Annotated in this window: 45 protein-coding genes, 2 tRNA genes and 1 pseudogene (2 of these 48 running past the window's edge); 43 read left to right on the top strand and 5 right to left on the bottom strand. The window is 71.7% G+C overall.

Annotation, left to right across the window (positions count from 1 at the left end):
- The 17 genes from LCH29_RS34775 to obgE all read left to right on the top strand — a co-directional run.
- Positions 1–1,413: the 3' portion of a valine--tRNA ligase gene (locus tag LCH29_RS34775; protein ID WP_446465670.1), read on the top strand. Its footprint begins 1,221 nt before the window's first position; the window shows 1,413 of its 2,634 coding nt (coding positions 1,222–2,634); the start codon falls outside the window, past its left edge; its stop codon occupies positions 1,411–1,413.
- A gap of 180 nt (positions 1,414–1,593) precedes the next feature.
- Positions 1,594–3,057, top strand: a complete 1,464-nt coding sequence (locus tag LCH29_RS34780; protein ID WP_446465671.1) for a peptidoglycan D,D-transpeptidase FtsI family protein — start codon at positions 1,594–1,596, stop codon at positions 3,055–3,057.
- A gap of 79 nt (positions 3,058–3,136) precedes the next feature.
- Positions 3,137–4,657, top strand: coding sequence for a bifunctional tetrahydrofolate synthase/dihydrofolate synthase (gene folC / locus LCH29_RS34785; RefSeq protein ID WP_446465672.1), 1,521 nt, complete (start codon positions 3,137–3,139; stop codon positions 4,655–4,657).
- A 1-nt stretch (position 4,658) separates the two neighbouring features.
- Complete coding sequence (locus LCH29_RS34790; protein ID WP_009717936.1) at positions 4,659–5,012, top strand: DUF4233 domain-containing protein; 354 nt, start codon at positions 4,659–4,661, stop codon at positions 5,010–5,012.
- Positions 5,013–5,101: 89 nt separating this feature from the next.
- Positions 5,102–5,515, top strand: coding sequence for a nucleoside-diphosphate kinase (gene ndk, locus LCH29_RS34795; RefSeq protein WP_123104827.1), 414 nt, complete (start codon positions 5,102–5,104; stop codon positions 5,513–5,515).
- Between the two features lie 318 nt (positions 5,516–5,833).
- Positions 5,834–6,853 (top strand): rod shape-determining protein, encoded by a 1,020-nt coding sequence (locus LCH29_RS34800; RefSeq protein WP_039941926.1) that lies wholly within the window; start codon positions 5,834–5,836, stop codon positions 6,851–6,853.
- A gap of 152 nt (positions 6,854–7,005) precedes the next feature.
- The gene (mreC, locus tag LCH29_RS34805) at positions 7,006–7,947 is read left to right on the top strand and encodes a rod shape-determining protein MreC (protein WP_446465673.1); all 942 of its coding nucleotides are present in this window, start codon (positions 7,006–7,008) and stop codon (positions 7,945–7,947) included.
- 6 nt (positions 7,948–7,953) lie between these two features.
- Positions 7,954–8,676, top strand: coding sequence for a rod shape-determining protein MreD (gene mreD, locus LCH29_RS34810; RefSeq protein WP_446465751.1), 723 nt, complete (start codon positions 7,954–7,956; stop codon positions 8,674–8,676).
- 82 nt (positions 8,677–8,758) lie between these two features.
- Entirely contained in the window at positions 8,759–10,906 is a 2,148-nt protein-coding gene (gene mrdA, locus LCH29_RS34815) for a penicillin-binding protein 2 (protein ID WP_446465674.1), read from the top strand.
- 65 nt (positions 10,907–10,971) lie between these two features.
- Complete coding sequence (rodA, locus tag LCH29_RS34820) at positions 10,972–12,105, top strand: rod shape-determining protein RodA (protein ID WP_446465752.1); 1,134 nt, start codon at positions 10,972–10,974, stop codon at positions 12,103–12,105.
- A 51-nt stretch (positions 12,106–12,156) separates the two neighbouring features.
- Positions 12,157–13,758, top strand: a complete 1,602-nt coding sequence (locus LCH29_RS34825) for a CYTH and CHAD domain-containing protein (RefSeq protein ID WP_446465675.1) — start codon at positions 12,157–12,159, stop codon at positions 13,756–13,758.
- Between the two features lie 76 nt (positions 13,759–13,834).
- Positions 13,835–15,760, top strand: a complete 1,926-nt coding sequence (locus tag LCH29_RS34830) for a TIGR03960 family B12-binding radical SAM protein (RefSeq protein WP_446465676.1) — start codon at positions 13,835–13,837, stop codon at positions 15,758–15,760.
- A gap of 139 nt (positions 15,761–15,899) precedes the next feature.
- Positions 15,900–16,679 carry a TIGR03936 family radical SAM-associated protein gene (locus LCH29_RS34835; RefSeq protein WP_446465677.1) on the top strand — a complete coding sequence of 260 codons (780 nt, stop codon included), beginning with the start codon at positions 15,900–15,902 and terminating at the stop codon, positions 16,677–16,679.
- 223 nt (positions 16,680–16,902) lie between these two features.
- Positions 16,903–20,991 (top strand): Rne/Rng family ribonuclease, encoded by a 4,089-nt coding sequence (locus tag LCH29_RS34840; RefSeq protein ID WP_446465678.1) that lies wholly within the window; start codon positions 16,903–16,905, stop codon positions 20,989–20,991.
- Between the two features lie 251 nt (positions 20,992–21,242).
- Positions 21,243–21,563 (top strand): 50S ribosomal protein L21, encoded by a 321-nt coding sequence (rplU, locus tag LCH29_RS34845; protein ID WP_009717947.1) that lies wholly within the window; start codon positions 21,243–21,245, stop codon positions 21,561–21,563.
- A gap of 14 nt (positions 21,564–21,577) precedes the next feature.
- Positions 21,578–21,835 carry a 50S ribosomal protein L27 gene (gene rpmA / locus LCH29_RS34850; RefSeq protein ID WP_009717948.1) on the top strand — a complete coding sequence of 86 codons (258 nt, stop codon included), beginning with the start codon at positions 21,578–21,580 and terminating at the stop codon, positions 21,833–21,835.
- A gap of 148 nt (positions 21,836–21,983) precedes the next feature.
- Complete coding sequence (obgE, locus tag LCH29_RS34855) at positions 21,984–23,417, top strand: GTPase ObgE (RefSeq protein ID WP_446465679.1); 1,434 nt, start codon at positions 21,984–21,986, stop codon at positions 23,415–23,417.
- A gap of 137 nt (positions 23,418–23,554) precedes the next feature.
- Here the strand turns inward: obgE and LCH29_RS34860 are convergent, their stop codons facing one another.
- The gene (locus LCH29_RS34860) at positions 23,555–25,642 is read right to left on the bottom strand and encodes a hypothetical protein (RefSeq protein WP_446465680.1); all 2,088 of its coding nucleotides are present in this window, start codon (positions 25,640–25,642) and stop codon (positions 23,555–23,557) included.
- A gap of 385 nt (positions 25,643–26,027) precedes the next feature.
- On the opposite strand from LCH29_RS34860, the gene proB reads away from it, so the two are divergent.
- The 5 genes from proB (at position 26,028) to LCH29_RS34885 (ending at position 31,375) form a co-directional block, all read left to right on the top strand.
- The gene (gene proB, locus LCH29_RS34865) at positions 26,028–27,194 is read left to right on the top strand and encodes a glutamate 5-kinase (protein ID WP_446465681.1); all 1,167 of its coding nucleotides are present in this window, start codon (positions 26,028–26,030) and stop codon (positions 27,192–27,194) included.
- Positions 27,195–27,413: 219 nt separating this feature from the next.
- Positions 27,414–27,905, top strand: coding sequence for a hypothetical protein (locus LCH29_RS34870; protein ID WP_446465682.1), 492 nt, complete (start codon positions 27,414–27,416; stop codon positions 27,903–27,905).
- Between the two features lie 76 nt (positions 27,906–27,981).
- Entirely contained in the window at positions 27,982–29,286 is a 1,305-nt protein-coding gene (locus LCH29_RS34875) for a glutamate-5-semialdehyde dehydrogenase (RefSeq protein ID WP_446465683.1), read from the top strand.
- A gap of 105 nt (positions 29,287–29,391) precedes the next feature.
- Positions 29,392–30,024: an SCO2584 family spore wall biosynthesis protein gene (locus LCH29_RS34880; protein ID WP_446465684.1), complete on the top strand. Its 633-nt coding sequence runs from the start codon at positions 29,392–29,394 to the stop codon at positions 30,022–30,024.
- Positions 30,025–30,301: 277 nt separating this feature from the next.
- A complete protein-coding gene (locus LCH29_RS34885) occupies positions 30,302–31,375 on the top strand; it encodes an SCO2583 family membrane protein (protein ID WP_446465685.1) in 1,074 nt (357 codons plus the stop codon).
- Between the two features lie 4 nt (positions 31,376–31,379).
- Here LCH29_RS34885 and LCH29_RS34890 read toward each other — a convergent pair whose 3' ends face one another.
- The gene (locus LCH29_RS34890) at positions 31,380–32,573 is read right to left on the bottom strand and encodes a M48 family metallopeptidase (RefSeq protein WP_446465686.1); all 1,194 of its coding nucleotides are present in this window, start codon (positions 32,571–32,573) and stop codon (positions 31,380–31,382) included.
- Positions 32,574–32,677: 104 nt separating this feature from the next.
- Between LCH29_RS34890 and LCH29_RS34895 the strand changes: the two genes are divergently transcribed.
- The 16 genes and pseudogenes from LCH29_RS34895 (at position 32,678) to LCH29_RS34970 (ending at position 47,593) form a co-directional block, all read left to right on the top strand.
- Positions 32,678–32,827, top strand: coding sequence for a hypothetical protein (locus LCH29_RS34895; protein ID WP_167542520.1), 150 nt, complete (start codon positions 32,678–32,680; stop codon positions 32,825–32,827).
- Between the two features lie 101 nt (positions 32,828–32,928).
- Positions 32,929–33,099, top strand: coding sequence for a hypothetical protein (locus tag LCH29_RS34900; protein WP_039938999.1), 171 nt, complete (start codon positions 32,929–32,931; stop codon positions 33,097–33,099).
- A gap of 61 nt (positions 33,100–33,160) precedes the next feature.
- Positions 33,161–33,772, top strand: coding sequence for a nicotinate-nucleotide adenylyltransferase (gene nadD, locus LCH29_RS34905; protein WP_446465687.1), 612 nt, complete (start codon positions 33,161–33,163; stop codon positions 33,770–33,772).
- 10 nt (positions 33,773–33,782) lie between these two features.
- Entirely contained in the window at positions 33,783–35,573 is a 1,791-nt protein-coding gene (locus LCH29_RS34910; RefSeq protein WP_446465688.1) for an LCP family protein, read from the top strand.
- A gap of 193 nt (positions 35,574–35,766) precedes the next feature.
- Positions 35,767–36,207: a ribosome silencing factor gene (rsfS, locus tag LCH29_RS34915; RefSeq protein WP_123101470.1), complete on the top strand. Its 441-nt coding sequence runs from the start codon at positions 35,767–35,769 to the stop codon at positions 36,205–36,207.
- A gap of 8 nt (positions 36,208–36,215) precedes the next feature.
- Positions 36,216–36,857, top strand: a complete 642-nt coding sequence (locus LCH29_RS34920) for a histidine phosphatase family protein (protein WP_446465689.1) — start codon at positions 36,216–36,218, stop codon at positions 36,855–36,857.
- 97 nt (positions 36,858–36,954) lie between these two features.
- Positions 36,955–37,027 (top strand) — tRNA-Ala (locus LCH29_RS34925).
- 327 nt (positions 37,028–37,354) lie between these two features.
- Positions 37,355–37,513: a hypothetical protein gene (locus tag LCH29_RS34930; protein WP_179934253.1), complete on the top strand. Its 159-nt coding sequence runs from the start codon at positions 37,355–37,357 to the stop codon at positions 37,511–37,513.
- A gap of 5 nt (positions 37,514–37,518) precedes the next feature.
- Complete coding sequence (locus LCH29_RS34935) at positions 37,519–37,752, top strand: hypothetical protein (RefSeq protein ID WP_009717962.1); 234 nt, start codon at positions 37,519–37,521, stop codon at positions 37,750–37,752.
- 105 nt (positions 37,753–37,857) lie between these two features.
- Positions 37,858–37,930 (top strand) — tRNA-Ala (locus LCH29_RS34940).
- Between the two features lie 290 nt (positions 37,931–38,220).
- Entirely contained in the window at positions 38,221–41,097 is a 2,877-nt protein-coding gene (leuS, locus tag LCH29_RS34945) for a leucine--tRNA ligase (protein WP_446465690.1), read from the top strand.
- 120 nt (positions 41,098–41,217) lie between these two features.
- Positions 41,218–41,949: a hypothetical protein gene (locus LCH29_RS34950; RefSeq protein ID WP_446465691.1), complete on the top strand. Its 732-nt coding sequence runs from the start codon at positions 41,218–41,220 to the stop codon at positions 41,947–41,949.
- 82 nt (positions 41,950–42,031) lie between these two features.
- Entirely contained in the window at positions 42,032–42,877 is an 846-nt protein-coding gene (locus LCH29_RS34955) for a DegV family protein (protein WP_446465692.1), read from the top strand.
- Between the two features lie 551 nt (positions 42,878–43,428).
- Complete coding sequence (locus LCH29_RS34960) at positions 43,429–44,292, top strand: helix-hairpin-helix domain-containing protein (RefSeq protein WP_446465693.1); 864 nt, start codon at positions 43,429–43,431, stop codon at positions 44,290–44,292.
- Positions 44,289–46,781, top strand: a pseudogene (locus tag LCH29_RS34965) (ComEC/Rec2 family competence protein); the annotation flags it as partial. The gene LCH29_RS34960 and the pseudogene LCH29_RS34965, both read left to right, overlap by 4 nt.
- 143 nt (positions 46,782–46,924) lie before the next feature.
- Complete coding sequence (locus tag LCH29_RS34970) at positions 46,925–47,593, top strand: O-methyltransferase (protein WP_446465753.1); 669 nt, start codon at positions 46,925–46,927, stop codon at positions 47,591–47,593.
- 96 nt (positions 47,594–47,689) lie between these two features.
- Here LCH29_RS34970 and LCH29_RS34975 read toward each other — a convergent pair whose 3' ends face one another.
- Entirely contained in the window at positions 47,690–47,977 is a 288-nt protein-coding gene (locus LCH29_RS34975; protein WP_446465694.1) for a hypothetical protein, read from the bottom strand.
- A gap of 44 nt (positions 47,978–48,021) precedes the next feature.
- Between LCH29_RS34975 and holA the strand changes: the two genes are divergently transcribed.
- A complete protein-coding gene (gene holA, locus LCH29_RS34980; protein ID WP_446465695.1) occupies positions 48,022–49,011 on the top strand; it encodes a DNA polymerase III subunit delta in 990 nt (329 codons plus the stop codon).
- A 34-nt stretch (positions 49,012–49,045) separates the two neighbouring features.
- Here the strand turns inward: holA and LCH29_RS34985 are convergent, their stop codons facing one another.
- Positions 49,046–49,975: a hypothetical protein gene (locus tag LCH29_RS34985; RefSeq protein WP_446465696.1), complete on the bottom strand. Its 930-nt coding sequence runs from the start codon at positions 49,973–49,975 to the stop codon at positions 49,046–49,048.
- A 242-nt stretch (positions 49,976–50,217) separates the two neighbouring features.
- Entirely contained in the window at positions 50,218–50,484 is a 267-nt protein-coding gene (rpsT, locus tag LCH29_RS34990; protein WP_123106792.1) for a 30S ribosomal protein S20, read from the bottom strand.
- Between the two features lie 194 nt (positions 50,485–50,678).
- Between rpsT and lepA the strand changes: the two genes are divergently transcribed.
- The 4 genes from lepA to hemW form a co-directional block, all read left to right on the top strand.
- Positions 50,679–52,562: a translation elongation factor 4 gene (gene lepA, locus LCH29_RS34995; protein WP_446465697.1), complete on the top strand. Its 1,884-nt coding sequence runs from the start codon at positions 50,679–50,681 to the stop codon at positions 52,560–52,562.
- Positions 52,563–52,784: 222 nt separating this feature from the next.
- A complete protein-coding gene (locus LCH29_RS35000; RefSeq protein WP_446465698.1) occupies positions 52,785–54,674 on the top strand; it encodes an AMP-dependent synthetase/ligase in 1,890 nt (629 codons plus the stop codon).
- Between the two features lie 221 nt (positions 54,675–54,895).
- Positions 54,896–56,857 (top strand): SpoIIE family protein phosphatase, encoded by a 1,962-nt coding sequence (locus LCH29_RS35005; RefSeq protein WP_446465699.1) that lies wholly within the window; start codon positions 54,896–54,898, stop codon positions 56,855–56,857.
- Positions 56,858–56,914: 57 nt separating this feature from the next.
- Positions 56,915–57,671, top strand: the 5' portion of a protein-coding gene (hemW, locus tag LCH29_RS35010; protein WP_446465700.1) for a radical SAM family heme chaperone HemW. The gene runs 476 nt beyond the window's last position; the window shows 757 of its 1,233 coding nt (coding positions 1–757); it begins with the start codon at positions 56,915–56,917; its stop codon lies beyond the right edge, outside the window.

The raw sequence follows: 57,671 nt of genomic DNA on the forward strand, positions 1-57,671 counted from the left end.
GTCGACAACCTGCACGACTGGTGCATCTCGCGCCAGCTGTGGTGGGGGCACCGGATCCCGGTCTGGTACGGGCCGGACGGCGAGGTCGTCTGCGTCGGACCGGACGAGGAGCCGCCGAGCGGCGAAGGCTGGACGCAGGACAGTGACGTCCTGGACACCTGGTTCTCCTCCGGCCTGTGGCCGTTCTCCACGCTCGGCTGGCCCGAGCGGACCGACAGCCTGGCGAAGTTCTATCCGAACTCGGTCCTGGTCACCGGCTACGACATCCTTTTCTTCTGGGTCGCCCGGATGATGATGTTCGGCCTGTACGCGATGGACGGCACCCCGCCGTTCCACACCATCGCCCTGCACGGAATGGTCCGCGACCAGTTCGGCAAGAAGATGTCCAAGTCCTTCGGGAACGCGGTCAATCCGCTGGACTGGATGGACGCCTACGGCTCCGACGCCGTCCGCTTCACCCTCGCCCGCGGCGCCAACCCCGGCGTGGACGTGCCGATCGGCGAGGACTGGGTCCAGGCGTCCCGTAACTTCGCCAACAAGATCTGGAACGCGACCCGCTTCGCGCTGATGAACGGCGCGACGGTCGAGGGCGAACTGCCCGCCCCCGAGCGGCTGTCGGCCACCGACCGCTGGATCCTGTCGCGGCTGAACGAGGTCGTCGCGGACGTCGACGCGTTCTACGACGACTACCAGTTCGCGAAGCTCTCGGACACGCTCTTCCACTTCGCGTGGGACGAGGTCTTCGACTGGTACGTCGAGCTGTCCAAGACCACCTTCCAGAAGGGCGGCGCGGAGGCCGACGTCTCGCGGCGCGTCCTCGGCGAGGTCCTCGACGTCACGCTGCGGCTGCTGCACCCGGTGGTCCCGTTCGTCACCGAGAAGCTGTGGACGGCGCTCACCGGTCAGGAGTCGGTCGTCATCGCCGACTGGCCGAAGGACAGCGGCTTCCGCGACGAGGCCGCCGAGCGGGAGATCGAGAACCTTCAGCAGGTGGTCACCGAGGTCCGCCGGTTCCGCGCCGACCAGGGCCTCCAGCCTGGCCAGAAGGTCCCGGCCCGGCTCGAGCTGTCCGGTACCTCGCTCGCCGCGCACGAGGACGCGATGCGCTCCCTGCTGCGCCTCCAGCCCGCCGGGGAGGGCTTCACCGCCACCGCCTCGCTGCCGGTGGCGGGCGCGACCGTGGCCCTGGACCTGTCCGGCGTGATCGACGTGGAGGCCGAGCGCAAGCGGCTGGTCAAGGACCTCGCCGCGGCGGAGAAGGAGAAGGCGCAGACGACGGCCAAGCTGTCCAACGAAGGGTTCCTGGCCAAGGCGCCCGACCACGTGGTGGAGAAGATCCGCGTCCGGCAGACGACGGCCGAGGCCGACATCGCCAGGATCACCGCGCAGTTGGCGTCCCTGCCCCAGGGCTGACCCCCGACCGGTGCCCGAGCGCCCCCGTCCTCCGCGGCGGGGGCGCTCCGTGCTTCAGGGCCGGTGTGCGATGTCCCACAGTGGCCCGGGGGAAGCCCATCCACGGGCTCAGCCGGGAACCCGTAGCCGTCTTCCGGGAGTTATCCACCCGTACGTCCCGGAAGGAGCTCCCCCCCTCCCATGAACAAACCGCTGCGGCGCGCCTCGGTCTTCTCCCTGCTGCTCGTGCTGGTCCTGCTCGCCTGGGTCACCTATGTCCAGGTGGTGGAGGGCGGCGGCTTCCGGGACAACTCCCACAACGAACGCACGGCCATCAGCCAGTACGCGAACCCGCTGGGCAACATCATGGCCGGGGGCAAGCCCATCACCGGCTCCTCCGCCACCACCGGCGATCTGAAGTTCAAGCGGACCTATAAGGACGGGAAGGTCTACGCGCCGGTCACCGGCTATGCCTCGCAGTCGTACGGCAGCAACCAGCTGGAGGCCCTCGACCGGTCCGTGCTCGACGGCTCCGACACCCGGCTGAAGAACCCCCTCCAGGCGCTCACCCGGGAGCCGTCCAAGCCGGGCGACGTGATGACCACGATCGACCCGGCCGTGCAGGAGGCCGCGTACAAGGGGCTGGGGAACAACACCGGCGCGGCCGTGGCGCTCGACCCGGAGACCGGCAAGGTGCTCGCCCTGGCCAGCACGCCGTCGTACGACCCGAGTGCCTTCGCCGGGTCCGGCACCTCCGACCAGAAGAACTGGCTGAAGCTGTCGAAGGACAAGGATCAGCCGATGCTGAACCGGGCGCTGCGCCAGACGTATCCGCCGGGGTCGGCGTTCAAGCTGGTGGTCGCGGCGGCCGCCCTGGAGGACGGGCTGTACTCGTCGGTGGACGAGCCGACCAAGAGCCCGGACCCGTACCGGCTGCCGGGCACGGTCACCGACATGAAGAACGAGAACGCGTCGGCGCCCTGCAAGAACGCGACGATCCGCACGGCCCTCCAGTACTCGTGCAATACGGTCTTCGCGAAGATGGCCGTGGACCTGGGCGAGTCCAAGCTGGGCGCCGAGGCCAAGAAGCTGGGCTTCGACGCCTCGGAGCTGGACATCCCGGTGCGCGCGGCGAAGAGCGTGTACCCGAGCGGCATGGACCGCTCGCAGACGGCGCTGACCGGCATGGGCCAGTTCGACGTGACCGCGACCCCCCTCCAGATGGCGATGGTCTCCTCGGCGATCGCGAACGACGGCAAGCTGATGAAGCCGTACGAGGTGGACCGCACGACGGACGGGAACGCCAGCGCGCTCGACCGCACCCACCCGGAGACCATCACCCGGGCGATGTCGGGGTCCACGGCGAAGGAGCTGCGGTCGGCGATGCAGACGGTGGTGCAGAAGGGCACGGGCACCAACGCGAAGATCCCCGGGGTCGAGGTCGGCGGCAAGACCGGTACCGCGCAGCACGGCGAGAACAACAGCGGTAATCCGTTCGCGTGGTTCGTGAGTTACGCGGATGACGGCAGCGGCCACAAGATCGCGGTCGCGGTGGTGGTCGAGGACAGCGACGCCCCGCGCGCGGACATCTCCGGCGGTGGCCTGGCCGGGCCGATCGCCAAGTCGATGATGTCGGCCGCCGTGGGCGGCGGGGCGGCCTCCTGAGGGGCCGTCCCGAGGGACCGTTCCGGGAGCGCGTGGGCGCTTCCTCGGCCTGTCAGGGGTCACTCGTAGACTGGTCCGTGTGAGCGAGCGCCCCCAGAACGAACCGGACGAACAGAACGAATCGGATGAATTCGACGAGATCGTCGGTGCCGAGACCGACCGCGACCCCGATCTGGCGGTGATCGAGGCCGGCAGCCGCACGCTGCGTGCGCAGTCCGGCCCGCCGGAGGGCGACGGCATCCCGGCCCGTCCCGCCGACCCCGAGGTGGACCGCGCGCTGCGCGAGGTGGAGGCGGAGCTGGCCACGCGGTGGGAGGAGACCAAGCTCGACCCCTCGCTGGTGCGCATCGAAGGGCTGCTGGACATCCTCGGCTCGCCGCACCGGGCCTACCCCTCGATCCACATCACCGGGACGAACGGCAAGACCAGCACCGCCCGCATGATCGAGGCGCTGCTGGGCTCCTTCGAGCTGCGCACCGGTCGCTACACCAGCCCGCACGTGCAGTCCGTCACCGAGCGGATCAGCCTGGACGGGGCGCCGATCTCCGCCGAGCGCTTCATCGAGACCTACCAGGACATCGCGCCGTACATCGAGATGGTCGACGCCCGGCAGGAGTACCGGCTGTCGTTCTTCGAGGTGCTCACCGGCATGGCGTACGCGGCCTTCGCGGACGCGCCGGTGGACATCGCGGTCGTCGAGGTCGGCATGGGGGGCTCCTGGGACGCCACCAATGTGATCGACTCGGACGTCGCGGTGATCATGCCGATCTCCCTCGACCACACCGACCGGCTCGGCACCACTCCGGAGGAGATCGCGGCCGAGAAGTCCGGGATAGTGAAGCAGGACGCCACGGTGGTGCTCGCGCAGCAGCCCGTGGAGGCCGCTTCCGTGGTGCTCAAGCGCGCCGTCGAGGTGGATGCCACGGTGGCCCGCGAGGGCATGGAGTTCGGGGTGGTCTCCCGCGAGGTGGCGGTCGGCGGCCAGCTGCTGACGCTGCGCGGCCTCGGCGGCGAGTACCCCGAGATCTTCCTCCCGCTGCACGGCGCCCACCAGGCGCACAACGCGGCGGTGGCGCTGGCCGCCGTCGAGGCGTTCTTCGGCGTCGGCTCCCAGCACGCCCGGCCGCTGGACCTGGACACCATCCGCTCCGCCTTCGCCTCGGTCAGCTCGCCGGGCCGGATGGAGGTGGTGCGCCGCAGCCCGACCGTGGTGCTGGACGCGGCGCACAACCCCGGGGGCGCCCGGGCGGCGGCCGAGGCGGTCACCGAGGCGTTCGACTTCAGTCGGCTCATCGGCGTGGTCGGGGCGAGTGACGGCAAGGACGTTCGTGGGCTCTTGGAAGCATTTGAGCCGATTTTCGCCGAAATCGTGGTGACCCGTAATTCCAGCCATCGTGCGATGGACGCGGATGAGTTGGCCGGGCTCGCGGTCGAGGTGTTCGGTTCCGAGCGGGTGCAGGTCGAGCCCCGGTTGGACGACGCCCTGGAGGCCGCGATCACCCTCGCGGAGGAAGAGGGCGAATACGCTGGGGCGGGGGTGCTGGTCACCGGGTCGGTCATCACGGTCGGCGAGGCCCGGCTGCTTCTGGGAAAGGGCTGAAATGCGGACGCTGTGCGCCTCCACTCTGATCGGCGAGTTCTTCGTGATCGGCTTCGCCGGGCTGGTCGCGATGAAGGTGTCCGGCCTGTCGATGGGGACCGTGTGGACGGTCTGCGGTATCGCCATGGCACTGTGTGTGCTGCTGTGCGGGATGCTGAGCCGTCCCGGCGCGGTGCAGATCGGCTGGGCCCTCCAGATCGGGCTGGTGCTGAGCGGCTTCGTCGTGACCACCATGTTCTTCCTCGGCGTGGTCTTCGCCGCGCTCTGGTGGGCCTCGGTCCACTTCGGCCGCAAGGTCGACCAGGCGAAGGAGCGGTTCGCCGCGGCCTCCGCCGCCTCGCCTGACGCTGCGTGACGTGGCCGACGATCACCCATGTAGCCTCAGCCGCACAGCTTCACCCGCATGCCACTTCCTTCTCTGTCACTGCCAAAGGAGCCCGCACCGTGAGCCAGCGCACGCTCGTCCTTCTCAAGCCCGACGCCGTACGACGCGGACTGGTGGGCGAGATTCTCGGCCGGATCGAGCAGAAGGCGGACTGGACGATTTCCGCCCTGGAGCTGCGCCGGCTGGGCCGTGAGCTGCTGGAGCAGCACTACGCCGAGCACGTCGGCAAGCCGTTCTACGAGCCCCTGGTGGAGTTCATGTCCTCCGGGCCGGTCGTGGCGCTGGTCGTCGAGGGCGAGCGCGTGATCGAGGGCGTCCGGGCGCTGGCCGGTCCGACCGACCCGATCGCCGCGGCGCCCGGTTCCATCCGTGGCGATTTCGGCACCATCGTTCGGGAAAATCTGATCCATGCCTCGGACTCCGAAGAGTCGGCGGAGCGGGAAATCAAGATTTTCTTTCCCGGTCTCGCCTGATCCCACCTGATCTCGGCTTGATCTCACTCTGATCGATCATCAGGTGGTCACACCCCTGCTGACCTGGGGGCGGTCGAATTTCTCGGCCGCCCCTTGGCATATGCGAGCCGATCGGGGGAACGCATCTCCGCGACACGACGTCACCATTAGAGGGGGCGGGCTCGTGTTCTGCTGACAATGGCGGAGGACCCCCGCAGCGTGTTCGCGCGGGCGTGACTACGATGAAGCTTCCGCGCTCGCAGCGCACCACATCCTGCCGACCTCAAGCAAGCAATCGCTCCAGCAGGGAAGGCCTGACGTATCCTCATGGGGAACAACATGTCGTTCATCGGCCGTGACATGGCTGTCGACCTCGGGACCGCCAACACGCTGGTGTACGTCAGGGGCCGCGGGATCGTCCTCAACGAGCCATCCGTCGTCGCCATCAACACCAACACCGGCGGAATTCTCGCCGTGGGCGCCGAGGCAAAGAAGATGATCGGCCGCACCCCTGGCAACATCGTCGCCGTGCGTCCGCTCAAGGACGGCGTTATCGCCGACTTCGAGATCACCGAGCGGATGCTGCGGTACTTCATTCTGAAGATCCATAAGCGCCGCTATCTGGCCCGGCCCCGGGTGGTCGTGTGCGTTCCGTCCGGAATCACCGGAGTCGAGCGCCGCGCCGTCATCGAGGCGTCCACTCAGGCGGGCGCCCGCCAGGTGCACATCATCGAAGAACCGATGGCCGCGGCCATCGGTTCCGGTCTCCCGGTCCACGAGGCCACCGGCAACATGGTGGTGGACATCGGCGGCGGCACCACCGAGGTCGCCGTCATCTCGCTCGGCGGCATCGTCACCGCCCAGTCCATCCGGGTGGCCGGCGACGAGCTGGACAACGCGATCATCCAGCACATCAAGAAGGAGTACAGCCTCCTCCTTGGCGAGCGCACCGCCGAGAACATCAAGATCACGATCGGCTCCGCGTTCGAGAGCGAGGAAGAGGAGCACACCGAGATCCGCGGCCGTGACCTGGTCAGCGGGCTCCCCAAGACCGTCGTGATCTCCGCCGCCGAGGTCCGCAAGGCCATGGAGGAGCCGGTCAACTCCATCGTCGACGCGGTCAAGACCACGCTCGACAAGTGCCCGCCGGAGCTGTCCGGTGACGTCATGGACCGCGGCATCGTGCTCACCGGCGGCGGCGCGCTGCTCCGCGGCCTCGACGAGCGGCTGCGCCGCGAGACTGGCATGCCCATCCACATCGCCGAGGATCCGCTGGATTCGGTCGCCCTCGGCTCCGGCAAGTGCGTGGAGGAATTCGAGGCGCTCCAGCAGGTGCTGGACGCCCAGCCGCGCAGATGACAACCAGGCGGATCGGCCGTGCGGGCGGTGTGTCGCCCGTACGGCGCATCGGCGGATCCGCTGATATACAGGCATAAGGCTCCTTAAGGACCGGACGGCCACAACGAGATCGGGACCGGTCCGACTTCGACGAGGAAGGCACGTCGCCGCACGTGAGGGACACACGAGAGAGCCGGCTGCTCCTGGTGCTGCTGATCGCCATCGCGTTCGCACTGATCACGGTGGACATCCGCGGCGGCGAGGACTCGCCCCTCGACGGCGCCCGTCAGGCCGCCGCTTCCGCCTTCGGCCCGGTGGAGGACGGCGTCGCGAGCGCCGTCGATCCGGTCGGCAACGCCGTCGCCGCCGTCCGGGACTCCGATGCGCGGCACAACCGGATCAGTCAACTGGAGCAGGAGAACACCAGACTCAGGCAGCGGCTCGGCAGCGACGACCGCAACCGCGCCCGTTCCGTCGAACTCGACAAGCTGCGCCGGGTCGCGGGCACCGGCCAGTACGGCATCAAGGGCGCCGAAGTCATCGGCATCGGCGCCTCCCAGGGCTTCTCCTGGACCGTCACCCTCGACGTCGGCAGCGACGACGGCATCCAGCGCGACCAGACCGTCATCAACGGCGACGGACTCGTCGGCCGGGTCACCACGGTCGGTCCCTCCACCTCCACCGTGCTGCTCGCCATCGACCCCGACTTCACCGTCGGCACCCGGATGGAGAAGTCCAGCGAGCTGGGCTTCGCCACCGGCCGCGGCGACCGCTCCCTGCACGTCCAGCTCCTCAACGGCAAGGCCAAGATCAAGAAGGGCGACCGGCTCGTCACCTTCGGCTCCCAGGCCGACAGGCCGTTCGTGCCCGGCGTCCCGGTCGGCAAGGTGGTCCGCGTCGACCCCACCGGCGGCGACCTCACCCGCACCCTCCAGGTGCGCCCCTACGTCCGCTTCAGCAGGCTGGACATCGTCGGCGTGGTCGTCCAGCCGCCGCGCTCCAACCCGCGCGACACCGTGTTGCCGCCCAAGCCCGCGAAGCCCAAGCCCGCGCCCACGGTCACCGTCACGGCCACCCCCTCCGCCACCGCCACGAACCCGGCCGACAGGAGCTGACCGATGCTGCGCCTCAACCGTGTCCTCCTGTCCACCGTCCTCGTCGTCGTCGCCCTCGTCGTCCAGATCTGCGTCCTCGCCCGGCTGCAACTCCCCGGCGCCGTTCCCGACCTGCTGCTGCTCGTCGTCCTCGGCCTCGCGCTGGTCTACGGCCACACCGGCGGCGCCCTGGTCGGCTTCGGCGCCGGGCTGCTCGCCGACCTCGCCCCGCCCGCCGACCACGCCGCCGGGCGCTACGCCCTGGTGCTGTGCGTGGTCGGCTATCTGGCGGGGCTCGCCAAGCCCGAGAGCGGCCAGCTCCGGTCGGCCGCCGGGCCGATGGCGGTGGTCGTCGCGGCGGCCATCGGCGCCACGCTGCTGTACGCGGGGGTCGGCATCCTCGTCGGCGACGACGCGGCCCGCCATGTGGGCCTGGGCCAGCTGCTGTTCACGGCCGCCCTCTACGACCTGCTGCTGGCGCCCTTCACGGTGCCGCTGATCATGGGGTTGGCCAGACGCGGGGAGAACGACCGGATGGCCGACAGCACCGGCGGCACCGGCACCGAGGGCGGCACCCGCTGGATCACCTCCGCGGGCAGCATCCGGGCCGGCCGGATGAGCCGGTTCCGTCGCCCCGGCCGGGCCGCCCGGTTCGGCGGCCAGGGCGGCGGCCTGCTGACGAAGGCGACGAAGCGGACCGGCCGCATCAAGGACGGCCGCGTCAAGCTCAAGGGGGTCAAGCGCCTGTGAGCACCGTCCTCCCGCCGACCCCCGCCGCCCTCCGGTCGCCCACAGCCCTCCCGTCTCCCGCCTCCACCCTCAACGGAGCGCCATGAGCAATATCCCGGAGACCGGACGGACTCCCCGGGTCACCGTCCGCCTCGTCGCCATCCAGATCCTCGTCTTCTCGCTCCTGCTCACCCTCGGCGGACGTCTCTGGTACCTACAGATCCGCAACGGCGACGAATACACCGAGAAGGCCGCCAACAACCACGTCCAGCAGGTCGTCCACCCGGCCGTGCGCGGCTCGATACTGGACGCCCGCGGGGTGCCCCTCGCCGACAACGAGACCCGGCTCGTGGTCTCCGCCAGCCGCACCGCGCTGATGAAGGAGCCCGACGACGGCGAGGCCGTCCTCACCCGGCTCGCGGGCGTCCTCCGCATGAAGCCCAAGGACGTCAAGGACAAGGTCCGGCTGTGCGACGCCGAGACCCCGCAGCCCTGCTGGAACGGCTCCCCGTACCAGCCCATCCCGATCACGGACGAGGCCAGCGCCAAGCAGGCGCTCCAGATCCGCGAGCGCGAAGAGGACTTCCCCGGGATCAGCGCCGAGCCCACCGCCGTGCGCCGCTACGCAGCCCCGGCCGGTTCCAACGCCGCCCAGGTGCTCGGCTACCTCTCGCCGGTCACCGACGAGCAGATCAAGAAGGCCGAGCACACCAAGTCGCCGCTGCTCCGCTCCGACCAGGTCGGCTCCAACGGGCTGGAGAGCGAGTACGACAGCAAGCTGCGCGGCAAGGCGGGGGTGACCCGCTACGAGGTCGACAACCTCGGCCGCGTCATCGGCCAGCGGGAGAGCCAGCAGGCCCGGCCCGGTGACAACGTCGTCACCAGCCTCGACGCACGCGTCCAGGCGGTCGCGGAGAAAGAACTGGACCAGGCGATGAAGGACGCCCGCAAGCAGTACGACCGGAACACCGGCACGAAGTACAAGGCGGACTCCGGCTCGGTGGTCGTCATGGAGGCCAAGACCGGCCGGGTGGTGGCGATGGCGTCCAACCCGGCCTACGACCCCAACGCCTGGGTCGGCGGCATCTCCGGCAAGGACTACAAGAAGCTCACCGGCAAGGACAGCAACTACCCGCTGCTGAACCGGGCGATCCAGGGCCAGGCGGCCCCCGGCTCGATCTTCAAGGTGATCCCGACGACCGCGGCGGTCAACGCCGGGTACGACTTCGACGGGCCCTACGCCTGCACCAGCTCGTTCAACATCGGTGGCCAGGTCTTCAAGAACTTCGAGTCCGAGAACCACGGCGGGATCAGCCTCGGCCGCGCGCTGGAAGTCTCCTGCGACACCGTCTTCTACCGGCTCGCCTACGAGCAGTGGAAGAAGGACGGCGGCAACAAGCCCAAGAAGAACGCGGCGGACTGGTTCTACAAGACCGCCCATCAGTTCGGCCTCGGCAAGGAGACCGGCGTCGACCTCCCCAACGAGGTCAGCGGCCGGGTCCCGGACCGCCAGTGGAAGAAGGACTTCTGGAAGGCCAACAAGGACGCCTGGTGCAAGAACGGCAAGAAGGACGGGAACTACACCCAGCGGCTGTCCTACGAGAACTGCCTCGAGGGCATGAAGATGCGCGCCGGTGACTCCGTCAACTACTCGATCGGCCAGGGCGACACCCTCGTCACCCCGATCCAGATGGCCACGATCTACGCGGCGATCAGCAACGGCGGCACGCTCTACGACCCGACCGTCGGCAAGGCGATCGTCAGCCCGGACGGCAAGCACATCCAGGAGATCAAGCCCAAGTCCCACGGCAAGCTGCCGATGAAGGGCGACACCCACGACCGGATCGACCAGGCGCTCGCGGGCGTCGCCACCCGGGGCACCGCCGCCTGGCGGTTCCAGGGCTGGCCGCAGGACAAGATCCCGATGCACGCCAAGACCGGTACCGCGGAGGTCTACGGCAAGCAGACCACCTCGTGGTTCGCGACGTACACCAAGGACTACTCGGTCGTCATGACGATCTCGCAGGGCGGCACCGGCTCCGGCGCCTCGGGTCCGGCCGTGCGCAAGATCTACAACGCGCTGTACGGGGTCGACGGCAAGGGCAAGATCGATAAGAAGAAGGCGCTGCTGCCCACGCCGCAGGCCGACCTCCCCAAGATCTCCTCCGACGGTTCGATCGAGGCCCAGCCGGTGGGCAAGCCGTTCGCCCTGCTCGGCGACACCCGGCGGCGGGGAGGTGCGCAGCAGTGAGCGCGTCCACCCACGGCTACTCCGTCCCCCGCTTCACCCCCGAGCGCGGCACCTGGCGCAAGCTCATGGCGCGGGACTCGCTGCTGCGCCGCCTGGACTGGGTGCTGCTGCTCACCTGCCTCGCGCTGTCCGCGATCGGCACGGTGCTGGTGTACTCGGCGACCCGCAACCGCACCGAGCTGAACCAGGGCGATCCGTACTACTTCCTGGTCCGGCACGCCCTGAACACCGGCATCGGGCTGCTGCTCGCGATCGGCACGGTCTGGCTCGGCCACCGCACCCTGCGCGGCGCGGTGCCGGTGCTGTACGGGCTGTCCGTCATCCTCGTCCTCGCCGTCCTCACCCCGCTGGGCTCGACCATCAACGGCGCGCACGCGTGGATCGTGATCGGTGCCGGGTTCTCCCTCCAGCCCGGCGAGTTCGCCAAGATCACGATCATCCTGGGCATGGCGATGCTGCTGGCCGCGCGCGTCGACGCGGGCGACCGGCTCAGTCCCGACCACCGCACGGTCGTCCAGGCGCTCGGCCTGGCCGCGCTGCCCATCGCGATCGTGATGCTGATGCCGGACCTCGGTTCGGTGATGGTCATGGCGGTGATCGTGCTCGCGGTGCTCCTCTCCTCCGGCGCGTCCAACCGCTGGATCGCCGGGCTGATCACCACCGCGGTGCTCGGCGCGCTGCTGATCTGGCAGCTGCACGTCCTCGACCAGTACCAGATCGACCGCTTCGCCGCCTTCGCCAACCCCGCCCTGGACCCGGCGGGCGTCGGCTACAACACCAATCAGGCGCGCATCGCGATCGGCTCGGGCGGTCTCACCGGCAAGGGGCTGTTCCACGGCACCCAGACCACCGGCCAGTTCGTGCCCGAGCAGCAGACGGACTTCGTCTTCACGGTCGCGGGGGAGGAGCTGGGCTTCCTCGGCGCGGGCCTGATCATCGTGCTGCTGGGCGTCGTCCTGTGGCGCGCCTGCCGGATCGCCCGGGGCACCACCGAGCTGTACGGGACGGTCGTCGCGGCCGGGATCATCGCCTGGTTCGCGTTCCAGTCGTTCGAGAACATCGGGATGACGCTGGGCATCATGCCGGTGGCCGGTCTGCCGCTGCCGTTCGTCTCGTACGGCGGCTCGTCGATGTTCGCCGTATGGATCGGGATCGGGCTGCTCCAGTCCATCAAGGTGCAACGACCCGTATCGGCCTGATCCGCGCCGAGGGGCCTCCCGTCGAGGGCGCCGGGCGACTACATTCAGGCCATGGTGGACATGATGCGGGAGATCGAACGCAAGTACGAGACCACCGATGGTGACGCCGGGACCGGCGGCCTGCCCGAGCTGGCCGGGGTCGCCGGAATCGCGCAGGTGAGGGACCGGGGCGTCGTGACGCTCGACGCCACGTACTACGACACCCCCGGGCAGCGGCTCGCCGCCGACGGCATCACGCTGCGCCGCCGCACCGGGGGCGACGACGCCGGCTGGCACCTCAAGCTGCCGGTGGGCCCGGACGTACGGGACGAGATCCGCGCCCCGCTCTCGGACACGCTGCCCGCCCACCTCGCGGGCCTCGTACGCTCCCGCATCCGCGGCACCGGCCTCGTACCCCTCGTCCACCTGCTGTCGGAGCGGAACGTCCGGCACCTCGTGGACGGCGACGGCACGCTGCTCGCCGAGCTGTCCGCCGACACCGTCACCGCGCGCCGACTGGCCCCGGCCCCCAGCGACCCGGTGAGCTGGACCGAGGTCGAAGTGGAGCTGGCCGAGGGCGGCGACCCCGCGCTGCTCGACACCCTGGAACCGCATCTGACGGACGCCGGGCTGCGCCGTGCCGACCTCCCCTCCAAGCTCGCCCGCGCCCTGGCCGAAACCGGCCCGCGCGAGGGCGGACAGAAGAAGGCCGGCCGGAAGCCCGGAAAGAAGCCCGGCAAGAAGAAGGCCGGAGAGAAGGCCGCAGGGAAGAAGAAGGCCACGGCCACCGCCGGTGACATCGTCCTGGACTATGTACGCCGCCAGATCACCGCGATCGTCACCCTCGACCCCGCCGTGCGCCTGGACACCTACGACTCCGTGCACCGCATGCGGGTCGCCACCCGCCGACTGCGCAGCGCCTTCCGCTCGTACCGCAAGGTCCTGGACCGCACCGTCACCGACCCCATCGGCGCCGAGTTGAAGTGGCTGGCCGCCGAGCTGGGCATCGACCGGGACCGCGAAGTGCTCACCGCGCGCATCGGCGAACGGCTCGCCGAGGTGCCGGTCGAACTGCGGCTCGGCCCCGTCGCCGCCCGGCTGGAGATCTGGTCGCACGCCCGTCGCACCGGTTCGCGCGACCGGCTGATCGGGGTCCTCGACGGCGAGCGCTATCTCGCGCTGCTCGACACCCTCGACGCGTTCCTGGCCGACCCGCCGCTGCGCGAGGCCGCCGCCCGCCCGGCCGCCGAGGTGATCCGCAAGGCCGTGCTGCGCGACTACGAACGGCTCGCGGACCGCCTGGAACCGGTCCTGGACGCCCCCTCGGGGCCCGAGCGCGACGTCGTCCTGCACGAGGCCCGCAAGGACGCCAAGCGCGCCCGCTACGCCGCCGAGGTCGCCCGCCCGGCGCTCGGCGCGCCCGCGAAGGCGTTCGCGGGGCTGATGACCGAGGTGCAGGAGCTGCTCGGCGACCACCAGGACAGCGTGGTCGCGCGGGAGGCGCTGCGCGAGCTGGCCGTCCAGGCACACACGGCGGGGGAGTCCACCTTCACCGTCGGCCTGCTCTACGGCCGCGAGGAGGCCCTCGCGGCCGCCCGCGAGCGCGAACTGCCCGGTCTGTGGGCCGAGGTCTCCCGCCGGGAGCACCGGGCGGCGCTGGAGAGCCGGCCGTAGGGCTGGCCGTGGCGATCCGGCCCGGACGGGACCGGTACGCTTGAGGGTCACCCCTGTCCGCGCACGAAGGTTACTGATGTCTGTCGAGTCGGTCTTCCCACAGCTTGAGGCCCTGCTCCCCCATGTGCAGAAGCCGATCCAGTACGTGGGCGGCGAGCTGAACTCCACGGTCAAGGAGTGGGACTCCTGCGATGTCCGCTGGGCGCTCATGTACCCGGACGCCTATGAGGTCGGGCTGCCCAACCAGGGCGTCATGATCCTCTACGAGGTGCTCAACGAGCGCGAGGGCGTGCTCGCCGAGCGGACGTACAGCGTCTGGCCGGACCTCGAAGAGCTGATGCGCGAGCACCAGGTGCCGCAGTTCACCGTGGACGCGCACCGCCCGGTGTCCGCCTTCGACGTCTTCGGCGTCTCCTTCTCGACCGAGCTGGGCTACACCAACCTGCTCACCGCGCTCGACCTCGCCGGTATCCCGCTGGACGCCGCCGATCGCACCGTGGACCACCCGGTCGTGGTCGCGGGCGGCCACGCCGCGTTCAACCCGGAGCCCATCGCGGACTTCATCGACTGCGCGGTGATCGGCGACGGCGAGCAGGCCGTCCTGGAGATGACCGAGATCATCCGCGCCTGGAAGGCCGAGGACCGCCCGGGCGGCCGCGACGAGCTGCTCTTCCGCCTCGCCCGCACCGGCAGCATCTACGTGCCGAAGTTCTACGACGTGGAGTACCTGGCCGACGGCCGCATCTCCCGCGTCGTGCCGAACCGCTCGGGCGTGCCGTGGCGCGTTTCCAAGCACACGGTCATGGACCTCGACGAGTGGCCGTACCCGAAGCAGCCGCTCGTACCGCTCGCCGAGACCGTGCACGAGCGCATGTCGGTGGAGATCTTCCGCGGCTGCACCCGCGGCTGCCGCTTCTGCCAGGCGGGCATGATCACCCGCCCGGTGCGCGAGCGCTCCATCACGGGCATCGGCGAGATGGTCGACAAGGGCCTCAAGAACACCGGTTTCGAGGAGGTCGGCCTGCTGTCGCTCTCCTCCGCCGACCACTCCGAGATCGGCGACATCGCCAAGGGCCTCGCCGACCGGTACGAGGAAGACAAGATCGGCCTGTCCCTCCCGTCGACCCGGGTGGACGCCTTCAACATCGACCTGGCCAACGAGCTGACCCGCAACGGCCGCCGCTCGGGCCTCACCTTCGCCCCCGAGGGCGGCTCCGAGCGCATCCGCAAGGTCATCAACAAGATGGTCTCGGAAGAGGACCTCATCCGTACGGTGTCGACCGCGTACGGCAACGGCTGGCGGCAGGTGAAGCTGTACTTCATGTGCGGTCTTCCGACCGAGACCGACGAGGACGTGCTCCAGATCGCCGAGATGGCGACCAAGGTGATCGCCAAGGGCCGTGAGGTGTCCGGCAAGAACGACATCCGCTGCACCGTCTCGATCGGCGGATTCGTCCCCAAGCCGCACACCCCGTTCCAGTGGGCGCCGCAGCTGAGCGCCGAGGACACGGACGCCCGGCTGGAGAAGCTGCGCGAGCGGATCCGCGGCGACAAGAAGTACGGCCGCTCGATCGGCTTCCGCTACCACGACGGCAAGCCCGGCATCGTCGAGGGCCTGCTGTCGCGCGGCGACCGCCGGGTGGGCGCGGTCATCCGCGCCGTCTACGAGGACGGCGGCCGCTTCGACGGCTGGCGCGAGCACTTCTCCTACGACCGCTGGATGGAGTGCGCCGAGCGCACCCTGCCCGACGTCGGTCTTGACGTCGACTGGTACACCACCCGCGAGCGCACCTACGAGGAGGTCCTCCCCTGGGACCACCTCGACTCCGGTCTCGACAAGGACTGGCTGTGGGAGGACTGGCAGGACTCGCTCGACGAGACCGAGGTCGAGGACTGCCGCTGGACCCCCTGCTTCGACTGCGGCGTCTGCCCGCAGATGGACACGTCCATCCAGATCGGTCCCACCGGCCGCAAGCTGCTGCCGCTCTCGGTCGTGAAGTAGCCCTCGGGCAACCGGCCGGTCACAAAGTACGCTGGAAGGCGCACGGGCCCCTCAGGCCCGTGCGCCGACAAGCGAAGAAGCACAAGGAGACAGTCCCCTGGGCAAGCGACAGCCCGAAGGCCCGCCGCCCGCACCCGCGGTGCAGCGCATCCGTTTGCGTTACACCAAGCGCGGCCGCCTCCGGTTCACCAGCCACCGCGACTTCCAGCGCGCCTTCGAGCGGGCGCTGCGCCGCGCCGAGGTGCCCATGGCGTACTCGGCGGGCTTCACCCCGCACCCCAAGGTGTCGTACGCCAATGCCGCACCCACCGGCACCGGCAGTGAGGCCGAGTACCTGGAGATCCAGCTCACCGAGGCGCGGGACCCCGAGACGCTGCGGGCGCTGCTCGACGAGTCGCTGCCCGCCGGGCTCGACATCACCGACGCCGTCGAGGCCCGCACCTCCGGGCTCGCCGACCGGCTCCAGGCGTCCGTATGGGAGATCCGGCTCGACCGGGTCGCCCCTGCGGAGGCCGAACGGGCCGTGGCGGCCTTCCTGGAGGCCGAGACCGTCGAGGTCGAGCGCCGGACGAAAAACGGCATGCGCACCTTCGACGCCCGCGCCGCGGTGGCACGTCTGGAAGCGTCCGCAGGTCGGGGCGATAGGCCTGGCGAGGGTGGCTGTGCGATACTGCGGCTGGTAGTACGGCATCTGACACCTGCCGTGCGACCCGACGACGTCCTGTCCGGTCTCCGCGCTACGGCCGACCTGGCGCCGCCGGTCCCCGCAGCGGTGACCAGGCTGGCGCAGGGGCTGCTCGATGAGGAGTCCGGCACGGTGACCGACCCGCTCGCGCCCGATCGCGAGGCAGTTCAGGCCGCCCCACCCACGGCCGCCGAGCTGACCGCCGCGATGGCGGCGCCGGAAGGTTCCGCGTAAGGACCGCCGTCGATGCGCCGCCCAGGCACTTGGGAGCCACCCGGGTCCGGCAGGCGCACTGACCAGGAGACTTTCGCCGGTCCCGGCCCTGAAAACCGGCCCGGCGAGCGATACGACAGCTCCCGTGCGGCGCCCGCGCCCCGGACGGCGGAACCCGCGCAGCGCGCGGGGCCCGGCCGGAAGCAGGCGCGGCGCCCGGGAGCGTGACGGGAGAACCGCCCGCATGCTCGAGCCCATTGAGCCGACCGAACCTATCCAGTCCCAGGCACAAGCCGCGCCGCGCGCCGCTGCCGCCGGGGATTCCACCTCACCCAGCGACACCCTGCCGCCGCGCCGCCGCCGTGCGGCCTCCCGCCCTGCCGGTCCGCCGGTGGGCGCCGCGAGCGGCGCCGAGGTGACCACGCCCGCCGTCCCGGCCATACCGGCCGAGTCGATCGCCGCCGGTGCCGCCGTGGCCGCCGCCGAGGCGTCCGCCGCCTCCGAGGTCTCCGACGGTGACACCGCTTCCGCCGCTCCGCCCGCCCGTGCGCGCCGCCGGGCCACGCGCAGGACCGCCGCACCGGCGGGTGCGCCGGAGGCCGCGGAGACCGTGGTTCCGGCGGAGGCCGTCCAGGGCACCGCCGCCGAGCCGTCCGAGCCCGCCGAGGCTCCGACTGCCGCGCCGGAGCCCGCCGCCGAGCCCGCTCCGCCCGCCCGTGCGCGCCGCCGGGCCACCCGCAAGGCGACCGCCCCGGCCGGAGCGCCGCAGGCCGCCGAGACGGTGGTGACGGCGGAGGAGCCCGCCGCCGCGGAACCGACCGGGGCCGCGGCCGCCGAGACCGAGGCCGCCGCCGAGCCCGCCCCGCCGGCCCGTACGCGCCGCCGGGCCACGCGCAAGACCGCCGCTCCGGAGGGCGCCCCGCAGACGGAGCCCGCCGACGTGGACGCGTCGTCTACGGCGGCCGCTGGTGGCAGTGGCGACGAGGACACCGCCCCAGCCGCAGTCGCAGCCGACGCCCCGGCCGACGAGGCGCCCCGTGCCCGTACGCGCCGCCGGGCCGCCCGTAAGGCGACCGCCCCGGCCGGTGCGCCGGAGGCCGCCGCCGACGAGCCGAGCGCCGAGGAGACCGCCCCCGCGGAGCACGCGGCCGTCGAGGCCGAGGCCTCCGCGGAGGCCCCAGCCGAGGCCGCTCCGGCGCCGCGTACCCGCCGCCGTGCGACCCGTAAGGCGGCCGCCGCCGAGGCCGAGGCCGCGGCAGAGCCCGCCGCCGAGCCCGCGACCCCCGAAGCCCCCGCGGCGGAGGAGGAGGGCGCCGAGGAGGCGCCGCGCGCCCGGACCCGCCGCCGCGCCACGCGCAAGACGGCCGCCGCCGAGGAGCAGCCCGAGCCGCAGGCCGGGACCGCGGAGGCCGCCGAGCCCGAGGGCGAGCAGGAGCCCGCGCCGCGTGGCGGCCGCCGCCGGGCGGTGCGCCCGCCGACGGCGGTCTTCCAGGCGCCGGTCTTCACCGAGCCGGTCTTCCAGACCCCGGAGAGCGCCGCCGCCGAGGCCGCCGCCGCCCTGGAAGAGGCCGACGAGACCGAAGAGGTCGAAGAGCAGGAGAAGCCGGTGGCGGCCCCCGCCGCGGGCAGCCGCCGCCGTCGGCGCCGCCGGGGCGAGCCCGCCGAGGAGCAGCGCCCGGCGGAGGCCGAGGAGCCGGCCGCTGCCGCCGAGGACGCCGAACAGGACGGCCGCCAGGCCGACCGCGAGCAGGGCGACGAGGAGTCGGGTGACCGCCCGGCCCGCCGCCGTCGCCGTGGCGGCCGTCGCCGCCGCCGGGGCGAGGCCGCCGACGCCGAGGGCGAGGGCCGCTCCGAGGGCGAGGACGGCGCGGCGTACGAGGACGAGGCGCCGTCCGAGGGCGAGACCGGCGAGGAGCCGGGCGCCGCCGAGGAGGAGACCGCCGAGGCCGGTGAGTCCGGCGGTGGCAGCTCCAGCAGCAGCCGTCGCCGCCGCCGTCGCCGCCGTCGCAGCGGGGACGCCGCCGAGGGTGAGTCGGGCGGTGACGACCCGGAGCGCACGGTCGTCAAGGTCCGCGAGCCCCGGAAGAAGGAAGAGACGAGCTCCGACGAGGTCCAGTCGATCAAGGGGTCGACGCGCCTGGAGGCGAAGAAGCAGCGCCGCCGAGAGGGCCGCGAGCAGGGTCGCCGCCGGGTGCCGATCATCACCGAGGCCGAGTTCCTGGCCCGCCGCGAGGCGGTCGAGCGGGTGATGGTCGTCCGGCAGAACGGCGAGCGCACCCAGATCGGCGTGCTGGAGGACAACGTCCTCGTCGAGCACTTCGTCAACAAGGAGCAGGCCACCAGCTACGTCGGCAACGTCTACCTGGGCAAGGTCCAGAACGTGCTGCCGTCGATGGAGGCCGCCTTCGTCGACATCGGCAAGGGCCGCAACGCCGTGCTGTACGCGGGCGAGGTCAACTTCGAGGCGCTGGGGCTGTCCAACGGGCCGCGCCGCATCGAGACCGCCCTGAAGTCCGGGCAGTCCGTGCTCGTCCAGGTCACCAAGGACCCGATCGGCCACAAGGGCGCCCGGCTGACCAGCCAGGTCTCCCTGCCCGGCCGCTACCTGGTGTACGTCCCCGAGGGCTCCATGACGGGCATCAGCCGCAAGCTGCCCGACACCGAGCGCGCCCGGCTGAAGCAGATCCTCAAGAAGATCGTCCCCGAGGACGCCGGCGTGATCGTCCGCACCGCCGCGGAGGGCGCGAGCGAGGACGAGCTGGCCCGCGACGTCCAGCGGCTCCAGGCGCAGTGGGAAGAGATCAAGAAGAAGGCGAAGAGCGGCAACGCGCCGACGCTGCTCTACGGCGAGCCGGACATGACCGTCCGGGTCGTCCGCGACATCTTCAACGAGGACTTCTCCAAGGTCATCGTGAGCGGCGAGGACGCCTGGCAGACCATCCACGGCTATGTCTCGCACGTCGCGCCCGACCTCGTCGACCGGCTCCAGAAGTGGAACTCGGACGTCGACGTCTTCGCCACGTACCGGATCGACGAGCAGCTGATGAAGGCGCTGGACCGCAAGGTCTGGCTGCCCAGCGGCGGCTCCCTGGTGATCGACCGGACCGAGGCGATGGTCGTGGTCGACGTCAACACCGGCAAGTTCACCGGCCAGGGCGGCAACCTGGAGGAGACGGTCACCAGGAACAACCTGGAGGCGGCCGAGGAGATCGTGCGCCAGCTGCGGCTGCGCGACCTCGGCGGCATCATCGTGATCGACTTCATCGACATGGTGCTGGAGTCCAACCGCGATCTGGTGCTGCGGCGGCTGCTGGAGTGCCTGGGCCGGGACCGTACGAAGCACCAGGTGGCGGAGGTCACCTCGCTCGGCCTGGTGCAGATGACCCGTAAGCGGGTCGGCCAGGGCCTGCTGGAGTCGTTCTCCGAGTCCTGCGTCCACTGCAACGGCCGCGGCGTGATCGTCCACATGGACCAGCCGACGGTGGCCGGCGGCGGTGGTGGCGGCAAGCGCAAGAAGAAGAAGTCCGGCGGCCAGCAGGCGCCCGCGCCGGAGGAGGCCGCCGTGGCCGAGGCCGAGACGGTCGTCGAGGCCGCCGAGGAGATCGCGGCGGAGGTCGCGGCGCCGAAGGCCCTGCCGGAGCCGGTCTTCGCGGCCGACGAGGAGCTGTACAGCAGCGCCGCCGAGGCCGAGGCCGCCGCGAGCCGTGGGCGTACGCGCCGCCGGGCGACCCGCAAGGTGTCCGCCCCGGCGGGCGCCCCGAAGAGCGCCGAGCAGCCGGAGGCCGTGGTGGTCAGGGCGGACGAGCCGAAGCCGGAGGCGCCCGCCGAGGCGCCCGAGGCCGCCGCTTCCGCCCCGGAGCCGGAGGCGGCCGCCGAGCCGGAGGCCGCTCCCGCGCCGCGTGCGCGCCGCCGGGCGACCCGTAAGGTGTCCGCCCCGGCGGGCTCGCCCACGGGCTCCGACGCCGCCGCCGTGGTGGTCGTCGGCGCCGCGGCCGGGGAGCCGAAGCCGGAGGCTGCCGGGTCGGCGGCGTCCGCCGACGGTGAGGTCGTGGCCGAGGACACGGCCGACGGCGAGGCCGCGGCCGACGGCGAGGCCAAGGCACCGGCGAAGAAGACGGCCCGCAAGACGGCCGCCAAGAAGGCGCCGGCGAAGAAGACGGCCGCCAAGAAGACCGCCGCGAAGAAGACCGCGTCGAAGACGACCGCGGCCAAGAAGACGACCGCGAAGAAGACGACGGCGAAGAAGACGACCGCCAAGAAGACGGCGTCGAAGAAGACCGCGGCGGCGGAGCAGCAGACGCCGCAGTCGGTCTCGGCCGCCGCCGACGACTGAGCGGGACGGAACGGCGACGGAGGGCACCTGCGCACGTGCGTAGGTGCCCTCCGGGCTCTGGTAACCTTGACCCTCGGCGTCTTGACGCCAAACCCCTGAGCACATCCCTCCCGTCCGTGGGAGAGGCCGCTCGGCCGATGCTGAATCGCATGGTGCATCGCATCGCATCACTCGGTTGTCATGACCTTCGTGGGGTCATGTGGAGCGGCTGGCATCAGAGGTCCGTTTACTAGCGAGAGAGTGAGAACCGCGTGTACGCAATTGTGCGCACCGGCGGCCGCCAGCAGAAGGTGGCCGTGGGCGATGTCATCGAGGTCGACCGCATCGGAACCAGCAAGGTCGGCGACACCGTCGAGCTCTCGACTCTGCTCGTCGTCGACGGCGATGCCGTCACCAGCGACCCGTGGGTGCTGGCCGGTGTGAAGGTTCACGCCGAGGTCGTCGACCACCACAAGGGTGCCAAGATCGACATCCTGAAGTACAAGAACAAGACCGGTTACCGTAAGCGGATCGGCCACCGCCAGCTGCACACCGCGCTGAAGATCACCGGCATCGACTCGGCTGCGAAGTAAGGGACTGAGGAGACATGGCACACAAGAAGGGCGCATCGTCCACTCGGAACGGTCGCGACTCCAACGCCCAGCGGCTCGGGGTCAAGCGCTTCGGCGGCCAGGCCGTCAACGCGGGTGAGATCCTGGTCCGCCAGCGCGGCACGCACTTCCACCCGGGCACGGGCGTCGGCCGCGGCGGCGACGACACGCTGTTCGCGCTGGCCGCCGGTGCGGTGCAGTTCGGCACCCACCGTGGCCGCAAGGTCGTGAACATCGTTCCGGTCGCCGAGTAATCTCGGCCCCGGCACGACGCCACACACCTTTCCGAGGGCGGACCGCTCTTTCCCGTGACGGGGAAGCGGGTCCGCCCTCGGCGCGTTACGCAGGTTACGCACGTAACGACGACACCCCCGACCCCGTACGTATCTGGAGGCACCCGTCATGACCACCTTCGTGGACCGCGTCGAGCTGCACGTCGCCGCGGGTAACGGAGGCCACGGCTGCGCCTCCGTGCACCGCGAGAAGTTCAAGCCGCTCGGCGGCCCGGACGGCGGTAACGGCGGCCGGGGCGGCGATGTGATCCTGGTCGTCGACCAGTCGGTCACCACGCTGCTCGAGTACCACCACAGCCCGCACCGCAAGGCCACCAACGGCAAGCCCGGCGAGGGCGGCCACCGCTCCGGGAAGGACGGCAGCGACCTGGTCCTGCCGGTCCCGGACGGCACCGTCGTCCTCGACAAGCGGGGCAACGTCCTGGCCGACCTGATCGGCGAGGGCACCACCTACATCGCCGCCCAGGGCGGCCGCGGCGGCCTCGGCAACGCGGCCCTCGCCTCGGCCCGCCGCAAGGCCCCCGGCTTCGCGCTGCTGGGCGAGCCCGGTCACGCCGGGGACGTCGTCCTGGAGCTGAAGACCGTCGCGGACGTGGCCCTCGTCGGCTACCCCAGCGCCGGCAAGTCGTCGCTGATCTCGGTGCTCTCGGCCGCCAAGCCGAAGATCGCCGACTACCCCTTCACCACCCTGGTGCCCAACCTCGGCGTGGTGACGGCCGGTTCGACCGTCTACACCATCGCGGACGTGCCCGGCCTGATCCCGGGCGCCAGCCAGGGCAAGGGCCTCGGCCTGGAGTTCCTGCGCCACGTCGAGCGCTGCTCGGTGCTGGTGCACGTCCTGGACACCGCGGCCCTGGAGTCCGAGCGCGACCCGCTGACCGACCTCGACGTCATCGAGGCCGAACTCGCCGAGTACGGCGGTCTGGAGGACCGGCCCCGCCTCGTCGTCCTCAACAAGGTCGACATCCCCGACGGCAAGGACCTCGCCGACATCATCCGCCCCGACCTGGAGGCCCGCGGCTACCAGGTCTTCGAGGCGTCGGCGATCGCCCACCTCGGCCTCAAGGAGCTGTCGTTCGCCCTCGCGGACATCGTCGGGAAGGCGCGCGCGGCCAAGCCGAAGGAGGAGGCGACCAGGATCGTCATCCGCCCGAAGGCCGTCGACGACGCGGGCTTCAAGGTCGTCGCCGAGGACGGTTTCTACCGCGTCGTGGGCGAGAAGCCCGAACGCTGGGTCCACCAGACCGACTTCAACAACGACGAGGCCGTCGGCTATCTCGCCGACCGGCTGAACCGCCTCGGCGTCGAGGAGGAGCTGGTGAAGGCGGGCGCCCGCGCGGGCGACGAGGTCGTCATCGGCCCCGAGGACAACGCGGTCGTCTTCGACTGGGAGCCGACGCTGGCGGCGGGCGCCGAGATGCTGGGCCGCCGCGGTGAGGACCACCGCTTCGAGGCGCCCCGCCCGGCGGCGCAGCGGCGCCGCGACCGGGACGCGGAGCGGGACGACGCGGACGAGGAGTACGAGTCGTTCAAGCCGTTCTAGGTTTCCAGGGCCCGTGACGGGGCGGGCAAGCCCCCGTCACGGGCCCTGGCGGCCCCTCTCGGCCGCGACGGACCTGCCGGACGGCAAAAGGGCCCGGGAGCGATGCTCCCGGGCCCTTACGCGTAAGCCGGCGGTGCTCAGACCGTCGCCGTCTCCTCCGGCTCCGACGGTCCGGCCTCCATCTCCGTCTCCTCGGCCGCGTCCTGGGCCTCCCGCTGCGACGGGATCTCGTCGGCCAGCCGCGTGGCCATCCGCGCCCGCCGCTCGTCGGCCTTCCGGCACAGCGTCTGCGCGGCCTGGTCGAAGCGCACCAGGGACGGCGGGTCGGACGGGCCGAGCAGGTGCACCTTCAGCTCGGCGCGGGCCGGGGCGAGGGTGTCCTTCTCGGGCTCGCGGACGGCCTCCAGCAGCTCCGGAACCTCCGACGCCTCGGGCGTGAGGATCGTGGCGGCGCGCACCGTCGGGAAGTTCGCCCGGAACTCCTCCTCGGTCAGTCCGCTGGTGTTGGCCACCGCGTACGGCTTCTCGCTCGTCAGGTAGTCCGAGACGACGCTCGACACATCGCTGATCAGCACGTCGGCCTGGTTGAAGCAGGTGAAGATGGCCGGGCGCGGACCGGTGACGACCTGGTGCTCCCACTCCGGCAGCGACGCCCAGTAGGCGCTCTCCCAGGCGGCGGTGGCCGCCGCCACACCCGCGGCGCGGTTGTCGTCCGGGGTGCCCTGGAGCTTCATGCGCTCGATCTCGTCCGCGCTGCGGCGGAAGGACGTGCTGGTGAGCTGGTTCAGCTCCTCGGCGCGCCGGGTCAGCTCGGTCGCGGCCTCGGCGGGCGGACGGGCCCCGCCGCGCTTGGCGTTCGCCTCGGCGATCATGGCCTTGATGCGGTCGTTGGCGCGCCCGGCCCGCCGGTCGACGGAACCGGTCATCGGGTGCGGCTTGTACAGCAGGCGCACCTTGGGGTCGTCGAGGAGCTCGCGGACGATGTTCTCACCGGCCAGGATGACCGAGGTGTTGCCGGGGTTGCCGTCCCAGCCCTCCCAGGTCGGCGCGTACAGCACGGTGGTGTACTCGCCGGTCGGGGCGCCCGCGTAGGGGCGGATCGGCGCCAGCTGCGGACGGCCGACCTCCACGACGTCCTTGTCCTCGACGCCGATGTCGGCGAGCTGGTAGCGGTCGCGCGCGGCCGGGCCCGCGACCCACACCTCGTCGTACGCCTTGGCGTACGGGTTGCAGCTGGAGAGCTTGTCGCTCTCGCCGTGGTTGATGAACGCGTGCTTGATCGAGGGGATGCGCAGCACCTGCGAGGTCTTGCCCGAGTTGGCCGGGTGCAGCAGCACCTTGAGCGTCGAGTGCTCGATGCGCATCAGGTGGGCGACCTTGGGGAGGCAGACGATCGGGATGTCCGTCGCGTCGATCTTCTGCACCATGAACCGCTCGCGCAGCACGATGATGGGGTTGCCCTCGAGCGAGGCGAGCGTGGAGAGCCACATGTTCGCCTGGTACGCGGAGCTGGTGCCGCCGGAGAAGTACATGCCCACGGTCGGCTGGTACTCGGCCAGCCACGTGTCGAGCCACTCCAGGGCCTTCGCCTCGTTCACCACCCGCTTGCGCGGCAGCAGCCAGGTGGCCAGGTGGACGGTTCCGGCGATGCCGATGAGCAGGGCGGTCGAGAGGCCGACGGCTCCCCAGACACCGTTCTTGGTGCCGGCCGTGAGCAGCAGCCCGGCGGTGGCCGGGGTGGCGAGCCGCAGGATCCGGCGGCCGTGCTGGCGGGAGAAGAACCGCGGCGGGGCCTCGCTCAGCCGCAGCGCGGACGCGTCGATGTTGCGCGTGACGAACGGCAGCTGCCGGGTGCGGCGCACCATTATCGCGGCGGCCTGGCAGGCGAAGTGCACCACGTAGAAGAGCAGCAGCCCCACGGTCAGCGGTGCCTGCTCGTGCAGCGGATTGATTCCCTCGATCCGCAGCAGCCCGACCATGATGAGCATGTCGCGGAACAGCTGGCGCACCGTGATGTCGAAGCGGACCTTGCCCAGCAGCGACAGCAGACCGGGCTGCTTCTGCTGAAGGAAGAGATCGAGGGCGAGGCCGCACGCCGAGGCGGCGATGAAGAGCGGTACGTTCGGGAGCACGGCGCCGACGAGCTGTGTGGTGAAGAACACCACCATGGCGAGCAGCGCCGTGAGCTGTACGACCCGGCGTGGGGCGAATCCGGCAGAGGGCACGGGTTGGGCTCCTGGCGGGAGGGCGGTGGACGACTGGGGGGACCCCTGACCGTATGCCGCCGTCTGGCCCGGTGACAATCCGCGCAGGTGCCAACCGCCTCGAATCGGGTTCAAACGATTCCACGGGGCCGCGCCGCCATCTCACGGTGATCTCTCCGCGATCTTCCTGAGACCTGAGGCCCCGGGTGTCGGCCACTGCGTTCACGATGGTCGCGGCGGTCGCGGCGATCGCCGCGGCGAAATGGCCGGGCGGCCATGGGCCCGGCTCACGTAGATTGCCCCCTTGTCATGATGTGAGTGTGCAGGACACGCGTTTCCGCTTTCCGCGAGGTGCGCAGGTGCGCGTGAGAGCCGGGGACGAGCCCGGGATGAGCAGGGGAGAGGCGTGGCAGAGCAGGACGGGTCGGCGGTACGGGACGAGGTGGCCGCGGCCCGCAGGATCGTGGTCAAGGTCGGTTCGTCCTCCCTCACCACGGCGGCCGGAGGGCTGGACGCGGACCGGGTTGACGCGCTGGTGGACGTGCTCGCGAAGGTGCTCGGCCAGGACGCGGGCGGGGCCGGGGACGGCAAGGAAATAGTCCTGGTCTCCTCCGGGGCCATCGCCGCCGGACTCGCCCCCCTGGGCCTGGAGCGGCGTCCCCGCGACCTCGCCCGCCAGCAGGCCGCCGCGAGCGTCGGACAGGGCCTGCTGGTGGCCCGCTACACCGCCTCCTTCGCGCGCTACGGGCGCCGGGTCGGCCAGGTGCTGCTCACCACGGACGACACCAGCCGCCGCGCCCACTACCGCAACGCCACCCGGACCCTGGACCAGCTGCTGGCCATGGGCGCCCTGCCGATCGTCAACGAGAACGACACCGTGGCCACCGACGAGATCCGGTTCGGGGACAACGACCGGCTCGCGGCCCTGGTCGCCCATCTCGTACGGGCCGATCTGCTGGTGCTGCTCTCCGATGTGGACGGGCTGTACGACGGCGACCCCAGGACCCCCGGCACCTCGCGCATCGACGAGGTCAAGGGCCCCGGGGACCTCGCCGGGGTCACGGTCGGCAGCGCGGGCCGCTCCGGGGTCGGCACCGGCGGCATGGTCACCAAGGTCGAGGCCGCCCGGATCGCCGCCGCGGCCGGGGTCCCCGTGGTGCTCACCTCCGCCAGCCGGGCCGGGGACGCCCTGCTGGGCCGCCACACCGGTACGTACTTCCACCGCACCGGCCGCCGCTCGGCCGATCGCCTGCTGTGGCTCGCCCACGCCTCGGAACCCCGCGGCGCGCTCACCCTGGACGACGGGGCGGTGCGGGCCGTCGTGGAGCGCCGCACCTCGCTGCTGCCGGCGGGGATCGCGGCGGTGGAGGGCGAGTTCACCGCCGGGGACCCGGTCGAGCTGCGCGACACCGAGGGCCGCGCGGTGGCCCGCGGACTGGTGAACTTCGACGCCAAGGAGATCCCCCGGCTGATCGGCCGGTCGACCCGTGACCTTGCCCGCGAGCTGGGCCCCGCGTACGAGCGCGAGGTCGTGCACCGGGATGACCTGGTGGTGCTCCACCGCCACGGATGACACTCCGCTCGGGTCGCCTTCGCGCCCCGGAGGCGACCCGAGTCCCAAAAAAGGAGGGCTTACCTTCCGCAAAAACGCCCCGCCGCCGCGCGAGGACTGGTCAACTTTGTTCAACGGGGTCGCGCGGGCAGCGGGCCCGCGGTGGAGGTACAGCCAAGCACCACCGCCACAGTGCTCCGCCCGCGCGTGAGCGGAGCAGCGAGCTACAGGAGGCCGCCGGTGAGACGAGGGCGCCCGGGGGCGCCGCCCCGAGGGGCGGCGGAGCGCACCCTGACCAGTGTCGGGTTGAACGGTGTCGGTGCGAACGGCGCCGGGACGGGCGATGCCGGGACGGAGGACGCGCCGACGCAGGGCAAGCGACGCGTCGAGGTGTCCCGGCTGTGGCACATCACGCTGAGCGTCTCGGGTGCCGAGGCGCCGCTGCGGGAGGTCCGGCGCGCTCTGGAGCAGCTGGCCCATGACCACCCCTTCCTGCTGACCAGCCGCTACGCCAACGATCACGCCGAGATCCGCTACTGGGAAGAGGCGCGTGATCTGCACGACGCGGCGGCGGTGGCGCTGCGGCTGTGGGGCGAGCACCGTTCCACGGCCAAGCTGCCGCCTTGGGAGATCGTGGGGCTCGAGGTCATCGACCGTGATACCTATCACCAGCGCATCGCGGAGGGATACGGGCCGCCACCGGCGTCCCCGGTGGGTGTGCACCCCTTCTGATTCGAGATGTGAGAAGACCATCTCGAAGGGCGGAATACCCATCGGGTCGCCGCGCTCGGCTCAGTAGGCTGCTTGCATGACCAGCGCACCCACCTCGCCGCTCACCGACCCCTGGCCGAAGTCCCCGGTGCTCCAGACCGCCTACCGGGCGCGCGCCGCGGCCGTCGACCTCGCCCCGCTGCCGCGCGCCCTCAAGGACGACGCGCTGCTGGCGATGGCCGACGCGCTGGAGGTGCGGACGAAGGAGATCGTCGAGGCCAACGCCACCGATGTGGAGCGGGCCCGGGAGGCGGGCACGAGCGAGGCGATCGTCGACCGGCTGACCCTCACCCCGGAGCGGGTGCGGGCCATCGCCTCCGATGTCCGCGACGTGGTCGCGCTGCCGGACCCGGTCGGCGAGGTGGTGCGCGGTTCGACGCTGCCCAACGGCATCGACCTGCGCCAGGTGCGCGTCCCGCTGGGTGTCGTCGGCATCATCTACGAGGCCCGCCCGAACGTCACCGTGGACGCCGCCGCGCTGTGCCTGAAGTCGGGCAACGCCGTCCTGCTGCGCGGCTCTTCGTCGGCGTACCACTCGAACAGCGCGCTGGTGAAGGTGTTGCGCGACGCCGTCGGCGGCGCCGGACTGCCCGCGGACACCATTCAGTTGGTGCCGGGCGAGAGCAGGGAGTCGGTGCGCGAGCTGATGCGCGCCCGCGGCCTGGTGGACGTGCTGATTCCGCGCGGCGGTGCCTCGCTCATCCGCACGGTGGTCGAGGAGTCGACGGTTCCGGTCATCGAGACCGGCACCGGCAACTGCCATGTCTACGTGGACGCGCAGGCCGACCTCGACATGGCCGTGGACATCCTGGTGAACTCCAAGGCCCAGCGCCCCAGCGTGTGCAACGCGGCGGAGACGCTGCTGGTGCACCAGGACATCGCCGCGGAGTTCCTGCCGCGCGCCCTGGAGGCGCTGGCGGCGGCCGGTGTCACGGTGCACGCCGACGAGCGGGTGCAGGCGCTGGCAGAGGCCGAGGGGACGAAGGCCACGGTCGTCCCGGCGGCGATGGAGGACTGGGAGACCGAGTACCTGTCGTACGACATCGCCGCGGCGGTCGTGGACTCCCTGGAGGCCGCGGTGGCCCACATCGGCCTGTGGTCCTCCGGTCACACCGAGGCCATCGTCACGACGTCGCAGGCGGCCGCCCGCCGCTTCACCCAATTGGTGGACTCCACCACGGTCGCCGTGAACGCGTCCACGCGTTTCACGGACGGCAGCCAGTTCGGCTTCGGCGCCGAGATCGGCATCTCCACCCAGAAGCTCCACGCCCGGGGCCCGATGGGACTGCCCGAGCTGACGTCGACCAAGTACATCGTCACCGGCGACGGACACACGCGCTGAGTCACCCGTTCGGGGGATGGTCGAATCCGGAGGTCAACGGGTGGATCTTCCCCCGAATGCCATTTTGCCCTGCCCAAATTGACCCGTCCGGTCTACTCTGAATGGGTGCCGGACGACGTGGGGGGCAAGCCGTTCCCGGACGGCGACGAGCCCGACGAGCGCAGCCACGGAGAGGCGAACGACGAGTTCGCCACCGTGGTGTTCGACGAGGACTTCGTACGGTCCGCCGTCATCCATGAACCCACCGCCATCGAGCGGATGCTGGCCGCCGCGCAGGCCCGCGCCGAGGCCGAGGCGTCCCGGCGCAGCAGGGCCGGGGTGTCCCCCGAGGACGAGCTGTTCGACGACGCGTACGGTCCGGAGGCCGAGTTCGGGGACGGCCCGTACGACGACTATGCCGACCCGGACGGCCGCTTCGGCCCGGGCCGCGAGTTCGACGGCGCCTACGGCCCGTACGGGCGCTACGGGAGCGCCGGGCGGCCCTACCGCGGCCATGCCCGCTGGCACCGCCCCGTGGCCTGGCTGCTGGCCGTCCTGATGGGCATCGGGGTGGTCGCGCTGGCCTTCACGGCGGTCTACCGCGGCACCTCGGGCAACCGGCAGGACCCGACCCCGCCGCCCGCCACCAGCGGGGTCGACGGCACGCCCGCGGGGCGGCCGGGCAGCGTGCCGTCCATGCCGTCCAGGGCTGCCGAGCGCGAGGCACCGCCCGCCTCCATCGTGCCGCGCACTCCGTGACGGCGTCGTCCGTCACATCCCCCGTCACATTCCCGTAGGAGGTGTCTTGCCGGTCATGCCGGGCTCCCGACGCCGCTGTGACATCAGCCGCTGCCGCGGCGGGCGGCACCTCGCGGCCCCGCGCTCGTCGCACGCAGCGCGCCGCTCGCTGATCCGGCCTGACCGACAAGACACCCCTTAGCACGTCGCGCCCTATGCGGCGTTTCCTCCGCACTGTGCGTGAAGTTGTGGAGTACCACGGCGTTTACCGCTGCCCCCGGCGACCTACTCTTGAGGTATGACCGGGCGTGGAGACCCTCCCGAGGGGACACCCGAGGGCGTCCCGGGAGGTGGTGAGGACGAGTACCGCTCCGTCGTGTTCGACGAGTCCTTCGTTCGTGCTGCCCGGCTCCAGGAATTCTCCGCCCAGGAGCGCATGGACGACCACTCCCGCGCGGTGCGCGCCCGCCACGCCTGGGCCCGCGCCGGGGCGTCGCGGCAGGCCGTCGTCCTCGTCCTGCTGATCGCCTTCGCCTTCGCGGCGGCCGTCTACATGGGCGTACGCCACCCCTACCAGGCCCCCGAGCCGCAGGCCGTCGAGCCGCTGCGCAGCAGCGTGGTGCCGCTCTCGCCGCGCGGTGAGGTGCCCGGCGGGCGGCCCGCGGAGCTGTTCCGGGAGAGCCCGGCCGCCCAGTTCCGCGTCGGCGCCGAGGGGGTCACCCTGCCCGCCGTGCGGCGCACCCAGGGGTTCTCGGAGAGCCAGGTGATGACGGCGCTCACCACGGCCAAGGACTACGTGGTGAAGTCCGCCCTCGACCCGGGTGTGCTCACCGGCGGCCCGGTGCAGACGGTGCGGCTGCTGCTCGACCCCGCCCAGCAGATCCAGTTCGACCAGAGCTTCGAACACCCGGTCGACGACGGCCGCCATGCGGCCACCGGCTGGCTGACTCGCTTCAACCCGGCCGAGGTGACGCTGGCCAACGCCCCGGTGCGGGTGCGCGGCACGCTGACGGTCGTCGAGCGCACCCCCTCGACCCTGGAGGTCAGCGCCGACCACGTCTTCGTCTACGCGATCCAGCGGGCCCACGAGCGGGCCCCGGACCACGCCTCGCTGTACACGGTGCGCCGGGAGACCCGGTTCCGCTTCGACCGCAGCGATCTGCGCGACCACCGGGTGGAGCTGGTGCACAGCTCCGTGCTGGCGGGCCCGCAGGCGTGCTCCGCGAACGCCGCCGGCTATCTGCGGCCGCTGGTGGCCGGGCAGACCGTCCGGAACGACTCCCCGATGGGCACCGACCCCTACGCCCCGGGCCGTACCCCGGTCTCCCTCTGCGGCGTGCTCTCCCCGGGCACGCAGCCCACCAGCCCGTAGACCCTCAGGAGCGGGGCGGTCCGTCCCCCTCGGAACCCTCCCGGCCGTCGTGGTCGTCCCGGCCCTCCCCGCCGTCCCGGCCTTCCTGACCGTCCCGCGGGGGCGTGCCCTCGGTGGTGTCCCCGCCCGGCCTGCCGCCGCCCGTGAACCGGTCGCGCAGCTTGCTGCCCAGGTCCCCGGCGCCGCCCGCCACGTCCCGTACGAACGCGATCAGCGGGTCCTTGCTGGTGCGGACCGACTCCGCGTAGTGGCTCGCCGACTCCCGGAAGGAGTCGCCGACCGAGGTGTCCTTGTCCTCCTCGCGGCGCGGGTAGTGGCCGTCCATGAGCCGCTGGAAGTCCCGGCTCGCGGCCCACTTCTTCAGCTCGGCGGCGCGCACGGTGGTGAACGGGTGGCTGCGCGGCAGCATGTTCAGGATCTTGAGTACGGAGTCCCGCAGATCGCCGCTGTTCTCGTACTCCTCGGCCTGCTCCAGGAAGGCGTCCACGTTCATCTCGTGCAGATGGTGGCCGCCCGCGAGCTTCATCAGCCCGCGCATCGAGGCCCGCAGATCCTGCCCGACCAGTAGCCCCGCCCGGTCCGCCGACAGCTCCGACTTGCGGAACCACTCGCGCAGCGCCGTCACCAGGGCCAGTACCGCCACATTGCCGAGCGGGATCCAGGCGACCTTCAGCGCGAGGTTGGTCAGGAACAGCAGTATCGTCCGGTAGACGGCGTGCCCGGACAGCGCGTGGCCCACCTCGTGGCCGATGACCGCCCGCATCTCCTGCTCGTCGAGCAGCTCCACCAGCCCGGTGGTCAGCACGATGATCGGCGCGTCCATGCCGATGCACATCGCGTTCGGCTTCGGGTCCTGGGTGACGTACATCGCCGGGACCTGCTCCAGGTCGAGGATGTAGCAGGCGTCCCGCAGCATGTCGTGGAGATGGGCGAACTGCCGGTCGCTCACCCGCACCGAATCGGACAGGTACAGCAGCCGCAGGCTGCGCTCGGGCAGCAGCCCGCTCAGCGCCTTGAAGACGGTGTCGAAGCCGGTCAGCTTGCGCAGCGCGACCAGCGCCGAGCGGTCGGCCGGATGCTCGTACGCCCGCGAGGAAATGCCCGGAAAGCGCCGCCTCTCGCGGCTGGGCACATGCTCACGTCCCTCTCCGGTGCCGCTCCCGTCGCCGCCGGTCCCGTGCGTATGGCTGTCGCTCATTGGTCCCCCTCGTGCGGACTGTTTCGCCGGACTGCCTCGGTCGTGCCCGTCCCCCTGGCGGACCCCACCTTAGGCCCTGCACGGCAGGGGGCTAGCGTGGAGACATGCCCGATATGACTGGCCTCACCGCCGTGCTCGCCGCCACTTCCAAGGACCAGGGGCCGGGAGCGCTGCTGCGCACCGTCATCGTCGTCGGCGTCGTGGGATCCGTCCTGGTCGCCTGGTTCCTGCTGCGCGGGTACAAACAGGACTGAGAGCGGGCTCAAGGGCGGACTGAGAGCAAGCCCGGAATCCGGCTCGCATACGATGTTGCGGACGTGACGTGACGCCGAGACCCGGATAGGTATCGCCTGCGATGAGCGCTTTCAGCACCGCACATGCCGCCCTGACCACCCTCGCGGCCGAGGGCGGTGAGCACCACACCGATACTCACCCGAGCATCAGCCCCTTCATGACCGGTGGTGCGGCTCTCGTCATCCTGTTCCTGTTGCTGTGGATCACCACGCGCTTCAACCGGGACCGCTGACCTCAAGGCCGTTGCCTCTTCGGGCCCCGGTTTCGAGCCGGGCCCAGTAGGGTCTGCACGCATGGAAGAGGAGAAGGGGCCGGCCAAGCGGCGGCTCGGTGTGATGGGCGGGACGTTCGACCCGATCCATCACGGTCACCTGGTCGCGGCGAGCGAGGTGGCGGCGCAGTTCCACCTGGACGAGGTCGTGTTCGTGCCGACCGGGCAGCCGTGGCAGAAGAGCCACAAAAAGGTTTCCCCGGCCGAGGACCGCTATCTGATGACGGTCATCGCGACCGCGTCGAATCCGCAGTTCTCGGTCAGCCGCATCGACATCGACCGCGGCGGTGCGACGTACACCACCGACACGCTCCGGGATCTGCGCGCGCTGAACGGTGACGCGGACCTGTTCTTCATCACCGGAGCGGACGCGCTCGCCCAGATCCTCACCTGGCGCGATGCCGAAGTGCTGTTCTCGCTCGCCCACTTCATCGGCGTGACGCGGCCCGGGCACATACTGGCCGACCCGGGGTTGCCGGAGGGCGGGGTGTCGCTGGTCGAGGTGCCGGCGCTGGCGATCTCGTCGTCGGACTGCCGGGCGCGTGTCGCACACGGCGAACCCGTCTGGTACCTGGTGCCGGACGGTGTGGTGCGGTACATCGACAAGCGAGAGCTGTACCGGCACGACTGCTGAAGGGGTACCGGTGAACGACGGACAGGACCCGTACGACCCGTACGCGCGGGATCCGTATGCCCAGGAGCCGCAGATCTACGGCTACGACGCCTATGGGCAGCCGGTGTACCAGCCGCAGGGTTACGACCCGTCGTCGTACTACGGGCAGCAGCAGGGGCAGCAGGACGGCTACGGCTACGGGTACGACCCGTACGGCCAGGCCGCCCAGCAGGCGCAGCAGGCCCCGGCGCAGCATCCGCAGACGCAGCCGTACGACCCGTACTACGGACAGCAGCAGCCCTATCCGCAGCAGGGGCAGCAGGAGCAGTACGTCCAGCAGCAGGGACAGCAGGGGCAGTACGTCCAGCAGGGCTACGACTACGCGGCGCCCGCGCAGTCCGCCCGGCCCGCCGCGCCCGAGGATGACGAGCCGAACCCGTACGAGGAGCTGGCCGAGCTGGACCGGCAGGAGCCGTCCTCCGGCGCCCCGGCCGCGGCTCCTGCCCCGGCTCCCGGCGGGGCCGGTGGCGCGGGGAAGTCCGGCCCGGACGCGGAGGGCGAGGCGTACCGCACCGAGCAGTTCTCCTTCGTCGAGGACCCCGACGAGGACTCCGAAGACGTCATCGACTGGCTGAAGTTCGCCGAGACCCGCTCCGAGCGGCGTGACGAGCGCCGCCGCAAGGGCCGCAACCGGTTCGTCGCGCTCGTCGTGGTGCTGGTCCTGGCCGCCGTGGGCGGGGTCGGCTACCTCTGGTACGCGGGCAAGCTGCCCGGTCTCTCCGCCGACGGCGATGCCCAGGCGGCGGCCGGTGGCGCGCAGAAGCGGGACGTGATCGTCGTCCATCTGCGCGAGCTGAAGGGCGGCCGTACGTCCACCGCGCTGCTGGTGGACAACGAGACCACCAAGAAGGGCACCACCGTCCTGCTGCCGAACGCGCTGTCCGTCTCCACCGAGGACGGTGGCTCCACCACGCTCGGCAAGTCGGTGACCGACGAGGGTTCCGACGCCACCCGGGAGTCCCTGTCCACCCTGCTGGGCTCGAAGATCCAGGGCACCTGGCGGCTGGACACGCCCTATCTGGAGAACCTCGTCGAGCTGGTCGGCGGCATCACCCTGGACACCGACACCACCGTCCCGTCCGCCCGGAAGGGCGAGAGCCCGCTGGTCAAGCGGGGCAAGGAGCAGGTGCTGAGCGGTCAGGCGGCTGTGGCGTACGCCACCTACCGGGCCCCGGGCGAGGCGCAGACCAAGCAGCTCGCGCGGTTCGGCCAGGTCATGGACGCCACCCTGAAGAAGGTCTCCAGCGACACCGATGGCGCCACCAAGACCGTCGAGCAGCTGGCGCAGATCCCCGACCCGTCGCTGTCCGAGCAGCAGCTCGGCGCCTCGCTGGCGCGGCTCGCCGGGCAGGCCAAGGGCGGCGACTACGACACGATGACGCTGCCGATCCAGGGCGACGGGACGCTCAGCAGCCGGGCGACGGACCGGGTGGTCAAGAGCGTCCTCGGTGGCACGGTGAAGAACACCGAGCCGGGCTCCGCGGCACGGGTGAGCGTGACCAGCGCCGGCGGGGGCAAGGACGCCTCGGGCGCCGCCCGGGTCGCGCTGGTCAACGGCGGTTTCACGGTCGTCGCCGCCACCGAGGGCGGCACTCCGCAGCAGACCTCGCGGGTGACGTACGCGGACGCCGAGCAGGCCGGACAGGCCAAGGAGGTCGCCAAGACCCTCGGACTGCCCGCGACCTCGGTCACCAAGGGCAAGGGCGCCGCCAACGCGGACGTGACGGTGGTCCTCGGCGCGGACTACGACCACCAGGGCTGACCGCGCCCGCGGGGCGGCCCTGGCATCACGGGCGGCCGTGCGTCACGTCCGGGCGCCACGGGCGGCGGGGGAGCCGGAAGAGTCAGGAGAGTCACGGTGGTCACGGGGGAATGGCCGAGAGCCGTGACGGTGGGGCGTGAGACCCTTGGGGTGCCAGACCCTGAGGGTCCCCACCGACCGGAAAGCCTCGCCTGTGACCGCCACGGACCGCTCCATCGAGCTCATCAACGCCGCCGCCCAGGCGGCCGCCGACAAGCTCGCGCACGACATCATCGCGTACGACGTCAGCGACGTGCTCTCGATCACCGACGCCTTCCTGCTGGCCTCGGCGCCCAACGACCGCCAGGTGAAGTCGATCGTCGACGAGATCGAGGAGCGGCTGAACAAGGACCTCGGTGCCAAGCCGGTCCGCCGCGAGGGCGACCGCGAGGCCCGCTGGGTGCTGCTGGACTACGTGGACGTCGTGGTGCACGTGCAGCACAGCGAGGAGCGGGTCTTCTACGCCCTGGAGCGGCTGTGGAAGGACTGCCCGCAGCTGGAGCTGCCCGCCGACGCCCAGGCCACCCGCGGCAAGGCGGAGGAGTACGCGCAGGCCCAGGGCCCGGACGGCGGTGCGGGCGGTGAGTTGAGCTGAACGGCACCATGAGCGGCCGCGGCCGCCGCATAGTCCTGTGGCGGCACGGCCAGACGGCCTGGAACATCGAGCGCCGTTTCCAGGGCTCCCTGGACATCGAGCTGACCGACACCGGCGTCGCGCAGGCCCACCGCGCGGCCCGGCTGCTGGCCGGACTGCGGCCGGACGCGATCATCGCCTCCGACCTGAAGCGAGTCATGGCGACCGCCGCCGAGCTGGCGGCCGTGACCGGGCTCACGGTCGACCACTACGCCGGGTTGCGGGAGACCTACGCCGGTGAGTGGCAGGGGCTCACGCACGAGGAGATCATCGAGCGGTTCGGCGAGCAGTACGCGGCGTGGAAGCGCGGCGAGCCCGTGCGGCGCGGCGGCGGCGAGCTGGAGTCCGAGGTCGCCGACCGGGCGGCGCCGGTCGTGCAGGAAGCCGCCGAGAAGCTGCCCGACGGCGGCACGCTCGTGGTGGTCAGCCACGGCGGCACGATCCGCACCACGATCGGGCGGCTGCTCGGCCTGGAGTCGCACACCTGGGAGGCGCTCGGCGGCCTCTCGAACTGCTGCTGGTCGGTGCTGGGCGAGGGCGCGCGCGGCTGGCGGCTCCTGGAGCACAACGCCGGATCCCTCCCCGAGCCCGTCCTCGGCGACGACGCCTAGGCGACGACCAGCAGACCCCTCCCGGCTCGATTTCCTTTTCCGGCTGGTCACCGGCTAAGCTCCTTCTTGTTCGAAGCGCAGCGGCGCGGAGAGCAGCGGGGCTATAGCTCAGTTGGTAGAGCGCCTGCATGGCATGCAGGAGGTCAGGAGTTCAATTCTCCTTAGCTCCACAGATGGCGGCGATCCCGTCTCCCGGTGAGGGAGGCGGGATCGCCGCTTTTGTGCGCGGTGACCCGTCTCGCTCGTGACCGCCCCCCGTTGACGTCGGCTCAACTCGGCCTGTCGCCGGGGTGGCTGGGTTCGGTGCGATCTTCCTGGGTAGGTTGGACGACACCGCGCCGAGCGCGTGAGCTCGGCGGAAGTGGCGGTGTGCGGGGCGCTTGTGAGTCTGGTGAGGCGTCTGTTGCATCTCCGCTGACCTGGGCGTCGCCCCGTGGCAGAATCGGACCGCCGGCGGGGGCGCAGGGCCGATAGTCCGATGGGGAGGGACGGGTGGGATGCCGACCAGCATCCTCGACGCGTTCGAGGACCTTTCCGAGACAGCTCGGGAGGGCATCGAATGCCCGTCCTGCGGCTCCGGCAACGTGGCTCAGGTACTCGGTGACAACGGCGGTGTTTCCTACGTGTGTACGGCCTGCGGCCACAGCTGGAGCTGAGTGACATGGGAGCACACAGCCGGAAATGTGACTGGTGCGGCGGCGGCACACCCATCGTCCGCGACATGGAGCCGCTCAACTCCGACTATCAGTACTGGTGCGCGGAGTGCGCCCAGGCGCTGATCATCAAGGGCGACCCGATCGAGACGTACCGGGAGCTGGAGGGCGAGCCGATCTACGGTCGGCTCCTCGAAGAGCACTGCACGCTGAAGCGTTTCTACTCGTTCGCGACGGCGTGAGGGGCTCGGGGCAGGACCCCGCGGCAATCGATTTGGCTAAAGCCCGGGGCGTCCGTGTAATGTAGGCGATGCCGCCGAGGGGAACCGGGCGGAACAGCAAGACCTGGGGCTATAGCTCAGTTGGTAGAGCGCCTGCATGGCATGCAGGAGGTCAGGAGTTCAATTCTCCTTAGCTCCACAATCCCAGGAGCGGGCCGTCCGATGCGGACGGCCCGCTTCTCCATTCCCCGCCTGCTCCCCGCCCGCGTACTACCTCGATGCGGGTCCTCGGTGTCCTGCGGTAACCTGACCCCATGCGTGCCGTACGCCTTCTGCTTAGCGGGCCGCGCTGATCAGTCCCGACCGCGATCATCTCCGGTCGGCATCGGCGCGGCGTCCCCTCCTGTGCGAGGGGCCTTTTTGTTTCACCGGACAAGAGGGAATCGGCCTGTACCGCGGGCAGAGACGACCAATGGAGCTTTGAGGATCATGAGCGAGACCAATGCCGCAGCCGAGGTGGCCGCGCCGCACCGCTACACGGCCGCGCTGGCCGCTGACATCGAGGCCCGCTGGCAGGACTTCTGGGACGCGAACGGCACGTATGACGCGCCCAACCCGGGCGGCGACCTGACCGGTGACGCCGACGTCGTGGCCCGGCCGAAGAAGTTCGTCATGGACATGTTCCCGTACCCCTCGGGGGCGGGGCTGCACGTGGGCCATCCGCTGGGCTACATCGCCACCGATGTGTACGCCCGCTACCACCGCATGACGGGCCACAACGTCCTGCACACCCTGGGCTTCGACGCCTTCGGCCTGCCCGCCGAGCAGTACGCGGTGCAGACCGGCACCCACCCCCGGGTCAGCACCGAGGCCAACATCGTCAACATGCGGCGCCAGCTGCGCCGCCTGGGCCTGGGCCACGACCCGCGCCGCTCCTTCGCCACGATCGACCCGGACTACTACAAGTGGACCCAGTGGATCTTCCTGCGGATCTTCAATTCCTGGTACGACCCGGAGGCGAAGAAGGCGCGCCCGATCGACACCCTGGCCGCGCAGTTCGCCTCCGGTGAGCGCGCCACCCCCGACGGGCGCCCCTGGGACGGGCTGACCGAGGCCGAGCGCGCCGACATCCTGGGCGAATACCGCCTGGCGTACGCCTCGGACGCGCCCGTCAACTGGTGTCCGGGGCTGGGCACCGTGCTGGCCAACGAGGAGGTCACCGCCGACGGCCGCTCCGAGCGCGGCAACTTCCCGGTCTTCAAGGCCAAGCTGCGCCAGTGGAACATGCGGATCACCGCCTACGCGGACCGGCTGCTGGACGACCTGGACGCGCTGGACTGGCCCGAGGCCATCAAGCTCCAGCAGCGCAACTGGATCGGCCGCAGCGAGGGCGCCCGGGTCGACTTCCCGGTGCAGGACCACCCCGACGCGAAGATCACGGTCTTCACCACCCGCCAGGACACCCTGTTCGGCGCGACCTACATGGTGCTGGCGCCCGAGCACGACCTGGTCGACTCCATCGTCCCGGCCGCCTGGCCCGAGGGCACCCACGACGTGTGGACCGGCGGGCACGCCACCCCGGCCGCCGCCGTCGACGCCTACCGCAAGCAGGCCGCGGCCAAGTCGGACGTGGAGCGGCAGGCCGAGGCCAAGGACAAGACCGGCGTCTTCACCGGTGCGTACGCGGTCAACCCGGTCAGCGGCGACCGGGTGCCGGTCTTCATCGCCGACTACGTGCTGATGGGCTACGGCACCGGCGCGATCATGGCCGTTCCGGCGCACGACGGCCGTGACTTCGCCTTCGCCCGCGCCTTCGAGCTGCCGATGCGCTGCGTCGTCGAGCCCTCGGACGACCGCGGCACCGACCCGTCGACCTGGGATGACGCGTTCGCCTCGTACGACGCCAAGATCGTCAACTCGGCGGGTGAGGGCGTCTCCCTGAACGGCCTGGGCGTGACCGAGGCCAAGGCCCGGATCACCGAGTGGCTGGAGGCCCGCTCCATCGGCGAGGGCACCGTCAACTTCCGGCTGCGCGACTGGCTGTTCAGCCGCCAGCGCTACTGGGGCGAGCCCTTCCCGATCGTCTACGACGAGGACGGCGTGGCTCACGCGCTGCCCGAGTCGATGCTGCCGCTGGAGCTGCCCGAGGTCGAGGACTACTCGCCGCGCACCTTCGACCCCGACGACGCCGACACCTCCCCGGAGACCCCGCTGTCCCGGAACGAGGAGTGGGTGAACGTGGTGCTGGACCTGGGCGACGGACGCGGCCCGCGGCCGTTCCGCCGCGAGACCAACACCATGCCCAACTGGGCCGGCTCCTGCTGGTACGAGCTGCGCTACCTGGACCCGCACAACAGCGAGCAGCTGGTCGACCCCGGCACCGAGCGCTACTGGATGGGCCCGCGCGACGGTCAGCCGCACGGCGGCGTCGACCTGTACGTCGGCGGCGCCGAGCACGCCGTGCTGCACCTGCTGTACGCCCGCTTCTGGTCCAAGGTGCTGTTCGACCTGGGGCACGTCTCGTCGGCCGAGCCGTTCCACAAGCTGTACAACCAGGGCATGATCCAGGCGTACGTCTACCGGGACAGCCGCGGCATCGCCGTCCCGGCCGCCGAGGTCGAGGAGCGCGACGGGGCGTACTGGTACGAGGGCGAGAAGGTCACCCGTCTGCTGGGCAAGATGGGCAAGTCCCTGAAGAACGCCGTCACCCCGGACGAGATCTGCGCCGAGTACGGTGCCGACACGCTGCGCCTGTACGAGATGGCCATGGGCCCGCTGGACGTCTCGCGCCCCTGGGACACCCGCGCGGTCGTCGGCCAGTACCGGCTGCTCCAGCGGCTGTGGCGGAACGTCGTGGACGAGGCCACCGGCGAGGTCTCCGTCGTCGACGCGGAGCCCGACGAGGACACGCTGCGCGCCCTGCACAAGGCGATCGACGGGGTCCGCCAGGACATGGCGGGGCTGCGCTTCAACACCGCCATCGCCAAGATCACCGAGCTGAACAACCACGTCACCAAGGTGCGCGAGGTGCCGCGCTCGATCGCCGAGCGGCTGGTGCTGCTGATCGCGCCGCTGGCCCCGCACATCGCCGAGGAGCTGTGGCGCAAGCTGGGCCACGACGCGTCGGTCGTCCACGAGCCGTTCCCGGTCGCCGACCCGGCGTACGTCGTGGACGAGACGGTGACCTGCGTGGTCCAGGTCAAGGGCAAGGTCAAGGCCCGGCTGGAGGTCGCCCCGTCGGTCTCCGACGAGGAGCTGGAGGCGCAGGCCCTGGGCGACCCGGCGGTGGTCGCGGCGCTGAACGGCGCGGGCATTCGCAAGGTCATCGTGCGAGCGCCGAAGCTGGTGAACATCGTCCCGGCCTGACGGCTCGGGGATGACCCGTAAGGGCGGGCTGGGGGTTCGTCAGGAACCCCGGGCCCGCCCGGTCCGTTTACGCTGGGAGGACAGCTGCCACCGCGGTGACCGCCGCCCTAAGGAGCGCACATGGAAGCCATCTGGATCCTGTTGCTGCTTTTCGTCCTGTTCATCGTGACCGGCACCTATGTCACGGTGCGGGTGGTCCGGACGGCCAAGCGCAGCCTCGACCGCACCGTGGACCAGGCCCGCCGCACGGTCGAGGACACCCGGCTCCGGGCCCGCCAGTTCTCCCGGCCGGGCGCGGCCGGTGAGCTGGCCGAGCTGCGGCTGTCGCTGCGTACGTCGATGTCCGCCACCGAGCAGGCCCTCCACGCGGTGGCGGGCCAAGACCGCTCCGTGGCGGAGTCGTTGAACCTGTTCCAGCGGCTCAGCGCGCACGGCCGCGAGCTGGACGACGACCTGAAGCGGCTGGAGCGCGAGCCCGACAAGACCCGCCTCGCCGCCCTGCTCCCCGAGCTGCGGGAGCGCACGGAGCGGATCACCCACTCCGCGGACTCCCTGCGCTGGGCGGTGCGGGAGCGGGCGCAGCGGTTCGCCCACGACGAGCTGGACGCGCTGGGGCGCGAGATCGAGATGGAGGCGGGGGCGCTGCGGCACTGGACGGTGGAGGAGCCGCGTGCCGCGTCGGGGACGCGGGCGGCGCCGGAGCCGGAGTCTGCGGCCGGCGATGCCGCACCCCGGCAGGAACAGCCCTCACCGCCCTCCCTCGAGACCACCCCCCGGCCGCAGCCGCAGTCCTGGCAGAAGTCCTGGCAGAAGCCGTGGCAGGAGTCCCCACGCCCCGAGAACACCGCCTGAACGCGGGCTTACCGGTAGGGTCGGTGATCATCCAGTGGGGTCGCGCTGTCGGCCCGGGGCTTCCCCGGATAATCTCCCAGTCATGTCCCGCCATGTCGCGATCGTGACCGATTCAACGGCTTACCTGCCGCAGGAGGCGATGGAGCGGCATCGCATCACCTCCGTGCCGCTGACGGTGGTGCTCGGAGACCGGGCGCTGGAGGAAGGGACCGAGATCTCGGCCCTGTCGCTCGCGGAGGCCCTACAGAAGCGCAAGCCCGTGACCACGTCCCGGCCCAGCCCTGAGACCTTCGCGGACGCCTACCGCGCGGCCGCGGCGGAGGGCGCGACCGGCATCGTCTCGCTGCACCTGTCCGCCGAGATCTCCGGCACCTACGACGCGGCGGTGCTCGCCGCACAGGACGCGCCCGTACCGGTCCGGGTGGTGGACAGCGGCATGGTCGCGATGGCGCTCGGCTTCTGCGCACTGGCGGCGGCGGAGGCCGCGGAGGGCGGCGGCACGCTGGAGGAGGCCGTCGCGGCGGCCCAGAAGCGGGCCGACGGCACCGCCGCCTACTTCTACGTCGACACCCTCGACTATCTGCGCCGCGGCGGCCGCATCGGCGCGGCGCAGGCCCTTCTCGGCTCCGCACTCGCGGTCAAACCGCTGCTCCAGCTCGACGACGGCCGGATCGAACTGCGGGAGAAGGTCCGCACCGCGTCCAAGGCCATCGCCCGGCTGGAGGAGATCGTGGTGGAGCGGGCGGGCCAGAGCCCGGTGGACATCGCCGTCCAGCACCTCGCGGCAGGGGAGCGCGCGACGGCCCTCGCGGAGCGGCTGCGGGAGCGGGTCCCGGGGCTCGCGGAGCTGTACGTGAGCGAGGTGGGCGCCGTGATCGGGGCGCACACCGGGCCGGGGCTGCTGGGCGCGGTGGTTTCGCCGAGGTAGCGAACTCGTTCGGGTGACGGGGTTTTCCACACACCGTGGGTTATCCCCGGGAATCGGAGCTGCTCAGCGGGGTCGGGCGAAGACGCCTACGGTCGGTCGGCATGAGGACACGATCACGCACCGTGACGACGCGACCGCCCCGCGGCCGCCACCGCTTGGCCGCGCCCCGCGCCGCCCCACCGCACCGCAGCGCCCGCGCGGCGGCCCTTTTCACCGCTCGCGGGGACGGGCCCTCCCCCACCCCACCCATCCGAAGCCCGAACCGCCCATCCACTCCAAGGGCGACAACTGCCCTGGGCCGGGAGTCCGTTCCGACGCCGTCCCGCGCTCCGGTTCCGCCCTCCGCTCGGCTCGCGGTGCCCGCTCGGCTCGCGGTGCCCGCTCGGCTCGCGGTGCCCGATGCCGGGCCGGCTCCCGCTCCGGGTTCGACTCGGGCGTCGGGGCCGGTGGCCGCCTTGGGCCAGGCGCCCGGCACCGGGGCGGCGTCGGCTTCGGAGGCGCCCCGCGTTCCGGGTCGGAGGTCTGCTCCCGGCCGGGGAACCGGCGCAGGGGTGGCGGTCCGCTCGGGCGAAGACGCGGGCGCGGCCTCGCACGAGGGGGCGGGCGGGGCCGCGCGGCGTCATGTGCCGCGTTGGGCCGCGCCGGAGGCTGAGGACGAAGCGGTGGAGGAGGCCGCGGACGAGAAGGGCGACACCGGCGGCAGCCAGACGCTGCGCCGCCGCGACCGGATGCGGCTGGCGTTGCGCGAACGCCTTCCGCTGTGGCTTCAGCTGCGCTGCGGCATGGAGTTACGGACCGTCGCCGCGCTGGCGGTCGCCCTCGTCGTCGCGGTGGCCTTCGCGGTCTACCACTTCTGGAGCGGCCGCCCGCAGACCGTACGGGCGCCCGAACCCGAACCCGCCCGCGCGGCAGCCGGGCCGACGGCCGGGGAGCGGGCGGGCGTCGGCGCGGGCGGCCGGGCGGTCGTGGTCGATGTGACGGGCAAGGTCCGCCGCCCCGGGCTGCGGCAACTGCCGTCCGGGGCCAGGGTCGCCGACGCGATCAAGGCGGCGGGCGGGGCGCGGCCGGGCGCGGACACCAGCGGACTGAACCGGGCCCGGCCCTTGGTGGACGGTGAGCAGATCGTGGTCGGCGCCCCGGCGAACCAGGCACCCGCAGGCCCCGCCCCCACCGGCCCGGCCCCCGCACCCGGTTCCGGCCCCGCACCGGGCGCACCGTCCGGCGGGACGATCAGCCTCAACTCGGCGACGGCGGAACAGCTCGACACCCTGCCGGGCGTCGGCCCGGTCCTGGCCCGGCACATCCTCGACTACCGCACCCAGCAGGGCGGTTTCCGCTCCATCGATGAACTCCGCGAGGTCAACGGCATCGGCGACCGCCGCTTCGCCGATCTCCGCCCACTGGTTCAGCCATGACGTCCGTACACACGGCGCGCCCCCGTGCCCCGGTGCACGCGGCCGCCGCCTCACCGCGCGGGGCGTCCCATCCCCGCCAGGAGGGCCCGGCGGACCTTCGCCTGGTGCCGCCCGCGCTGGCGGCCTGGGCCGCGGCGGCGGTCGCGTTGGGCACGCCCGGGCGCACCGTGGCCGTGGTCTGCGCGGGCGCCTGCCTGGCGGCAGCCGTCCTGCTGTACGTGACCCGTCGGCACCGGGCCGACCTCGCACAGGCCAAGCGGCGCACGGCGGGGGCGATCGCGGCGGTCCTGCTGTGCGGGGCCACGGCGGGAGCGGTCGCCGCGCTGCACGCGGCGGACGTGCGGCGCGGACCGGTTCCGGCGCTGGCCGGGGAGTTCGCCGAGGCGACCGCCGAGGTGACAGTCACGAGGGATCCGAGACTCAGCCGCCCCCGGGTGCGCGGAGCCGCGCTCGCGCCGGTGTCGGTGGTGGTCGAGGCGGAGGCCACCAGCATCACCGGGCCTGACGGCACGTCGACGAAGACCCGCGCCCCGGTGCTGGTGACGGTCCGCCCGGAGGCCCGGCAGCGAGCGGCATGGCTCCGGCTGCTGCCGTCCACGCGGCTGCGGGTGCACGGACGCCTGGCGCCGCCGCTGCGCGACGGGGACCGGCTCGCGGCGGTGGTGCGCGGCGGCAGCGGGCCGCCGCGCGTCATCGGGGCGCCCAGTTCGGTCCAGCGGCTGGCGGGCCGGTTGCGCGCCGGACTGCGTACGGCGACCGACGGCCTGTCCCCGGACGCGCGGGCGCTGCTGCCAGGGCTGGTCGTGGGGGACACCTCACGGGTGCCGCCGGACCTCGACGAGGCGTTCCGGGCCACGGACATGACACATCTGCTGGCCGTCTCCGGCAGCAATCTCACACTTCTGCTGGCGCTGCTGACGGGCCCTCCCCACCTCGCCGCGCGGGCCGAGCGGCGCGGGCTGGCCGCGGCGCTCGGCATGCGGCTCCGGACGACGGCCCTGCTCGGCGGAGCGCTCACGCTCGGCTTCGTGGTCGTCTGCCGCCCCGACCCCAGCGTGCTGCGGGCGGCGGCATGCGGGCTGATCACGCTGCTGGCCATCGGCACCGGGCGCCGCCGTTCCCTGCTCCCCGCCCTGGCCGCCGCGGTCCTGGCGCTGCTGCTGTACGACCCGTGGCTGGCCCGCAGCTACGGGTTCGTGCTCTCCGCCCTGGCCACCGGCGCGCTGCTCACCTTCGCGCCGGCGTGGAGCGCCGCCCTGCGGCGCCGTGGGGTGCCGCCGCGACCGGCCGAGATGCTGGCGGCCGCCGCGGCGGCGCAGGCGGTGTGCGCGCCGGTGGTGGTGATGATGGCCGCGCGGGTGAGCCTGGTGGCGATCCCCTGCAATCTGTTCGCCGAGCTGGCGGTGGGGCCCGCCATGATCCTCGGCTCCGCCGCGCTCGCGGTGGCCCCGCTCGCGCTTCCGGTCGCCCGGTGGATCGCCTGGCCCGCGGGCTGGCCCGCCGAGTGGATCGCCGGGGTGGCCCGCACCGGCGCGGGGCTTCCCGGTGCGGAGGCGGGCTGGCCGGGCGGCTGGCCCGGCGGGCTGCTGCTGGCGGCGGTCACCCTGGTCGCCGTCCTTCTGGGGCGCCGTCTGCTGCGGCACCGGTGGCTGTGGGCGATCTGTGCGCTGCTCCTGCTGCTCGCGGTGGTCCGCCCGGCGCCGCTGACCCGGGTCATCACCGGTTGGCCGCCGCCCGGCTGGCGGATCGTGGCCTGCGATGTGGGCCAGGGGGACGCCCTGGTCCTGGCCGCGGGTCCCGGCACGGCCGTCGTCGTGGACGCCGGTCCCGAGCCACGGGCCGTCGACCGCTGTCTGCGGACGCTGGGCGTGGTCCGCATCCCGCTGCTCGTCCTCACCCACTTTCATGCCGACCATGTGGCCGGACTGCCCGGGGTGCTGCGCGGCCGCTCGGTGGGGGCGATCGAGACGACCGGACTGGCGGAGCCGCCCGGCCAGGCCGCGGCCGTGCGGCGCGGGGCCGCGGCGGCAAGGGTGCCGGTGGTGACGGCCGGGCCGGGCGAGCGGCGCCGGTCGGGCCCGCTGTCCTGGGAGGTCCTGTGGCCCGCGCCCGACACCCCGGCCGCCGCCCCGGCGCAGGAGGGGCCGAACGACGCGAGCGTGACCCTTCTGGTCCGTACGGCGGGCCTGACCCTGCTGCTCCTCGGCGACCTGGAACCGCCCGCCCAGCAGGCGCTGCTGATGGCGCATCCGGACCTGCCCCCGGTCGATGTGCTCAAGGTTGCCCACCATGGCTCGGCCTACCAGGACCCGCGGCTGATCCATAGGCTGCACCCGCGGATCGCCTTGATCTCGTGCGGCGCGGACAACCCGTATGGACATCCGTCGCCCCGCACCGTGGCGGCCCTGAGGGCCCGGGGTGCCGCCGTGCTGCGGACCGACCGGGACGGGGCGATCGCGGTGACCGGCCCGCGGCTGCGCGCGGTGGTCGGCGGGAGCAGAAGAGCCCAGCGCGGCGGCCGAAGGCCGCGGGGCGGCGGCGGACCCCAATTCGTCGTCCGGGCACGGTGGTTCGCGCAGGGCACAGTAGGTTTCTGGTGCGGACTCGGTCGGTTTCGAAAGGAAGCTTGCTCATGTCGCTCGAACAGTGGACCAAGGTCGATAACTACTTCAACGGCCTGCTGGCACCGTCGGATCCGGCCCTGGACGCCGCCCTGGAGCACAGCGAGTCCGCCGGGTTGCCGCCGCACCAGGTGGCGCCCAACCAGGGGAAGCTGCTGCATCTGCTGGCCCGGATCCAGGGGGCGCGCACCATCCTGGAGATCGGCACCCTGGGCGGATACAGCACCATCTGGCTGGCCAGGGCGCTGCCCGAGGGCGGGCGGCTGGTCTCCCTGGAGGCCGACCCCCGGTGCGCGGAGGTGGCGCGGGAAAACGTGGGGCGGGCGGGGCTGGGCAAGGTCGTCGAGATCCGCACCGGCAAGGCGCTGGAGTCGCTGCCCCGGCTGGCCGAGGAGGGGGACGGCCCCTTCGACGTGGTCTTCATCGACGCCGACAAGCCCGGCAACCCCGACTACCTCGCCTGGGCGCTGCGGCTCACCCGGCCCGGCAGTCTCATCATCGGGGACAACGTGGTGCGGGACGGGGAGGTGGCCGACCCCGCCAGCACGGACCCCCGCGTCCAGGGCGTACGGCGCTTCACGGAGCTGATCGCGCAGGAGCCCCGGCTGACGGCGACGGCGGTGCAGACGGTCGGCGAGAAGGGGTACGACGGCTTCGCGCTGGCGCTGGTCACCGGGTAGCGGAGGGCCGGGTAGCGGATGACCGGTAGCGGACGGGTGGGGGCGGACGACCGGTGATCGTGCACGGGCGGGTGCCCCAGGACGGGGCGCGCCCGGTCAGTCGGTCTCCAGCCAGCCCTCGTACTCCTCGGCGAGGGCGTCCAGCGCGGCCGGGTCCAGCCGGGTGCCCGGGTCCTCGACGACCACCAGCCACTGGGCGTCCTCGGCGTCGTCCTCACCTGCCAGGGCGTCCCGCACCAGCTGGGGCTCCTCCGCGACGCCGAAGCGCTCGGGCAGCGCCTCGGCCACCTCCTCCGCCGCGTCGCGGTCGGGGAGCACCAGCACATGCCGTAGCGGGCGCACGCCGTTCAGTCCTCCATCGATCACCGGACCATTGTCGGCCATAGCGAAGACCGGGCTGTCGGCGGTCCGTGGGATGCTGGACCGCGATGGCCAGGAAGACGACGACCGACGACCCCCTCGCCCCGGTGACCCTCGCCGTGGGCCAGGAGGATCTGCTGCTCGACCGCGCCGTGCAGCAGGTCGTGGCGGCGGCCCGTGCCGCCGACCCAGACACCGATGTGCGCGACCTCACGCCCGACGCGCTCCAGCCCGGCACCCTCGCCGAGCTGACCAGCCCGTCGCTCTTCGCGGAGCGCAAGGTCGTGGTGGTGCGCAGCGCACAGGATCTGTCGGCCGACACGATCAAGGACGTGAAGGGCTATCTCGGCGCCCCCGCCGAGGAGATCACCCTGGTGCTGCTGCACGCCGGGGGAGCCAAGGGCAAGGGGCTGCTGGACGCCGCCCGCAAGGCCGGGGCGCGCGAGGTGGCGTGCCCGAAGATGACCAAGCCCGCCGACCGGCTGGCGTTCGTCCGGTCGGAGTTCCGCACCGGCGGCCGGTCCGCGACGCCGGAGGCCTGCCAGGCGCTGGTGGACGCCATCGGAAGCGATCTGCGCGAGCTGGCCAGCGCGGTGTCCCAGCTCGCCGCGGATGTCGAGGGCACGATCGACGAGGCCGTCGTCGGCCGCTACTACACGGGCCGGGCCGAGGCGTCCAGCTTCACCGTCGCCGACCGCGCCGTCGAGGGGCGGGCGGCCGAGGCGCTGGAGGCGCTGCGCTGGGCGATGGCCACGGGCGTGGCCCCGGTACTGATCACCAGCGCCCTGGCCCAGGGCGTCCGCGCCATCGGCAAGCTGGCCTCCGCCCCGCGCGGTGCCCGCCCCGGCGATCTGGCCCGTGAGCTGGGCATGCCGCCCTGGAAGATCGACCGGGTGCGGCAGCAGATGCGCGGCTGGTCGGCGGACGGGGTGTCGATCGCGCTGCGCGCGGTCGCCGAGGCCGACGCGGGCGTCAAGGGCGGTGGCGACGATCCGGAATACGCCCTGGAGAAGGCCGTCGTCACCATCGTCCGTGCCGCCCGCGCGGGTCGTTCCTAGACCTGCCGACCCGGACCCGGCAGCTCTCGGCCCCCTACTCCTTCATCTTGGCCAGGGTCGCCCGGGCGCTCTTCTCGAGCATCTCGGTGGCCTCGTCCGCCGTCATGGGGTCGTCGCTCGATGAGCTGGATACGTATTCGGACCACGTCGACTGGTAGGTCATCCAGCCCTCCCGCACGCCGAGGATCACGTACGCCCCGGTGTCGCTGCTGCTGGTGCTCTGCTGGGTGACGACGTACGCCTCGTCGCCCAGGCCGTCCACCTCGCTCACCTTGTAGGTGTAGCTGGAGGTGCGCTGGTCCTCGTAACTCCGGTACTGGGCCTCGAACTCCGGCTCCGGATTGGTCTTCCGGTGCAGACCGGCCGTCGTGGACAGCCACGCCGAGGAGTAGCTGCTGCTGGACGCGCCGCTCGGCTCGAAGTCGATCTGGCAGGTCATCGAGTCCAGGGCCGGGTCCCGGGAGGCGCTGTGCCGCGGGTTCGACGATCCGCTGGAGTCCTTCTGCTCGTATTCGGCGTCCTCGATGGCCTTGAGATCGGTCGAGGCGCACAGATTGCGCGTATAGGTGTAGCCCGCGAGCTCGGCCTTCGGCTCCCCGCCGAACCCTCCGGTCGCGAACACCACGCCCGCCCAGACCGCCGAGGCGACGACGGCCCCGCCGAGCGCCCACAGCCAGCCCTTGCCGCCTCCGGCACGGCCGCCGGGCGGGGGCGGTGCGGGCGCGGCGTACGGCCCGTACCCGCCGCCCATGGGCACCCCCGGCATGGTCGGCTGCGCGTACGCCGGGGCGTGCGGCGACGCGGCGGCGTGCGGCGGAGGCTGTGGCGGCTGTCCGTAGGAGCCGGGCGGCGGCGCGCCCTGCTGAGGCGGCGGCTGCGACGGAGCGTTCTGCTGGGGCGGGAGCGGCGGCTGAGGCGGCTGCGGCGGCCCGTACGGATTGGGTGTCTCCCCCGGTATCGACATGACGTGAACATACCCGAAGAAACACCGAAAACCCCGCGCTGTGCAGGCACGATCCGGATACGGCACGTGGACTGCCTCCGGACACAGCAATGCCCCCGGAGTGGGCCCGGGGGCATTGAACGTAGCGTGGCGTACTACGAAGGCTGTCCGTGGTCCGAGGTAGAGGGCTCGGACGTTCCCCACGGCGGGGTGGGGGCGAGGTGTCGCCCCGGTGGGTCACCCGTGCGGGTGGCCCGGAAGGGTCAGCCCTTGAGGCCGGCGATCTGCTGCGCGAGCGCCGACTTCTTGTTGGCGGCGTTGTTCTTGTGGAGCACGCCCTTGCTGACGGCCTTGTCGAGCTTGCGCGCGGCGGCGCGGGCGGCAGCGGTGGCCTTCTCGGCGTCACCGGCGGCCACGGCCTCGCGGGTCCGGCGGATGGCGGTCTTCAGCTCGGACTTGACGGCCTTGTTGCGCTGGCGCGCCTTCTCGTTCGTCTTGTTCCGCTTGATCTGGGACTTGATGTTCGCCACGTAAAGAGCCTTCGCAGGTTCGTTGGATTTCGCTGTCTGTCGTGCGCTTGTGCCCCGCGCGAGAGGGGCGCGTAAGGCACAGTCGGCCAGATTACCAGCAGCGCTGGGGGCCTCCCAAACCCGGAAGCGGTTGCCGTTCATGGGACCATGGGGGGACCGAGAACACCGAGTCCCGCCTAGATACAGGACGCTGCGTGCCCGCGACCCCTACCAATGTGCCGGAGCCGAGCCGTACCGACCCGGCTCTGATCCGTAACTTCTGCATCATCGCGCACATCGACCACGGCAAGTCGACGCTTGCCGACCGCATGCTTCAGCTGACCGGCGTGGTCGAGCAGCGACAGATGCGCGCGCAGTACCTCGACCGCATGGACATCGAGCGCGAGCGCGGCATCACGATCAAGTCCCAGGCGGTCCGGCTGCCCTGGGCGCTCACCGAGGACCAGGCGAGCCCGGAGCCGGTCACCCATGTCCTCAACATGATCGACACCCCTGGCCACGTGGACTTCACCTATGAGGTCTCGCGTTCGCTGGCGGCCTGTGAGGGCTGCATCCTGCTGGTCGACGCGGCCCAGGGCATCGAGGCCCAGACCCTCGCCAACCTCTATCTGGCGATGGAGCACGACCTCACGATCATCCCGGTCCTCAACAAGATCGACCTCCCGGCCGCGCAGCCCGAGAAGTACGCCGCCGAGCTGGCGCACCTGATCGGCTGCGACGTCTCCGACGTGCTCAAGGTCTCCGCCAAGACCGGCGAGGGCGTGGACGAGCTGCTGGACACCGTGGTGCGGCTGGTCCCGCCGCCGGTGGGGGTCAAGGACTCGCCCGCCCGCGCGATGATCTTCGACTCCGTCTATGACGCCTACCGCGGTGTCGTGACCTACGTGAAGGTCGTGGACGGCACGCTCAACAAGCGTGAGCGCATCAGGATGATGTCCACCGGCGCCGCCCACGAGCTGCTGGAGATCGGCACCAACTCACCCGAGATGACCTCCTCCGACGGGCTGTCCGTCGGTGAGGTGGGCTATCTGATCACCGGTGTGAAGGACGTCCGCCAGTCCAAGGTCGGCGACACGATCACCCAGTTCACCAAGGGCGCCGAGGAGCCGCTGGGCGGCTACAAGGACCCCAAGCCGATGGTGTTCTCGGGCCTGTACCCGCTGGACGGCTCGGACTATCCGGTGCTGCGCGAGGCCCTGGACAAGCTCCAGCTCAACGACGCCGCGCTGGTCTACGAGCCGGAGACCTCCGCCGCCCTCGGCTTCGGCTTCCGGGTGGGCTTCCTCGGGCTGCTGCACCTGGAGGTCATCCGTGAGCGCCTGGAGCGCGAGTTCAACCTCGACCTGATCGCCACCGCGCCCAACGTGATCTACCGGGTGGACATGGAGGACGGCGCCGTGCACACGGTGACCAACCCCAGCGAGTTCCCCTCGGGCAAGGTCGACAAGGTGCACGAGCCGGTCGTCCGGGCCACGATCCTCGCGCCCAGCGAGTTCATCGGCGCGATCATGGAGCTGTGCCAGAACCGCCGCGGCGTGCTGCTCGGCATGGACTACCTCTCCGAGGACCGGGTCGAGATCCGCTACACGCTCCCGCTCGCCGAGGTCGTCTTCGACTTCTTCGACCAGCTGAAGTCCAAGACCCGCGGCTATGCCTCGCTCGACTACGAGCCCACCGGTGAGCAGGCCTCCGACCTGGTCAAGGTCGACATCCTGCTGCACGGCGACAAGGTCGACGCGTTCTCCGCGATCACCCACAAGGACAAGGCGTACGCGTACGGCGTGCGGCTGGTCGCCAAGCTGCGCGAGCTGATCCCGCGGCAGAGCTTCGAGGTGCCGATCCAGGCCGCCATCGGGTCCCGGGTCATCGCCCGGGAGACCGTCCGCGCCATCCGCAAGGACGTCCTCGCCAAGTGCTACGGCGGTGACATCTCCCGTAAGCGGAAGCTGCTGGAGAAGCAGAAGGAAGGCAAGAAGCGGATGAAGATGGTCGGCAGCGTGGAGGTGCCGCAGGAGGCCTTCATCGCGGTGCTGTCCTCCGACGACGGCGGTGGCGGCGACGCCAAGGGGAAGAAGTAGTCGTAGGTGAACGGGCCCGGTGCTGCGAGAAGCGCCGGGCCCGTTGTCGTGTGACGCTCGATGCAGACCCTCATGTGAACGCACCCCTCATTTGAACGCACCCCTCATTTGAACTACGTGGCCCGGAACCCCTTACGCAGCACGGTTTCGGCCCTTACCCTGATCGCCACGCGAAGGTTACTCGCGAGTCACCAAGCACTGAGGCGGGACCCGGAGGATGCCGTGACCGACACCCAGAATCTGCTCGAGAACCGGCCGCCGTCCCTGGCGACGCACTTCCTCCAGCGCGTCGAGGCGACACCGGACAAGGAGGCGTACCGCTATCCCGTGCCGCCCGCCTCCGGCCGGGGTCCCGACGAGTGGCGGCCGCTGACCTGGCGCGAAAGCGCGGATCGCGTCTTCGCCATCGCCGCCGGGCTGATCGCCCTCGGCATCCGCCCCGAGGAGCGGGTGGCGCTCGCCTCCTCGACGCGCGTCGAATGGATCCTCGGCGATCTCGGCGTGCTGTGCGCGGGCGCGGCGACCACCACGGTCTACCCGAGCACCAACGCCGAGGAGACCGCCTTCATCCTCGCCGACTCCGGCAGCCGGGTCCTGATCGCCGAGGACGCAGCCCAGCTGGCCAAGGTCCGCGAGAAGCGCGACGAGCTGCCCGACCTCGCCCATGTGGTGGTGATCGAGGCGGAGGACGCGACGCCCGCCGGGGACGACCCGGAGGGCTGGGTGCTCTCCCTCGCCGAGCTGGAGAAGCGCGGTGCGGCGCACCTGGACGAGCACCCCGACGCCGTACGGGAGCGTACGGACGCGCTGCGCTCCGATCAGCTGGCGACGCTCATCTACACCTCCGGCACCACCGGCCGCCCCAAGGGCGTACGGCTGGCGCATGACTCCTGGTCCTACATGGCCATCGCCATCGGTACCCAGGAGGGGCTGCTCTACCCGGACGACATGCAGTACCTGTGGCTGCCCCTCGCGCATGTCTTCGGCAAGGTGCTGACGGCGGGGCAGATCTACGTCGGACATACGACCGCGGTGGACGGCCGGGTCGACAAGATCATCGAGAATCTGCCGGTGGTCCGGCCGACCTATATGTGCGGTGTGCCGCGCATCTTCGAGAAGGTCTACAACGGGGTGGCGCAGAAGGCCCGCGAGGGCGGCGGCGCCAAGTACAAGATCTTCCAGTGGGCGGCCGGGGTCGCCCGCGACTACGCCAAGACCTCCCAGGACAACTTCCGCCGCACCGGCACCGCGTCCGTGCCGTTCGGTCTCAAGGCCCAGCACGCCGCCGCCGACAAGCTCGTCTACGCCAAGCTGCGCGAGGCGTTCGGCGGGCGGCTGCGCGCCGCCGTGTCCGGTTCGGCCGCGCTGGCCCCCGAGATCGGCTACTTCTTCGCGGGTGCCGGGATCAACATCCTGGAGGGGTACGGGCTCACCGAATCCAGCGCCGCCAGCTTCCTGAACCCGCCGGACTACCGCACCGGTACGGTCGGCAAGGCGTTCCCGGGCACGGAGGTGCGGTTCGCCGACGACGGCGAGGTGCTGCTGCGCGGCCCCGGCATCATGGAGGGCTACCACGGGCTGCCCGAGCTGACCGCGCAGGTGCTGGAGTCCGACGGCTGGTTCCACACCGGCGACATCGGGGAGCTGTCGCCCGACGGCTATCTGCGGATCACCGACCGCAAGAAGGACCTGATCAAGACCTCGGGCGGGAAGTACGTCGCACCGGCGGAGGTCGAGGGTCAGTTCAAGGCGGTGTGCCCGTTCGTCTCCAACATCCTGGTGCACGGCTCCGACCGCAACTACTGCACCGCGCTGATCGCCCTCGATGAACCGACCATCATGGGCTGGGCGCAGGAGCACGGTCTGGCGGGGAAGTCCTACGCCGAAGTCGTGGACACCGCGGCGGTGCGGGAGTTGATCGACGGCTATGTGCAGCGGCTCAACGAAGGGCTGCAACGGTGGCAGACGATCAAGAAGTTCCGGCTGCTGCCGCGTGATCTGGACGTGGAGCACGGCGAGCTGACGCCCAGTCTGAAGATGAAGCGTCCGGTGGTGGAACGCGAGTACAAGGCCCTGATCGAGGACATGTACGCCGGTACGCGCGAGGCCTGACCGCAGGGTCGGCGCCGGTCCCCACCCGGCGCCGCCCCCGCTTCCGCCACGACGTCACCCACCGCTCGACCCCGCGCCCGACCCCCGATGCGGCCGGGGGTTCTTTACCGGAACAGGCCCGGCGTACGCACGATTTTTCCCCTCAACACAGTTAACTTGCGTGACTCGGTGCATATAAGCGCGGTCCGTCTGTCACTCTGTCCGTGCCGGACACGGCGCATATGACGGAGCTTCTCAGGAGCCGCACAGTGGGGACGTCATCTTCCACCCCGTCTGCATCCGCAGGCGGGGTGGCTCTGCCGGTCGGGGGAATCGGCCCCGTCCGTACCAGCGCCTCGGCCCGCGCGAGCCTGCCCGGCAGTCCGCTCGCGGCCTCCGCCGCGCGCCGGTTCGTGCGCGCCGCGCTCGCCGAGTGGGTCGCGCTCGACGTACCGTCCGCCGACCGGATCACCGACCGGGTCGCGGACGAGGCCGTCCTGTTGGTGAGCGAGCTGGTCACCAACGCGGTGGTGCACGCGGGCACCGCGGTCGAGGTGTGCTGCGCGCTCGATGTGTCGAGCCACGAGGGCGAACCGCCCTCCCTCGTCGTGGAGGTGACCGACCATCACCCCACTCGGGTGCTGCGCGGCGATCCGCCCGTCGACGCGGACGGCGCGGAGTGCGCCGGAGGCCACGGGCTGCGGCTCGTCGCCGAGATCGCCGAGGCGTGGGGGACGACGTACCGGCGCTCCAGCAAGACGGTGTGGTTCCAGGTGTCGGTCCGGGCCGCCGCCGAACCGGTGGTCCCCTCGCCCGAGGAGCCCATGGCCGGGGATCTCGCGCCCCCGTGGGCCTCGCGCGGTACGGAGATCGTCGCCCCCGCGCCGCGCCGGGTGCCCGCCCGCCGCGCCGATCCGGAATGGACCCGGCACGGCGCGCTGTCCTTCCTCGCCGAGGCGTCCGACCTGCTCGCCGGGCAGTTCGACGAGGAGATGGTCACCTCGCTCGCCGGACAGCTGCTGGTGCCCCGGCTCGCCGACTGGTGCGCGATCTGGCTCGACACCGGCGGCGGGCCGCCGCGGCTGGCCCGGGTCTGGCACGCCAGCGAGAGCCGCATGGAGGGGCTCAAGCAGGTGCTGGAGAAGGAGCCGCCCCAGCTGCCCGCGACCGCGCGCGGCGGCCCGCTGGACTGGCCGTGGCCGGCCGACCCCGCGGCGTACGGGCCCGGCGGCGCGGCGCTCGCCTGCCGCCTGATCGCGGGCGGGCGCGCGCTGGGCACGCTGCTGCTCGGGCGGGCCGGGCTGGTGCGCATGCCGGACGAAGTCGTCGGCCTGATCGAGGACTTCGCGCGCCGCGTCGCGCTCGCCCTCGCCTCCGCCCGGCGCTACACGCGCCAGGCCACCATCAGCAGCGTGCTCCAGCGCGGGCTGCTGCCGTCCGGGATCGCCCGGATCCCCGGCGTGGAGTCGGCCGTGGTGTACGAGCCGACCGGCGACATCTCGGCCGGGGGCGACTTCTACGACGTCTTCCCGGCCGGTGACGGGCGCTGGTGCTTCGTCCTCGGCGACGTCTGCGGAAACGGCCCCGAAGCGGCCGTGGTGACCGGCCTGGTGCGGCCCTGGCTGCGGCTGCTGGCCCGCGAGGGCTACGGCGTGGGGGAGGTCCTCGACCGCCTCAACCAGCTGCTGGGCGAGGAGACCGTGGGGGAGGCCGTCGAGGCGGTCGAGGCGGCGGGCGGCACCGACCCGGGCGGCGCGGGCCTGCCGCCGGGCGGCGGCCCGGCGCGGTTCCTCTCGCTGCTGTACGGGGAGCTGGTGCCGCTCGGGCCGGGCAGCGAGGGCGGGGTGCGGTGCACGCTGGCCAGCGCGGGCCATCCGCTGCCGCTGGTCCTCCAGCCCGATGGAACGGTTCGGACGGTCGCCGTGCCGCAGATACTCCTCGGCGTGGTGGAGGAGGCCGCGTACGAGAGTGAAACGTTCGATCTGGCGCCCGGCGAGACCCTGCTGTGCGTGACGGACGGGGTGACGGAGCACCGCTCCGGCACCCGCCAGTTCGACGACGAGGACGGCCTCGCGGCGGTGCTCGCGGGCTGCGCGGGGCTCAGCGCCCGGGAGGTCGCGCAGCGGGTGCGGCAGGCGGTGGACGAGTTCGCGGTGGAGCCGCCGGACGACGACCTGGCGATGCTGGTGCTCAGAGCGCTGTAGAAGCGGCGCCCCGCGGGAGGGGCGGGGCGCGCCGCGGGATGGCGGACAATGGGCCGTATGCCTTCCGTACTGCCCGACGGCGACCCCATGCCCCAGGACGGCGCGCTGCCCCCCGGCGCGCTGGCCGGGGCGGCGGGACGGCCGCTGGGGTTCTATCTGCACGTGCCCTACTGCGCCACCCGCTGCGGGTACTGCGACTTCAACACGTACACCGCCGCCGAGCTGCGCGGATCCGGCGGGGCGCTCGCCTCCCGGGACAATTACGCCGAGCAGGTCGCGGAGGAGGTGCGGCTCGCGCGGAAGGTGCTGGGGGACGATCCGCGGCCGGTGGAGACCGTGTTCGTCGGCGGCGGCACGCCGACCTTGCTGGCGGCCGCGGACCTCGGGCGGATGCTCGGGGCCATCCGCGACGAGTTCGGGCTGGCCGACCGGGCCGAGATCACGACCGAGGCCAATCCGGAGTCGGTCGATCCGCGGTATCTGGAGGCGCTGCGGGAGGCCGGGTTCAACCGGGTGTCGTTCGGGATGCAGAGCGCCCGGCAGCACGTCCTGAAGGTGCTGGACCGCACCCACACCCCCGGCCGCCCCGAGGCCTGCGTCGCGGAGGCGCGGGCCGCCGGGTTCGATCATGTGAACCTGGACCTGATCTACGGAACCCCCGGCGAGAGCGACGACGACTGGCGGGCCTCACTGGAGGCGGCGCTCGGCGCGGGCCCGGACCATGTGTCGGCGTACGCGCTGATCGTCGAGGAGGGCACCCAGCTGGCCCGCCGCATCCGGCGCGGCGAGGTGCCGATGACCGACGACGACGCCC

It is taken from the genome of Streptomyces sp. BRA346, from assembly GCF_052851135.1.

Coding starts and splice junctions, on each gene's coding strand:
- LCH29_RS34780 (WP_446465671.1), top strand. CDS start 1,594: ATGAACAAACCGCTGCGGCGCGCCTCGGTCTTCTCCCTGCTGCTCGTG.
- LCH29_RS34790 (WP_009717936.1), top strand. CDS start 4,659: ATGCGGACGCTGTGCGCCTCCACTCTGATCGGCGAGTTCTTCGTGATC.
- LCH29_RS34800 (WP_039941926.1), top strand. CDS start 5,834: ATGTCGTTCATCGGCCGTGACATGGCTGTCGACCTCGGGACCGCCAAC.
- mrdA (WP_446465674.1), top strand. CDS start 8,759: ATGAGCAATATCCCGGAGACCGGACGGACTCCCCGGGTCACCGTCCGC.
- rodA (WP_446465752.1), top strand. CDS start 10,972: ATGGCGCGGGACTCGCTGCTGCGCCGCCTGGACTGGGTGCTGCTGCTC.
- LCH29_RS34825 (WP_446465675.1), top strand. CDS start 12,157: ATGGTGGACATGATGCGGGAGATCGAACGCAAGTACGAGACCACCGAT.
- LCH29_RS34830 (WP_446465676.1), top strand. CDS start 13,835: ATGTCTGTCGAGTCGGTCTTCCCACAGCTTGAGGCCCTGCTCCCCCAT.
- LCH29_RS34840 (WP_446465678.1), top strand. CDS start 16,903: ATGCTCGAGCCCATTGAGCCGACCGAACCTATCCAGTCCCAGGCACAA.
- rpmA (WP_009717948.1), top strand. CDS start 21,578: ATGGCACACAAGAAGGGCGCATCGTCCACTCGGAACGGTCGCGACTCC.
- obgE (WP_446465679.1), top strand. CDS start 21,984: ATGACCACCTTCGTGGACCGCGTCGAGCTGCACGTCGCCGCGGGTAAC.
- LCH29_RS34875 (WP_446465683.1), top strand. CDS start 27,982: ATGACCAGCGCACCCACCTCGCCGCTCACCGACCCCTGGCCGAAGTCC.
- LCH29_RS34885 (WP_446465685.1), top strand. CDS start 30,302: ATGACCGGGCGTGGAGACCCTCCCGAGGGGACACCCGAGGGCGTCCCG.
- LCH29_RS34890 (WP_446465686.1), bottom strand. CDS start 32,573: ATGAGCGACAGCCATACGCACGGGACCGGCGGCGACGGGAGCGGCACC.
- LCH29_RS34895 (WP_167542520.1), top strand. CDS start 32,678: ATGCCCGATATGACTGGCCTCACCGCCGTGCTCGCCGCCACTTCCAAG.
- LCH29_RS34900 (WP_039938999.1), top strand. CDS start 32,929: ATGAGCGCTTTCAGCACCGCACATGCCGCCCTGACCACCCTCGCGGCC.
- nadD (WP_446465687.1), top strand. CDS start 33,161: ATGGAAGAGGAGAAGGGGCCGGCCAAGCGGCGGCTCGGTGTGATGGGC.
- LCH29_RS34920 (WP_446465689.1), top strand. CDS start 36,216: ATGAGCGGCCGCGGCCGCCGCATAGTCCTGTGGCGGCACGGCCAGACG.
- LCH29_RS34930 (WP_179934253.1), top strand. CDS start 37,355: ATGCCGACCAGCATCCTCGACGCGTTCGAGGACCTTTCCGAGACAGCT.
- LCH29_RS34935 (WP_009717962.1), top strand. CDS start 37,519: ATGGGAGCACACAGCCGGAAATGTGACTGGTGCGGCGGCGGCACACCC.
- leuS (WP_446465690.1), top strand. CDS start 38,221: ATGAGCGAGACCAATGCCGCAGCCGAGGTGGCCGCGCCGCACCGCTAC.
- LCH29_RS34950 (WP_446465691.1), top strand. CDS start 41,218: ATGGAAGCCATCTGGATCCTGTTGCTGCTTTTCGTCCTGTTCATCGTG.
- LCH29_RS34955 (WP_446465692.1), top strand. CDS start 42,032: ATGTCCCGCCATGTCGCGATCGTGACCGATTCAACGGCTTACCTGCCG.
- LCH29_RS34970 (WP_446465753.1), top strand. CDS start 46,925: ATGTCGCTCGAACAGTGGACCAAGGTCGATAACTACTTCAACGGCCTG.
- LCH29_RS34975 (WP_446465694.1), bottom strand. CDS start 47,977: ATGGCCGACAATGGTCCGGTGATCGATGGAGGACTGAACGGCGTGCGC.
- holA (WP_446465695.1), top strand. CDS start 48,022: ATGGCCAGGAAGACGACGACCGACGACCCCCTCGCCCCGGTGACCCTC.
- LCH29_RS34985 (WP_446465696.1), bottom strand. CDS start 49,975: ATGTCGATACCGGGGGAGACACCCAATCCGTACGGGCCGCCGCAGCCG.
- LCH29_RS35005 (WP_446465699.1), top strand. CDS start 54,896: ATGACGGAGCTTCTCAGGAGCCGCACAGTGGGGACGTCATCTTCCACC.